A 54,417-nucleotide genomic window follows, 5' to 3' on the forward strand; every position below is an offset into this window, starting at 1 on the left:
TCCCCTACCCTCGAGCTGCCCGACATCCAGGTCGCTGCCATGGAACCTCGCTCGGGCACTGCCCGCTTCGACCTCCTGCTCAATATTGACGATGCCCCCGGCGGCACTGGATTCGCCGGTTTCGTGGAATTCGCGACCGACCTGTTCGATCGGGCGACGGTTGAACAGGTCGCGGCACGGTATGTGCGGGTATTACGGCAGGTGGCGGCTACCCCGCAGGCGGCGGTGGGTGCGGTGGACGTGCTCACCGCCGCCGAACGCGAGCGGCTGCTGCGGGTATATAACGACACCACGGTGGCGGTCGATACCACTACTACCCTGGTCGGGCTGATCGAGGCGCAGGTGCGGCGGTTTCCGCAGGCGGTGGCGGTAGTATGCGCCGGGACGGAGCTGACCTACCAGGAGCTCGACAGCCGCGCCAACCGTCTGGCGCATCTGTTGATCGTGCGGGGGGTGGGACCCGAGAAGGTGGTGGCGGTGGCGCTACCACGGTCGGCGGAGCTGATCGTGGCATTGCTGGCGGTGTGGAAGGCCGGGGGCGCGTATCTGCCGGTGGATCCGACCTACCCGCGCGACCGGTTGGCGTTCATGTTCGCCGACGCGGCTCCGGTGGTCGTGGTGACCGACCGGGCCACGGCCGCATCGCTGCCCGCGACCACAGTGGACACGCTGTGCGTCGACGATTCGGAAACCCTCGCCGATGCCCCCAGCGCGGCCGCTCCGACCGACGACGATCGCCACGGTTGGCTGCGGCCGGGGAATCTGGCGTATCTGATCTACACCTCTGGTTCTACCGGTCGCCCCAAGGGTGTCGCGGTCACCCATCGCGATGTGGTGTCTTTGTTCGGTAGTACGGCGGGGTGGTGTGGTTTCTGCCCTGAGGATGTCTGGGCGTGGTGTCATTCGCCTGCGTTCGATTTCTCGGTGTGGGAGTTGTGGGGTGCGCTCGTGCATGGCGGCCGGGTTGTGGTGGTGGCTCGGGAGACGGTTCGGTCACCGGTCGATTTGTGGGAATTGGTGGTTCGTGAGCGGGTCACGGTTCTCAACCAGACACCGTCGGCGTTTTATGCGTTGTCGGAGGCTTTGGCGCCGAGTGTGGCCGGTACCGGTGCGTTGCGGTTGGTGATCTTCGGTGGCGAGTCGTTGGATCCGGCGCGTTTGGGTGCTTGGTTGTCTGCGCAGCATGATGGTGGACCTGAGTTGGTCAATATGTACGGGATTACCGAAACGACTGTGCATGTAACGAAATCGGTGTTGTCGAGCATTCGTGATGGTTATGTTCGTAGTCCGATCGGCACCCCGGTGGGGAATATGCGGGTGTTTGTGTTGGATTCGTGGTTGCGGCCGGTGCCGGTGGGGGTGGCGGGGGAGTTGTATGTGGCCGGTGCGCAGCTGGGGCGCGGGTATCACGGGCGGGTGGGGTTGACGGCGACGCGGTTCGTGGCTGATCCGTTCGATGTTGCTGGTGGGGGGCGGGTGTATCGGACCGGGGATGTGGTGCGGTGGACTATGGCCGGAGAACTCGAGTTCGTGGGTCGGGTCGATGAGCAGGTGAAGATCCGGGGGTTTCGGGTCGAGCCGGGGGAGGTGGCGGCGGTGTTGGCATCACATCCGGCGGTTTCGCAGGCGGTGGTGGCGGCTCGTGAGGTGGCCGGGGTGGGGGCGGGTACACAGTTGGTGGGGTATGTGGTTTTCGACCGGTCGGGTGTGGTGGGGGAGGGGGAGTTGGTCGAGCAGTGGTGTCGGGTGTACGACGATCTGTCCGCCGGGGCGGGGGATGCGGATCGTGTTGGGGCCGGGGTGGGGTTCGGTGAGGATTTCGGGGGGTGGGACAGTAGTTACTCTGGTGCGTCGATCCCGGTGGAGCAGATGCGGGAGTGGCGGGCGCACACGGTGGCGCGGATCCGTCGCCTGGGGGTGGGGCGGGTCCTCGAGATCGGTGTCGGGTCTGGGTTGTTGTTGTCGCGGTTGGCGCCGGAGTGTCGGGAGTATTGGGCGACGGATCTGTCGGCGGTGACGGTGGAAACGCTCGATCGGCGATTGGCCGCGCTGCGGGCGGAGTGGACCGAGCGGGTTTTCCTGCGCACTGCGGCGGCCGATGATCTCGCGGGGCTGCCCGAGGGCTATTTCGATACCGTGGTGGTGAATTCGGTGGTCCAGTATTTCCCCGGCCGCGCTTATCTGCGGCGGGTGATCGAACAGGTGTTGCGGGTGTTGGCGCCCGGTGGGGGGTTGTTCGTGGGGGATGTGCGGAATCTGTCGCTGCTGGAGGAGTTCACGACTGCGGTGCAGCTCGCGCGTGGTGGGGACACCGATCCGCGGGCGGTGCGGGAGCGGGTCCGGCGGGAGATCGCTACCGAGCAGGAGTTGCTGGTGGCGCCGGAGTATTTCCGGGCGTTGGCCGATGAGATCGATGAGATCGGCGCGGTCGCTGTCGAACTCAAAACAGGCCACTCGGTCAATGAGTTGACTCGTTACCGCTACGACGTGGTCATCCGCAAGCGTCCGACCGAGGTGTTGTCGCTGGCGGAGGTGCCGCGGACCCGGTTCGCCGACCACGACGGCCTGTCGTCGGTGAACAGTATGTTGGCTGCGGCGCGGGGTGGTTGGCTGCGGCTCACCCACATCCCGCATCTCGGACTCGTCGACGATGTCCGCGCGGTCGAGCGGCTGCGTGCGGGGCAGCCGGTCACCCCCAGCCGAATCGGGTTCGAACAGATCGTGGCCCATGGTGTCGATCGAGGCGGTGCCGGACTGCTCCCGGAGGATCTGTATGCCCTCGGGGAGGGGCTGGGGTTCACCACTGCGGTGACGTGGTCGACGCACGTGGGGTGTATGGACGCGGTGTTCGTGGACTCCGCGCTCGCGCGGGGTAAACAGTTCACCGATGTGTTCGCGGCACCGGCGGTGCGGAAGGACCTCGCCCGCGATACCAACAATCCGCAGGCGGGCCTGCTGACTGCGGACGTGCGCCGCTTCGCGGCCGACCGGCTGCCGGAGTTCATGGTCCCGGCCGCGGTGGTATCGGTCGAGGCGATGCCGTTGACCCCGAACGGGAAACTCGACCGTGCGGCGTTGCCGGACCCGGAAATCGTGTCCGGGGTGGGGTATCGGGCGCCGCGCACGGCACGCGAACAGGTGTTGGCGGAGCTGTTCGGGGAGGTCCTCGGGGTGGGCCGGGTGGGTATCGATGACGGGTTCTTCGAGCTGGGTGGGCATTCGCTGTTGGCGACGCGGTTGGTGAGCCGGATCCGGACGGTGTTGGGGGTGGAGGTCCCCATCCGGGTGGTGTTCGACGCCCCCACCGTCGCAGCCCTGGCCACGCGGCTCGACGACGTGGGCATCGAGACGATGTTCGGGCCACTAGTGCCGTTGCGGGAATCCGGAGCGATGCCGCCACTGTGGTGCATCCACCCGGGTGGAGGCATGGGGTGGTTCTACCACGCACTGACACTGGAGATAGCGGACCGACCGGTCTATGCCATCCAATCCCGAGGACTGGACGGTGCACAGACCGCGACCTCGTTCGAAGAGATGGTGTCGGACTACGCCGACCGGATCGTCGACGTCCAAGCACATGGTCCGATCCACCTGCTCGGATGGTCCTACGGTGGGACCGTAGCGCACGCCACAGCATGCGAACTACTGGCCAGAGGACGATCAGTGGCATTCCTCGGACTTATCGACAGCAGCCCCTCGGTCCCGGGCAACTTGTTGTCCGATACGCTCGACAGCGAAGTCACAGAGCAGTTGAGCGCCTGGGCTGCTGACCGATACGGCGACCAGCTGGACATACCGGCCATCAGAGACGGTTTTGACCGGGCAATAGAAATAGCGCTGAACAACATCAAGATAGCCAAGGGTTACTCGTCGCCGGTTTTCTCCGGTAACGCTGTGCTCTTCGAAGCCACTCTCGATTCTTCAGGAAATAGAATTCCGGAGGACGGAACTAGGCTGGCGCACGCTTGGCGTGGATATATCGCAGGCCGCATCGAAGTCGTTCAGGTCGACTGCGCGCATGAGGACTTCGACAGGGTCGACAACATGCGACTTGTCGGACAGACCCTGAATCGCAGGTTGTGAAGTAGAGTGAGCCGTTTTCATCGTGACTGGATGTTTTTGGTAGACAATGGGACTGGGTATGGCGTATCTGCGCCGGGCAGGAGGAAGCCCCTGGCAGTACGGCTGTCGACTAAAACTCGCTGTACCCCAGGGGCTTCCGTTGCTGTTCTACCGTTCCTCGCTGCCGTTGTCACGTCAGACCCTCCACTTCGTCGCTGGGATGAACTGTCGACACCGCCGCGCGATCGGCTCGGCCTGGCGCAAATTCGATCACGACCAGCCTCGGCCTGCCGGACACGCGTCTCAGCTATATCCGCAGCGAGCTGCTCGGCATCCGCTAGCTCAGCGGCCAGCTCGGCCTTGAGTCGGTCGATCCGATCGACAGCGGCGGCGAGCGCCGATACCTGATCGGCGAGCGGGGCTGGAGGTTGCTCGGCCGCGGTACGGCTAGCGGCGTGTCGGCGGTCGGCCCGTAGCCGGGCGACCGCATTGTGCTTGGGGTCGGCGCAATAGATGCGGGGGCGGCCAGGTCCAGGACGTGCGGGCACCGGGGCGCCGCAAATAGCATCCAGTCCGATAGGAAAGGGGCATGTACCAGCGGACATTTTGATTTCGTTTCCTGTACAAGCAGGTAATGAAATGGAATGGAATGGAAGCGACCGACCCGTAGGGCGGTTACCCCCGCCCCACGGGCGGGGGTCAAGCGGCGGCGCGCGCTTCGCCGGCCTCGTGCAGTGCGACGTGCTCGACGGCAGTCTCGTAGTCGTCAAATACGCGCGAATGCACGGTGCCCGCGGCATCCATCCATATGGCCTCGGAACCGTTGCCGGTTTGGTCGATCTCGCCGAGGTGCCCGGCTTGCACGAGGCATCGACGGTGCACCGTCTCGAGGTCCACGACACCGTGACACAGGGCAGGCAGGCGCCCGGCAGCGCGCTCAGCTGCGGCGAGGCTGGCCCGATTGTCGATATGCCCGTATCGCTTGTCTGTGGTCTGCACTGACTCGTGCCCGGCGTCACGTGAGACGACCCATATCGGCACGCCATCTTGCAGGCGCCATGAGATCCCGGTGTGCCGGGTGATGTACAGCGTGACCCACTTCGAGAGCAGCCCGTCGACGACGCCATAGCCGAATCGGGCGAGCAGCTGCGCAGGTGTCTCGCCGGGCCAGCGTGCCATACGGCCGAACAGGTTGCGGCCGGGGGCGTCAAGGTCGGCGAGCGCTTCCAGCCGACGCCACGCGGGCTGCCAAATCTGCCGGTAGAAACCGGTCACGGCGAACGCCGTTCCGGTGCCGGTGTCGAGCCGGGCGATGGTCTCGAGCGGTACATATGTGGTGCGTACGCCGCGCTCGGATTTCGGCGGACCGAGACGCCGCTTGCCGTTAGCGTACTTCCACGCTTTCGTGATGGAGACGGCTCCCGTCCTGCGGTCGATGTCTCCTACGGTGAGCGCGAACACCTCGCCGGGGCGGCATATGCTCATCACCATGAATTCGAGCATCGGCCGGTATTTCGGCCACAGGACGGCCTCGAACAGCTCGTACTCGGCAGGTGTGAAGTAGTCGCGTCGGCGACCGTGGATGCGAGGGAGTCGGGTGTTGGTACAGGGGTTGGACGGCACGAGCGGCTCAGATCGATGCCGGTCAGCCGCTCGGCGTATCGCCGCAGCCATTCGCTGATTGTGATCGTCGCTGGTGCCTTGGCACCGACCTGAGCCAACAGGACCGCTTCGGCGCGCTCTGCGCCGACACGGTCGAGCAGCTTCGCCCAGCGGTTTGCGGCGGTGGCGTCGTCGAACACCTGTGAGGTTTGAAAACGGCGACCAGCGCGGGTGACGCGATAGCGGACCTGGTAGCCGATTGTGCCATCGGTGCGCAGCCGTGGACGGGGAACTGTGGGCATGAAAAAACCACCTCAGTGGGTCGGGCGCCGAAATCCCCTCAGATCACGGTGGACCGCTACCCCGTGTGGACACGAGCGGGCCGAGGTCACGAAATATATCTCGACCAGCTATTTCATTTGTGGAGCCTAGGGGAATCGAACCCCTTGGATGGACTGCCACTACCAGCAACGACACTATGCAATGCGCCCGTATCCTGCGGTTTCTCGGGACTCGTCGGGTTTCGACGGGATTGGACCGAATCAGAATAGCCCTGCTTTGTGGACGCCGTCCACGGGCATTTGTGGACCGCGTCCACACCCCGATTCACGCTCAAGTCGCCCCAACAGGACAGCGGGGCGACTCGGAATCGAGGGGTGTCAAGCGTCAGCCTGAGATCGCGGTTGTGATCAGCGCTCGTGCGGCGTCTGCATAGACAGCGCGGTCGGTGAGCCCGGCGAACGCCCTGTCGTAGTACGCCAGCTCGCCCGGCTGCGTGATGGTCAGCTGCGCGGTAGCAGTTTCGACATGCACCCGACGCCGGTCGTACATAACAAAGTTAGTGACGGTATACAGGAACTCGGCAGTCTTGGGCACCACGCCGAGAACCAGGCGCGTCAGGTCCATCAGCTCAAGCAGATGCTTAAGCTGTTCGATGCGAACCGCATCGTCGCCGACACCCGTGTACAACGCGGGCTCGCCGATCAGGAAATGGAACTGGTGCACACCCTCACGCAACACGCGCTGCCGCTGCATGCGTGCCTCGACCGCCTCAGCGAGGTCGTCGGCGCCGCCGACGAAATCGATACAGCGGCGCAGAATCGCCTCGGCATAGGCGCGGGTCTGCAGCAACCCAGTTGGGATAAGCGGGTCGAACCCGCGCACAAGGCGGGTGACCCCCTCGAGTTCGATGCTCTGCCGCTGTCGCCGCGCATGACCGCCGGCGACTACACGCTTCCATTCGAGGTACGCGGCATTGACATTGCGCACAGTGGCGACGAGGTCGGGGAGGGCAAGCTCGGACTTGGTTAGCTGGCACCAATCGGCGAGATCCTGCTCGGTGGGGATTTGGCGGCCATGCTCGATCTTGGAGACCTTGCTGGGTTGCCACCCAGCGAGGTCGGCCAAGCGGGCGCCGCTGAGGCGCGCTTCCTTGCGCAGTTCGCGCAGCCGCGCGCCGAGCGCCTGCTTGGCCTGTTCGACTCCGGTCACTTCTGATACTGCTCGTGTGGCGTTGCTGCCGCCCACACCCGATCACGTACTTCGCAGGCGTAGGCGACTATGACAGGGTCGGTAGTCGCGGCGACGCCAGACCACCATTCGTTCTCGTCGAATATCGAGTACGCGACGAGGTCGTCGTCGATCAGCCAATAGTCATCGGCCGCGGCGTCAGCCGAGGTTGCCCGGTTGCGCGGCAACCATCGAACTTCCTCACCTGCAGCGATGTTATGCGGAGTGAGAGCCAACAAGTATCGCGTATAGGCACCATGCGGCGTGGTGACTATCCGTGCTCGCTCGACCGCGACGCCTCGCGCGGCAGTCGCCGACACCAGCGCCGCCCATGGGGCGAACCATGGGCCGCCGGGGTCGGTGGTCTCGTCGGCAAGGAACTTCGTCATCGCCGAGTGCTCGGACGAGGACAGGTACTCGTCGCGGGTCTCCAAATGGAATGCGCGATGCTTCGCGCCCGCGAACAGTTTCGCCAGCTCGTCACGCTGGTACAGCCGCATCCGGCATCACCTCTCGTCCGATCGGCACCTCGACGGCGGCCTCGTGTCCGGGAATCTTCATGATCTGCAACGCTTCCGCATCGGTGACCAGTTTGCCTGTTACAAGAAAAGTCCCGTGCCCGGTGTCCCGGAGCCTGGTCAGGCAGGTTCCCTCCTCGGCGAACATCAGCAACCGGTGAGGGATCTCGACTTGGCCGGTGTGACCGGTCTTCCATCCTTGAACAGCGAATGTGCCGCGGTCGGTAGTCCACAGACGTGGTGAGCCGCCGTCGCCAGACCCGCCGCCGAGTAACCGAACGTGCATATCGGAACCTCAATCGTGCGCATGATGGATAGGTACTCTACTGATTGTCGCAGTTCGCAGACCATCATGAGTAGCAAAGAAAGAAATTTCGAGCAATAATCTGGTGGTGCTGGTGCTCGGTTCTTAACGTCGAGACCAGCCCCGACGCCGGGTGACCCTCATCCCCGGCGCCGGGTGCACTCCACATCCACGCAGCTGGAGGCACCCGAATGGAAATCGTTCTCTCCTTAGCCCTTACCGCGCTGATGCTGATCGCGGGCACGGCCGCATCTCCCGGCACCACTCACAGACATAGGCACGGGACAACCGTCGCCGAAATCCAGACCCGGATCGCGGCTGAACGCAGCCGAGAAGAAACTAGGGGAGTTCCCGTGACCATCTCAGAAGCCAAAGTCATGGCGGCCCTCGCGCCAGGCGGACATCTGACTACAGGCCAGATTGCCCGCACCGCAGAAATTTCCGCCGCCAGAGTCCGCAGAGCGATCCGCGCCCTTGCGCACAGTGGGATGATCGTCGGCCGCGTTGGCCTTCGCCGGGACGCATGGACTCTCACGCAGCAGGGTGGGCAGCTCGCCGCCTCTCGTCGCGGACGCGCACTGCTCGACGTGCCGCGTGCCATCGGTGCCGCATCATGATCCCCGCAGCGATCGGCTATATCCGCCGTGATGTGTCCGGTAAGCGTCAGCAGTGGGACGAGATCCGCATGCGGAGTCTCGCGAAACGACTCGGCTACAACCTGCGGAAAACGGTTGCTTTCAGTGCCCGCACCGACGATCCCGTGCAGCGCCTCATCGCCGTGGTCCAGGCCGCCGACGCCGAAGCGGTTTTCGTACCCAGCCTCGACCACTTCGGGGGCGCTGTACCTGACCAGCTCATCGCCGTGGCCGATGTCAACACGGTAGCCCCTGAACAGACGTGGTCACGGCGGCCGTTGTCGCGCGCTGTGACGGAAGGGGAGGTGAAAACCGTTCTCTGATCAGTCAAATCGCCAAACACTCTTATTCTCAAGGAAAAATCATGCGCAAATTTGCATTGCCGATTGCATTGCTGGCCTTCAGCACTCTGATGAGCGGTGGTACTGCGACTGCCGACCCGAGTGGACCGGTGATCTCGGCGAGGTGGGCCATTTGCGACAACGGGTTCAGCCCCTGGGACAAGCCGACAGTTTTGCCGCCCGAGATCAAGGGCTACGGCTGGTCCGAATGCGATCTCCCCGGCAGAGGTGACCCCGGTCTCACGCATCACTACTATATGAGCTTGCAACGGCGGAACGCGGCTGGTGAATGGGACAACATCGGCCAGCACGTACGAACCAGTCTCGTCCCGTGGGCACGCCAGACACACACGGCTAGCGCACCATGCCAGCCTGGATACTGGAGAATCTTCTCCTCGGTGCGGGGTACGATCCAGGGCAGGCCATACGGCCCTGTCGAGACCGTGTCGCAATCGCGGGTCGTCACAGCCGCCGAATGCGGAAAGGGATGACATGACTGTACCGAGTGGACGACGCTACGCCGAGTATGTCGGCCCGTTCAGCCTGCGCGACCAGATGGCCGGCATCCTCCGGGCGCTGCCGCGGCCTCGCCTGAATCGGTTGCACCCGCAGGACGCGGGCGGCGGATATCAGGGCGTGCGCCGTGAGTTTGGGCGGTGGGTTGTGCGACCGATGACCGGGCCGGGATCACGGCGGTGGATCAGCAGGCCGCTCTACGCCACCCGCGCCATTCCTGGTAGTGACCTCAAAGCAGCCGAAGACTGGATGTTGGCGAAACTGGGAATCTGATTATCGACCGTGAAAGCGCCCCCGCTGTGATGAGCGGGGGCGCTTTCTTGTTTCACTGCGACACTGCCTGTCGGCGGGTATCGTGACCGCGACTAGAGGGGAGTCCATGAAAGCAATCGCTGTTCTTGCTATTGCCGGTGTCGCCGTTGTGCTGTCTGGGTGCGGATCCGATACGACTATTTCGGACGCGCCCAAGGCTGCTCCGGTGTCGATCACTGCCGAGGTGTCGGCGACCACGAGCGCAACCGAGGTCACGACGTCCGAGGACGATTTGCGCGGTAAGACATGTCAGGACCTGCTTGAAACGTGGAGGGCTCTCGGAATCTCGGGCGAGGACGCGACCGCGAAGGCTGTTGCCGATGCGTTGGCGTGGTTCCCCACGACTCCGGAATGGTCCGGTCTGTCGCTGGCGCAGCGCGATGCCACGATGCAGGGCGCGCGTGATGCCGGTACTGGTAGCTGCATCTAACCTCGGAAACAACGAAATCCCCCGGTTCGAGGCCGGGGGATTTCGTGTGACTGGGATCGATCTATTGGATGCGAACGCTGCCGCTGGCTACGCTCGGGCTTCCGAATGTCGTTTTGGCCTCAACGCGGGCTAAATCGCCAGCGGTGATCGCGCCGGTCCAGGTGAGGATGACCGAGCCGCTGGTCCCGGATCCGGAATTGGTGGCCACCACCGTGCCGTTCACGGTGAGATTCGCTGTGACAGTGATGCTGAACTGACTCGTAAACTCGATGGTGGACGACAGTGAAGTGCTGGCTCGTGCAGATTGGGCGACCAGGGCCTCGTTGCCCGACACGGAGCTACCGGGAAAGGCTGCGTCAGCGGACCAGCCCTGTACCGGTGCGAAAACTGTTGTCAGGGTGTGGCTTCCAGATTTGGTCATCCCGGACGGTTTGAAGGCGCCGACGACGCCACCGATGATGATGCCCACGTCCATCTCCTTATGCTGTCCCGTAGATGTCGGCGACTAATCCTCTGCCCGGTGTGGTGCCCACTGCGGTGATGGCCACGGTGAGAATGTCGCCAGCGCTGAAATTCCAGCTGCCGGTGACGGTTCCGCCGGCGATCTGCGAGGCGGCGGCGATGGTGGCTGCGCTGGTGGCCAGTGGGCTGCCGTTGCGGCGCAGTTCGACTACCAAATTTCCGGACGCGTCGGCGGTGTTGACGCGGTAGGTCACGCTGGTGAAACTCGCCGCCCGCTGCACTTTGATACCCATCGGGAAATCTCCGGTGCCTGCTGCACGGACGCTGTCCTTGCCGAATGCCGTGACCGACATGTCGTAGGGCGAGGTTCCGGGTGTGGGTGCGCGGGTATTGGAGAGGCGGGCGTCGTCGCCGCGGCATGCCGTGGTGTCCGAGGCACCGAATGCCGCGGAGTTGAATGCCGGTGATGCGGCGGTGCCAGCCAGGATGCCGGCGAGCTGCACGGCGCCCTTGGTTGTCGTGGTGGCGTCGGACGGGGTGCCGGTGTCGCCGCGCGGGATGGTGAGGTCGAGTGTCTGCGCTGGCGGGGTTCCGGTGATCGTCGCTGCGGCTGGCGTGCCGGGGGCGACGGTGGTCACGGTGCCGATCGTGAGGACGTTGGCTGGTCCGGTCGGTCCAGTCGGTCCAGTCGGTCCTTGCGGCCCGCGGATGGTCACGCCCTGCCCATTTGCCATCCAGCCGGTGCCGGTACGCCAGACGTAGAGCAGTTCATCGGCGGCGACGACATATTGGGCGCCGTCGCCCTCGGATGGAGTGGCAGGCAGGTCGGCGTAGGTGGCGACGCGTCGGTTGACCTGGATACCGTTGCCGCGCTCGCCGCGCACGATCGCATTACCGGAGCTGGCTGGTACCGGCGAGGCAAGCGTCAGGTCGACCAGTCCTGCCGAGCCGACATCCGGCTGGTTCGAGTCCGGACCCGGAATGTATTCCGGGACGCTGAAACTGAATGATTCAAGCGGTACGGGCTGGCCTTCGTAGGTGAGTGCGAAGGTAACGCGCCAGGTCCAGTCGGCCGGATTGGTTTCCGGGCCTGGTGCGACCAGGCGGATACCGTGCCCACCGCGCCAGGTGAGGTAACCGAACTCGTCGAGTTGACAGATGTAGTGCTGTGGGAGCTGCACATAGGTCGCTGGCGCTGGCTCGCCACCGGCGACGAGGATTTTCGGTGCCCCAGCAGTGAACGTCACGCTGCCCGCGAGCGGCGGGAACTCGGGGGCAGCGTTGATGTCGGCGCCATCGGCGATATTGGCGAGGAATCGCCCGACGACTTTGCCGTACTTCAACGGGGGCAGATCGGCCATGGTTAGACCTCCTCTTTCAGCAGTTCGGGGACCTCGGGCGCGGCAGGTGGGGTTTCGCCGAGGTGGCGCAGAAAAATCTGCAGCTGATCGCTATACCGCTGCAGAGCTCGAATGAGAACGACCGCGGCACGAAACCGGCCGCGCTCCTCGATCATTTGCTGCTCGAGGACCGCGACACGCTCCTGGAGCCGTTTGACCTCGCGGGCTTGCCGGGCGGTGACCGCGCCGATGACGGTAGCGACGGCGATGCCGATGGCCTGCACAATGTCGGCGGTGAGCCAGTGCACGGCTACTCCTCAAGGCGGTGCCGGCCGGGTGATGCCGGGGTGACGGCGGGGCGGATGAGCACACCGGCCACGATCGGAGCGGCGAGCGCGTAGAGGGTGGTGAGGGTCTCGACCCACTCGGTGGAGACCTCGCGACCAAGGAGGTAGGCGGCGAGACCGGTGATCGCGACGAGTACAGAGCGGATAAGCGCGGGCTCAGGAACCCGCCGCGGCTTCACTGTCCTGCCTTCAGGATGGCGCTGCCGCTGGTGATCGCGGTCGACTTACTGACCATGGCCATCAGCTGGTCGATCTTCAACTCCAACGCCCGCAACCGCTGCTCGTTGCGGTAATCAGCGGCATCGGAGTTCAACACGTACCCGGTGAGGGTGTCGCAATACTCCGAATCGGTCACCCGCGACTGGAACACACCGGTCAACTCCAAATGCACCCGCCGCACCTTGTCCAACAGCTCACGCTGCTCGGAATCCGAAAGCACCATCGAATCAACACCTTTCAAACGGTCCGCGATATCAGCGCGGAACTGATCCATGTCCATGCCACCGGGATCCCATTTGCCCTGCTTGGCTCCGGCCCATTCCTTGTGGCCGATCACCCGTTCGGCGCCGTGTCCGAGGCGCCGCAGGATCGCCGCGCAGCAGGCGACGTAGGCGTCATACTGGGCGCGGTTCCATCCTTCGGTGCCGTTGTTGGCGGCTTCGATACCGATGGTGTGGGCATTGGCGTTGTCTTCCGGCAACCCGGGCCAGCGGCCTACTCCCGCGTGCCAGGCGACACCGGCTGCAACTACGGTGACGGTGCCATCCTGGGCCAGATGCAGTTGCGATAGTGGGCCTTTCAATGTGGGCAGCCCGTAGGCGATTTCGCGGGGTGGGGTGCGGGAGCTGCCGGTGTGGTGGGCGACGATGCCCCAGATTTCGTGGAAGTCGCCGTGGCCGCGGTTGCGCCAGCCGGGGAACTCCATTACCGATAAACCTTCGGCGCGCAGCACGTCGGCCAGCCAGACGGGATCACCGGTCCAGCTCATGAGGTTGCCTCCTGGATTTTGGTTCTGAGCCGGTCGACGAGTCCGGCGTAGGCTTCGGATTTCTTGGGTGCGGTGACCTCGATGCCTCGCGGGTGCATGGCGGTCCAGTCGCCCGAGTCGTTTTGCTGCACAGCGATTTCGGCGATGTCCCAGAAATCTTCGGGGTCGGGGTCGGGCCATTGGCCGTGTTCGTCTCGGGTGATGTGGAGGCCTTGGTCGTAGGCGCGTGGTGGGCCGTTGGGGGTGGGGATCCATCGGATCTGTTCGTGTTCGGGGTGTAAGCGCATGCCGCGCCGGTAGAGGTATTCGGCGATGCGGACGGCGGGCTTGATCTGGGCGACCGAGGCGTCGGCGAGTTTGCGGCCGGCGGGATTGCGCCATTCGGGCAGGTGCACGATCTGTAGCTCTTGGGCCATCGCCATGACTTGCATGTCCAGTTCGGGCATCTCGGATAGGTCGGGGAGTTGACCGTTGAAGGCCTGTTCGACGAACGCGCGCAGTCGCGGCGGAATATCTTCGGCGCTGCCGGATTGCTGGGGGACGGTGGCGTCACGACCGGCTGCGGTGACGACCTGTTCGACGATTTCGGGGGTTGGTTCACTCATGTCACGGTTGGGGGTCGAGGGGTTGGGTCATGATCAGCAGCTGTGCCGAGGCGGTCTGGATGCTGTAGTTGTCGCTGCCTGTCACGCGGCGGGCGAGTACGTAGATAGCGGCGGTGGTGTTGGCGGGCACGGTGCCCACTGTGCTGCCGGGCTTGATCGGGTAGTCCCAGCGTGGATGTAGCTGCACCATTCCGTTGTTGGACACTGAGGTCGACACGCCGTAGCCGATGAGCGTCCCGTCTGTGGATCCGAGCCGGATCTCGATGTTGATGCGGCTTTGGTCGTAGCTGCGGACGTGGTTTTGCACGCCGATGTTTCCGGCGACCACGACGGGGCGATAGGCGTAGGGCTGGGCAGGGATGTTCATTGTGGCGAGGGTGCGCGGTGACTGGTTGAGGTTGGATCCGCCGCCGGTGAATTGGCTGCCGGCGATTGCCCACGGGCCGCCCATGCGCGGCAACGGGATCGGACGCCATTCGGCGGCGTCGGTGTGCCAGGCGAGTACCCAGTCCTGTCGGGCGCCGGATAGGTCGCCCACGTCCTTGGCGTCACGGATCGGTCCGGGGGTGCCGGGGTCGCCGGGGTCGCCGGTGATACCGCGTGGGTAGGTGATCTGGAGGACCTGTTCGGGTGCGGTGCCGGTGAGGGTGGCGGATGCGGTCGCGTCGGTCGCTGCGGCGACTGCTGATCCGGTCAGCACGGTAGGCGCGGCCTGGTGTCCGGGGTGTTGGAATGCTTCTGTGAATCGGATGAATTCAAGTCCGGTCCACAGGTAGAGCGCGTTTTCTTCGGTGGCGCGCCATGCCTTGCGGGCGTCGTTGGTGCCGAGGCCGAGGTTTTGCAGAGTGGTGAAGGTGGCGATGTCGCCCATCCATGTCCAGGGCCACGACGGATCGCCTTGCGGGCCGGGTGCTCCGGCCGGCCCTTGCCGGATTTCGACGAGCACGCAGCGTTCGGTGCCGGCGAGATCGACCGGGTTCACGGTGTGCGGCAGACCTGCGGGATCGTCGACGGTGGACATGGTGACGGTGACGTCGGCGTCGTACACGGTGCTCACAGGGGGGCTCCTGTTACAGGGACGGCCCACACCGCGAGATGGCTGTAGGCGCGGATGTAGGTGATCGGTGGTGCGTTGGTGGTGGCGTCGATGCGGACCAGGATGGTGGCGGCCTGTCCGGCGGGCACGACTCCGACCGTGCTGGCGGGCGTGAGGGCTTGTGTGCGGATCTGCGGTACGAGAGTGAGGTGGCGGTAGACGGCCCAGCCGTGTCCGTCGCCGTAGGCCACGAGTGTGTCGGACCCGGCCAGTACGGCGTGTAGCACGACGCGTTCGGCGGACTTGTCGATGGTGGTGCGTGCCATCGCGCCGCCGGTGACAAACGGGCGCCACGCCACATTTTGTGCGGGAATCGGCAGGGCAGCAATCTGGTACGGCGTCGAGGTGATGTTGGTGTTGTCTGCGACGAATCCCGCACCGCCGTCGTAGCGTTGGTCCCCGACGATGGTCCAGGGGCCACGCCAGTTCGGATGTGGGGTCGGGGTCCATTTGCTCGTCGACGCGTCCCAGAGCAGCACCATCCCGCCATTGCGGGCGATGGTGTCGTCGAAATCGGGGGCCGCACTGATCGGGCCGGGCGGACCGTTCGGGCCCTTGCGGCCTTTGATCCCGCGCGGGACGGTGAGGTCTAGAACTTGATTCGGCGGGGCGCCGCTCACACTCGCCTGGAGGTTGGCACCGGCGGGACCAGTGGTCACGGTGCCGATCGTGAGGGTGTTCGGATCACCGCCTGGACCGTGGGCGCCGAACGCGTCGGTGAAAGTATCGAACGATGTTCCGTTCCAGTAGGCGAGGCTATCTGTCGGCGTGACCCGCCATGCCTTGCCCACGTGGGCGGGGCCGAGCGTGGTCGCGAGCGCGGATAACGCGGCCTGGTCTGCGATGTCGCCCTCCCATCGGAACGGTGCTGCGGCTGATCCGGGTGGTCCGGCTGGTCCGGCCGGTCCGGTGGGGAGCTCGAGTGAGCTGTCGGCCGGTGTGGCGTGCATCGATTGCACGACGCCGGGCTCGCCGATGCCTTCGTCGATGCCGCGGATGTTGACGTTGCGGAAGTAGTCGCCGATGGTGGGCAACGCGGTCACGCTCCTTGAACGGGGTGCGCCCATACGACCGCGCTGGCATTGCTGCGGTCCCAGGCGAGGTCGGTGTCGGTTGAGCCGACTTTTTCGACCAGTACGACCAGTGAGGCTTGCTCGCCGGCCGGGACGGTCGCGTAGGTGCTGGCGGGGCTCAGGGACTTGGGGGCGTCGTCGCCGATGGTGGGTATGCCGGTGACGTGGTGCCACGCCTGACTCGCGCGGATACCGGCGCCGCGGGCGAGCTGGATGCCGTTGGGCGAGTTCAGCCGCGCCACCAGTACCGGAAACGTCGCCGACGCGGTGACCGCGCGGATAAACCCGGCAATCCAGACCATCGGTCGCCACGTGAACGGCAACACCGGGAGCGTGAAGGTACCCACGGTGAGCGCGGTGGTGTTCGTGCTGGTGTTGGCAGCGAAATCCTCTTGATACCAAGACCATTGGCTGAACCCGTTCGGTGGTGGTGTGACCTTGAATTTCCGGGACGCCGGCGAGTAGGCGAACATGCTGCGGTGCGTGGGGCCGCGTGTGTTGTCGAAATCTGTTGCTGAACTGATGTTTCCGGAGCTTCCGGTAGGTCCGGGTGGTCCCTGGAGTCCAGCCGGTGCGGTCGCTTGGATCTCGAGCGCTGCACCATTGGCGGTGACCTTGACTGCGGGCGTAGTCAAGTTTTCGGCGTGGACCGTGCGAGTGGTGACTGTGGCCGGCGGCGCGGGCGGGCCTTGGGCTCCCACGGCACCGGGGGAATGGCTCCAGTCGGTACCGGTCCAGACGTCCATGCCTCCTGTGTCGAGGCGATGCCACCATTTGCCGCGGTCGTCCGGGCCGAGGGTGGTTGGGCGCGCGCTGGCGTCGGGCAGCGTGCCTATTTTCTGAAACGGCGGGCGTGGTCCGCCGCGCGGTCCGGCCGGTCCATGCTCCCCGGTCGGCAGATCGAACGCGGCAGCTTCGGGAGCAGGGGTGACGGTCGCCGACAGGATCGGTAATCCGTCCAGGTCAGTCGACGATGTCACGCTGATATGCGCCGGAAATGATACGTCGGACATGCGTAGTCCACCTCCTTACAAGGGGGGTTGGTCAGAAGATGATCAGGTCGAGGTCTGCGCCGACGTCGGTGGCCAGCGTCTTGACGACCTGCGCGAGCGCGCCGATGCGGTTCCAGGCTTTGACGGTCGAGTCCTCTTCGTCGGCACCGTCGCCGATGACGAGTTCCCACCGCGCCGCAGTGGTGCGGTTGTCGGTGAGGGTCATCTCGGTGACATAGTCGGTGAAAATCTGGCCACCGACCTGGAAGCCGATCTGGTCACCGAGCCCGAAATCGCGGCCGAGCAGATACGGTGAGCCGTCGCCGACACTGACCCGGTTGGCGGTGTAACCGCGCGTCAGATGCAGACCTTGTTTGCCGGCCATGACGCCGTCGAGGGTGAACGCCTTGTCGCTACCGGTGACATAGAGCTCGCGGAAGGCGAACGGTCCGGCGCGGCGCGCGCGGCCTTCGTCGCGATAAACAGCGAACGCGAGGAACACATCGTCGAGCTGACCGGTATAGAGCGCATCCAGGCCTGGTACGGCGATCAACATTCCGAGCCACGCCAACAGGTTCTTGATCGCCACCTCTATCGCGGCGTTCACCCAGCCTGGACTCTTGCCGCCGACGATGACGTCGATGGCGGTGGGCTTGTGCAAGGCGATTTCCGAGGCACCGATCCCGGAGTACTCGCCTTCGTAGTACCAGACCCACGGCATTCCGCGGATGGTGCCGAGTGGTCCGGGAGTGCTGTAGACGGCTTCATATTCGGATTGGGCGTCGAGCACGGGGTAGCGGACCGGGGTGGTGCCGTCGTCGGCGAAGTCTTCGAGCCAGGTCAGGATGCCGTCGAGCAGGGTGCCGGTCGGGCCGACGACGCCGGACTTGTCCACGGTCTCGAGGACGACGGTCGGCCGATCCAGGGTGTACCACTCCGGGGCCGGTTGCTCGTCCTCGCCAGGGATGAAAAATCGGGCGGTGAGCAGACATCCGGCGTCCTCGAGCATGGGCACGACCATGGCGTCGGCCATGTCGAACCGGGCCACGCCCGCAGACCATTTGCTCGTGTCATGCAGGACGTTCAGCGGAACGACAGTGATGGGCCACATGGCGCCGGACACATCCAGGGTCCCGTACTGGGATTGCAGCCGGATGAGATTCGCGGTCAGGTAGGTGATCACGTTGGACCGTGTCGGACCAAGGGTGTAGTGATGGCGCGGCCACTGCGCCCAGATCGGCGCGAACGGGCTGGCCCAGCAGCAGATCGAGGCGACGTGTTGCCAAGCGTGGATGGCCTCGATTTCGACGGTCTCGGTTCCATTGTCGGCGCGCACGATGGACGCACGCGTCATGTACCCATCCCACCGATACGCCCTGGTGTTGACCGTGATCGGGATCGTTGCGTCTTCGCCATCAGGATTGTTGAACACGAAGTCGTAGTAGCCGAAGTCCTTACGCGGGATGGTCATCTTCAGCCCGCCGGCGGCGTTGCGTAATACACTGAACTGCAGGTGACTGTAGGTGTGCTCCTCGCCGATCTCGTCCATGTTCTTGTCCCAGAACCGGACTAGGACGGTTTGATCGGCGCGGTAGGCCTGGTCCTCCCGCTCGAGGGCGTCCAATCGCCGCACCGCAGCGGCCGAATCCCACACCATCAGAACACCCGCGCCGAACGCGGAGCGACGTCGACACGCACCGACGCCGCGGTAGTGGCTCCGTCACTGGCGCGGACGACCAGGTCGACCGCGGACCACGGGGGCAGCTGCGCGAACCAGCGTCGGCCACCCAGCTGCGGCCATGCGTTGCGGCCTTCGGGGTGCAGACCGGACACGATGCGTGCGGTGCGGTGGCGCGGGTGGGTGTCGATGCGCAACTCTTCACCCATGCCGAGGAGCGGAGTGTCGACCACGCGTAGCGCGGTGCCTGTCGGATCCTCGATCGCATACCGGCCGGGGCCGGGCATGGTGTAGCGCGGCCACGCGGGCTGATCAGCTGCGTTGCGGGCGCGAACTGTGCCCTCTCCTACTCCATCGGCATTGACCCACTCGTCGGACTCGCCGAGGTGATGGACGAGCGGATCCATGGCGGTCGCCGACATCTGGTAGCGCACCGCAGCATTACGAGTCGGGTCATAGGAATCGACCGGAGTAGGGGCGGTGTCGATCTGCCAGCCCTGGGTGCGCCAGCCCTGGTGCCGGGTGTAGTATCCGATGGTCACGGGCGCGTCCGGTGACCAGCCACGAAACCATGCATCATGCACGCCGAGGAACTGCCGTTCGGTGGCGCCGGTGAGCAGGACGATGAAATCCCACTCTTTTTTCGACCGCACCGACCGCAGGAACGTGGCGCCGTCCTGGCGGGCACCTTCGGAGACCAGCAGTGAGACGGGCGCGAACATGTGCCCGGTCTGGGCGATGATGCGGGCACCCTCGCGGCCGGCGGCCGGGCCATGCAAATGCCAGACCCGCCCGTTGAGGTCCCACGCCACGATCTTGATTCCGGAGGGAAACGACAGGGTATTCATCGCCCGAACCCTCCTTTTCTCTGCTGCCCCAAGCTCTTTCGACGCCGCACGCGGTCAACTGCAGAGGCTGCGGTCATGGGATCGGGACCGGAGATGTTCCAGATGTTCGTATCACCACCACCCCCGACCGCACCCATGCCCAACAGGGACGCGCCGGTGGAAAGCATTTCCTTCCAGTTGTTCTGAAAGAATGACTGGACATCACTCTGGGTCGATTCCCATAGGTTGCCCGCCTGGGTTTGCAGGTTCGCCACGGCCTTCTCCGGACTGTCGGCCAGATACCAGGGCGCATCCCCATCGAACAAAGTGCCGGTCAGCGGCGCACCCTTGAGCGGGTGCGTGGTCTGCGGGTTGTCCTCGGTACCCGTGCCGCTATTGCCGATACCGGTCTGGTTGTCCGTGCCCGTGGTGTCGTTGCCAGTCGGTGTCGCCGCAGGCGTGTTGGTGTCGGCGAGAGCGGCGGTGCTGGGCCAGTTGGAAACCCAAACCTTATAGATCGTTCCACCCGGATCCGCGACCGTTCCACCACTCGAGGTGGATCCGCCGGTCGCGCCACCACCGGTGGTCCCGCCGCCACTACCCCCGCCAGAGGCTCCGCCGCCGTTGGTGAACGGTGCACCGCCCTCGCCGGTCGTTGGCAGACTCGGCACGCTCGACATCGCCCAGTGCACATGGTCGTTGTGCTGCGCCATCGTGTTCTTGCCGAAGAACGACATACCGTCGCCGACGTCGCGGCCTTCGTCGATATTGTGGCCGAAACCGTTTCCGTGGATCAGCTCAAGCGATCCGGGGTAGTGCTGGGCGATCCATTGGGCGATCGCGGGCATGTCGGGGCCGGTGATGTCGATCGCCTTGCCCTGCATGTGGAAGTCGTAGCCGGATCCGACATCGGCATATCGGGTAGCGCTGGTAAGCGAAGCCTCGGGGAATGCGCCACGGATCGCTTCCCACATGCCGCGCTGGACGTCGGAAACCGAGCTATCGGCCACTCGGACGGAGCCGCCACCGCTATAGCCGGGGATATCACCGACCATCGCGGCGAGGAATTGCGGCGACGGTACCCACCCGCCGCGGATCGCCTCGAGCAGCGGGAGTGTTTTCGAGGTCACGGCGTCGGCCGGTTCGATGAACTCGCCATTCGAGACGCGCGCGATGATGCTGTCGCTCGTACCGGTGCCGACACCGGTGACCTTGCCGCCGGTGCGGAAGGCTTTCAGTTTCTCGCCCAGCGCGTGCGCGGTGCCTGCTCCGGGGATCTCGAACGGTCCGATTTTCTCCGGGATGCCGGCGAGGACGTTCCCGATGGCGTGGGCGACCGGGCGCAGCACGTTCAACACGCCATTCCATACGGTTTTGATCACGTTCGCGGCAGTGCCGAAAGCCTCGCCGACCAGACCGATTCCTGATTTCATCAGATCGAAAACCGGCTTTATCACTGTGTTCCACACGAAATCGATAGCCGTGCCGATCCCGTCGAACGCAGGTTTTATCGCGGTGTCATACAGCCATGTCGCGATATCGCCCACTGTCTGGATGCCAGTCTCGAGCGCGTCGAACACGGGTTTGGCGGCGTGATCCCACAGCCAGGACACGAGCGAGCCGATCCCCTCAATGGCCGGTTTGAACGCGTGATCCCACAGCCACATTGCGGCATCGCCGACCAGACCGATGATGACCTTGATGTTGTTCAGGATCGGTGACAGGAAATCGCCCCAGAGCTGTTGCACGGCATCGGATATTGCCGAAAATGCCGGTTTGATGGCGTTGTCCCACAACCAGCCCGCGATTTCGCCGAGCTTTTCAAAAGCGCCGATCCACCACTCGAAATACGGCTTCATGACGTTGTTCCACAGGAAAAGTACTATGGTTTTGATGCCCTCGAACGCGCCTTGCACGATGGCCCGGAATTTCTCGGACTTCTGGTAGGCGATGACGAATCCGGCTACCAGCGCGGCCACCGCCACGACCACGATGCCGATAGGGTTGGCGGTCAGAGCCGCATTCAACAGCCACTGCACACCGGTCCATGTCGCGGTCGCGGCGCGGGCGATACCGGATGCGATCGCATACGCGCCGAGTGCGACCGAGTTGCTGGCCAGCGCGGCGGTACCGGCACCGGTGACGGCGGCCATCACGCCCTGGACTGCGGCGTATCCGACCGCGGCGATACGGACCACACCGTAAGCGGTGGCGAGGGTGCCGAGCGCGATACCCAGGCCGATCGCTACGCCCTGGTTACGCTCCACCCAGCTCGCGGCTTGGCCGAGCGCGTCGAGTAGTCCCTCATGGATCTGGCGTTTGAGTGTTTCCAGACTGGCTGCGGTGTTGTCGTGCAGTGTGGTGCTCATCTGGTCGGCCGAGCCAGTGAATGCGTCCATGGACCCGGTGCCGCTGGCGAGCGCTTCCAGGAATTGCGGAATCTGGTCGATCGCCAGGTCTTCCACGGGGGTGCCGAAAAGCGCAATCGCGAGGTTGGCGCGTTCGGCCGGGCCTTCCACGTTCAGCAGGCCATTGGTTACTGCCATCAAGGCTTCTCGCGCGCCCTCGCCACCGGTAGCCACCGCGTCCGACATGGCTTGTGCGTCAAGTCCGATCGCCTCGTACGCTGACTGGGACGACTCGGACATGTCCGACCCCAGTAGTGTGAATTCCTTGAGCGCGTCGCCGGTCTTGTCGAGTGCCCACTTACCCTTCTGCGCGGCGTCGACCAGCAGCGCGAACGACTCTTCGCCGGAGAATCCCAGGTTTCGGAAATGGGTGCCGTACTCGTTGATGATTTCGGGGATCTCGTCCCGCATAGCGACGGGAACTCGCTGGAAACCCGCGACCAGCAGGTCGAAAGCTTCGGTGCTGTTCTTGGCCAACCCGTTCGTGACCAGCTGCGATGTGGTCTGGATGGATTCGGCGACGTCGACGCCGAACACGTCGGCGAAGTCCAGGGCGCGGGCGGTGATCTGGTCGAGTGAGGCCTCGCCCTCGAATCCGGCGGTCGCGAATCCGCTCTGCACCACGCCGATGGCCTCGGTGACTTCGTCGAAGGATCCACCGAATCCTTTGACATACAGCTCGCCAGCAGTGCGCCCGTACTCTTCGGCCACGGCCGGACCGGCACCCAGGCTCGCGGCGAGCTTGTCGACGGTGGCCTCACGGCCGATGATGTCGGACGTGAGGCTCATAGCGGTGCCGATACCGGCCGCGGCTGCCGCGAAACCGGCCGCGCTCTTGGTTGCTTCGCCGATGCGGGCATTCAGTCCGCCGAGTCCTTCGCCGAAACGACTGCCGGCGTCGGTGGCGTCGACGGTGGACTGCGCCAGCCGCGTTTGCGCGGCGGATAGGTCTTGCACCGCACGCTGGCGGTCCTGCGCGGCGGTGGTCGCAGTACGTTGAGCCGCGGTGAGTGCGTCCTCGGCGCGCTCGAGCTCCTCAGCTGAGGTCGTGCCACGCGCACGCAACGTCCGTAATTCCTGCTCGGCGCGGGCCAATGCCGCAGCGGCGTTGGTCTCTGCCGCGCGCGCCGAGGCGACCGCGGCCGAGGCGCGTTGCACGTCTGAACGTGCCGAGGCCAGACCATCAGCGATATCGCGGCCCATAGCTCGCCCGACCCCGGTGGCACCGAAGTCTGCGCGGCGCAGCGCGGTGCGGATGCCGGGCGCGAGCTGGGACGTCTCCGGAAGTAGAGAGACGTACCCGGTCGTGATCTCGACGGCCATATCGGTGCCTCCCTACTCCCAGCCCAGGAACGCGTCCATGTCGCTGAGGGGTATGGGCGTATCGCCCAATCGTTCGCCGCGGGGCGTGAGTCCCGGGCGGGGGATCGATTGCGGTCGCCCGCGCCCACGTTGCGCGGCTTCAGTCTTCGCCCACACCAACCAGTGCAGAGAATCGGCGATATCGGCGAGCAGGTGTTCCCCGATGCCCCATGCCCACTCTTCGGGGCGTGCCGCGCGGGTGATGGCGGAGTCCGCGGGCAGCCATGCGATGATCGCGCGCAGGTCACGCCAGCTCAGTACATCGCTGCCGAGTTGACGCAACCGTAAGCCACGGTCGATGAGGTCATATTCGACTGCCTCGCTACGCTTTTCGATCAGCGCATCGAGGCCGAAGATTCCCCCAGAGCGATACCGGAATGGACGCGCCACCCCTCAAGGAATTCCTCGTAGGCGCTGGGCTCCATGTCGTCGAGCACGCCGAGTTGATCCTCGGACAGGACCATCTCGAGCAGTGTGTACATCGCGTCGACGTCGTTCATGCGCCGGATCCGACGAACCAGACCTGGCTTGAGGTACGACAACGACGGGAGGACGATCTCGACACCGCTCACGTCCTTGACGTAGTCCTCGCGGACACGGTCGGGCTTGTCGGTGCGGGGCTTCCTGGCAGGCATACGCAGACCTTTCATCCGGCGCAGGCTTTCACAGCACAAGGCCTCAGTGATAGCGGGCAAGCCTGTGCGAAGGGGAGACCCGCCAACACTGAGGGGGTTATGACGCGGTAGTGACGCCGTCGTTGAGGTAGCGGTATGCCTTCACGCCGGTGGCGTCCTTGAAGGCCTCGACCGTGAGAGCGAAGCTGGCGAGTTCCTTGCTGGTGAATTTGCCTTCTTTGACCTCGGAAATTTGAGCGTTGGGCAGCACGATGCGCAGCTTCTTGGCCTCGTGCGCCATATCGAAGATCCAAGAGCGGCGCGGCAGCGGACTACCGGTCTCGGTTATCTTGTACAGCTTGCCGGTGGTCTGGGTCGCCGCGGTCGGGATGACATTGTCCGCGCCGAAGACTTCTTTGAGGACGTCCTCGTCCCAATACGAGTACAAAGTGAACCCGAATCGGACCGAGTGCTCGGTCTGCAACTGGACGATGATGTCGGCGTTCCAGTCCTTGATGGGCTCGACCGACCGGGTGCCCTGCGATTCGAGTCCGTCCTCGCTGACGTAGCCCAGTCGCAGAAACGCCGGATCGGGGGCGGCGTCCGAGGTGGTCGGAAGGGTGGAGCCTACCGGGGCGACCAGGATGCCGCCGGTCGCGACTGGGGTACCGGCGCCGATGAGGTTGCTGTTTGCCACAGCCATGACAGGGTCCTTTCAGGGGTTTGCGCAGGTCTGATTTGTGTTTGTGGGCGTGCCGGGTCAGAGTGGCGCGCCGGTGACGTGCAGCTCGACCGTCACTAGATAGCGGGGTGTGCCGGTATCGGGATCCGGGGATGCCGCGAGTCCGGCGTCGATGACCAGGTCGCACCACGCGCCCCCGATACGGCCGGGGGCCGCAGCGCCGATGAGTGCACGTACCTGCCGCGCCAACTGCGATGCGGCGGGTGCGCTGATGTCCCAGCATTCGAAGATCACGCGCGGCCGGTCGGTGATCACGTCGCGACGCGTACCTCCGCCGGAGGCCACCCGCACGAACGGCAATGGCCGGGATGGCGGCATCTTGGTGGCGATCTTGGCTGTGATGCCGTGCGCAGGAAACACGGCCTTGCCCCACGCCACGACCGCGGCCTCGATATCGCCGAACACAATCGCGGTCATCGGCCGGCGTCCATGCTCCGGATCAGCGTGTGGTTGCGGGCGTTGTCGCGCACCGCTTCGGCCGAGGTGGTCACGACCGCGGCACGGTCGCGGGTGGCGCCTTCGCCCGACACGGCGAGATACCCGTCGACGCCGGAGATCGCTCGCGCGTGTGCGGCGATCTTCTCGGCCGCCTCGGTGAGATGCGCGACGACTCCAGGATCGCGCCGCAGCTCCTCGAATCGGTCGGTGTGCACCGTGATCCTCGAGATCATCCGTCCACCTTCCGGAGGTTCACCGGCCTGCGGCCCGGGCGGAACCCGAACGGGCCGTGGTCGTAGTCCTCGGCCTCGGCGATCACTTCCCACGTGTCGCCCTCGATGAGCACACGGTCGCGGGCGCCGACCACGGTGGCCGAGTCGACGACCATCACCCGGTCGACGATCACCCGGTCATGGCCGGTGAGCGCGGGCTCGCTCGACGACGGCGTCCACCAGAACGCACCCACCGAAACAGGCTCCGCCCATGTCGGTATCTCGTTGCCGTGCGCATCCTCCCCTGCGCCGAGGTAGGCGCGATGCCCCACGACAAACGGCAGCGGGATGCTACCCATACAGCGGAAGTCCTTGTGTCAGGATCGCGCCACACGAGCAGTGCTTGCCACCGAAATTCAGCGAACAGATGTCGGCGTGCACGATCGCGCCGGCGGTTGGGATGGTGTCCACGCTGTAGGCGTTGCCGCTGCCCGAGGGTGTGCACATGCCCTGCAACTGTTCGATCTCACTCGGCCAGAACAGCGATCGCCGCGGTTTGCTGGTATCAATGGTCTGCGAGAACGGGCCGGCTGTCTGGGCGGTGATCGCACCGGACCCCATGTCGGCCCACCGCAGAATCGCTGCCCGCAGAATGGCTTTCACAGCGCCGGTGTGCGCGAATCCTGTTGTGGTGATGCACGGGGCGACCAGTTTGGCCATTGCTTCGGCGTCGGCGATCATCGCCTCGGCCTTGGCGGTGGTAATAGTCGTGAACGGCGTCAGATCGGTCGTGCTGATGAAATCACCCATCAGTCCTCGCTCTTCGGTGCGGGCTTGCGCCGCGCGCGTGTCGGCGGCGCCTGCGGCGGGTCTACGGGTTCCCATTCCGAGCCGAGCAGGCGCGCCATGTCGTCATCGACGTTCACGACGCTGCCTGTCCGGGTGTTCTTCAGTCGAGGCATTACGCGACAGCGTCCTCGATCACGGCGAACCGGTCGGTGAACACATACCAGCCGTAGACGATCTCGAGCCGCAGAGCGATCTGGTTCTTCCGCTTCAGATCACCCTGCCCGTCCGGGTCGCCGTACTTGATCAGCTCGATCGGGATCTCGCGCTGGACACCCCAGCGGATCCCTGACCGGAAGTCACCCACGATCGCGCGGATCTTGGTGTCCGCGGCCTCCGGCTGACCGGACACGGTGTCACCCACCGAAGCGCGCAGGCCTTCGTAGCTCGACAAGTTCACACCGAATCCGAGGTCGGGGAACTTCTTGCGGCCGTCCGGGTAGCGGACGGTGGCCAGCTTCCACGCGAACGACGGATCGAACGCGATACCGGTGACCGATTTCTGTGCGGTGACCAGCAGACCGACCGCGGTCTCGACGTCGAGGTCGGGTGCACTGGACGCAGTGATCTCCACGCGCTTGGTGGTCTGGTTGAGGTAGTTGGTCCAGCTGGTGATGGCGGTGCCGGTCAGCGGGTTGATGCGGTAGTACAGGCCCAGGTCCAGTGCGCGCGACAGTGCGATCGCCCCGGCTTCGGACAGTTCCTTGAGCACGCCGAGTTGGTGGTCCTCATCAGCCCATTGCACCTCTTCGTTGAACCGCATGGTGACCTGAGCCTTGTGTGGCTTGGCGGTCACGAAGTCGAACCCACCGGTAGTGGAAGCCTTGTCGGCACCCTCGTCGACAAACTCGGCTTTCGGATAGTCATTGAAGGTGATGATGTCGACGGTGCCAAACCGCTGAGCCTCACGGCCGGACAGCTGGGCAATCGTCGAAGTGGTCTTGGCGTCCTTGACCATGCCATCAGCGATGGTGCGCGGCAGGTTCTTGAGGTTGCCAGTGCCGAATACGGCCATGGTGGAGTCCTCCTACGTCGGGGTCATGACCCGGTGCCGAACAGCTCACGCGTGAATGCACGTTCGGGGCTGTCGGATTTGGTCACGGCCTGGCCCTCGCGGGGCACATGGTTCTTCTTGGTCTTGTTGTCCTTCTGCTGCCCGACCAGTCGGGCCGCCTGCTTGAGCAGCAGCTCGGGCGTATCGCTAGTGAGGAACAGCTCGGCGTCCTCGCTAGGGATGCCGTGCAGCTCGACCAGGTGCTCGCGCAGCGATTCGGCGACCTTCGCCGGGATCGCAGCGATATCGGCGTCGGCTTTAGCGAGACGGTCGGCCGCTTTCTGGGCCTCGGATTTCTGCGATTCCTCGATCTCAGCCAGGCGCTTGGCCGCGCCGGCGTTGTCCTTGGCGCGCTTCTCCCAGGTCCGGGCGTGCTCCTTGGATTTGGCGAGCGCGGTTTTCAGGTCGCCGACCGTTTCGGTCTCGTCCTGCTTGGTGGTATTCGTGGTCTCCGTTTCGGTGACCTCGGACATGGTTTCGGACATGGCGATTTCTCCCGTTTCGGGTGTGTCCCAGCCGTTTCGGCCGAGATGGTCGGTAGGTCCCGCTAGCTGCGGGAGGCCTCGGCGTCGGTGAGACCGGATCGCCATCCGGCCAGCCACAGCCGCGCCAACGCGACAGCACGCGGATTGGCTTCGACTGGGTCGAGGCGGTCGGCGACGATGTCCCGGTACGACAGGCCTTCGCGGGTCGCTGCGGTGTACGGGTTCGCGGTGGGTGGCTCTCCGGCGTCGAATGCGGCGCGGCCCGCAGCATGCGCGGCACGGTATTCCTCGCTGCTCACTGGAGGTAATCCCTTCTGCGCGATTGGATCCGGGCCAGTTCGACCGGGTCGAGTAGCTGGGCCTTCAGTTCGGCCTTCGTCACGCGGCCGTTCTCATCCCACCATCCGCGCAGTTCCTCGGATGCGTATTTACGGGCCCGGTCCTCGGGCATACTCCACAGCGCCCGCGGATCCACGCCTGCGCGCTGGCCGGCCTTGCTGAGCGCATATCCGTTGGTGGCGTCTTCGGCGGCGAGCCACGCCCGGTAGACCTCATCCTTATGCCATGCACGGATCTGGTCGTCCAGGCCCTTGCCGGTGTAGCCGAGGCCGGCCAGCCATGACCGCGCATTGATGCGCCGCTGCTCGGGGATCGGCACCCTGTAGGCCTTCGCGACTGCGGTCTCGTGGTCGATTCCCTCGTCGATCAACCGGTCGTATTCATCGCTCTGGGCCTGTTGTTTCGCATCGCGGGCAGCGGCGCGCTTCTCGCGGGCAGCTCGCGCGCGGGTCTCGCGGCGCTGGATCTCGGCCTCGAGCACGTCGAACTCGTCGTCGATTTCGCCGCGCTCAGCCTTGGCTGCGAACCTGTCGAGCAGGTCATCGGTTGTTTGACCGGCATACGGCGAGGCCTTCCGCGGCTTCTTCGCCGGCGCCTCGGCCGCGGGCGCGGGCTCGGCCGGTGTCGGTGCATGCGTCTGTGGGTGCGCGGTCGGTGCGGGTGCGGCGGGACTGCTGTCGGGTCCATCAACCTTGCTGTCGGCGCGCTGTTGTTTCATGCCCGCGCGCATGTGCGCGAGCACGGCTTTCGTGTCGATCGCGCCGTATCTGCCGACACGAGGCGTCTCACGGGTTGCGCGGATATAGGCCTCGTCCCACGCCTGGACATACTCGGGCGGGGTGTATGTCTGCCCGGGGCGGACCTCGACGGCGATGCAGTGACAGTGGTCGTGGTATTTCCCGCCCAACCCGCGGCTACCGCGTGTTTTGGCGCCACCCGCAGCAATTGCCCCGCTGGCACGTCGGGTTCCCCCAGCAGCACGGATGCGTCGGTCCATAAGCGACATCTCTTTACCGCGACCAACCACCTTCTCGGCGGCGGCTTTCGAGGTGTAGACCGCACCGCGTGAGGCCATGAGCGCGCAGAACGCACACGCGCTCGCGCTGGCATGTCGAGCCCAGCGCGATCCGGGCTCCTGGTCGACGTTGTGCAGAACCGTGCTGCGAGCGCTGTCGAATACCACGCGCTGAGTGGTGCCCTTCAGCCGCGCCAAACCGTCGAGGCCATCGGCGCCCAACGCCCACGTCGCCGAGGCGGCCATCTGCTCAGCGACCGGCAACGGTCCCGGCTGAGCGACATACCCAGTCGGTGAAGGACTGTCGTCATACCAGGTGGCGGCGGTGTCAGCCGCTAGCGCGGCGAACGGGTCCACCAGATCCGGGAACGCCGCCACAACGAACTCGGCGAAGTCCACCGAGGACAGCTCAGCCGCGCGCGCCCACAACACCGAGACCTGCTCCTCGGCGAGCTGCCCGATCTGCGACAGAATGTATTGCCGCTCGGTCGGTGACACGGTCATTCGGTCGGTGTCTCCTGCGCAGGCGCGGTGGACGCCGTCGACGACTTGGCAGCGGTCAGCTGCGGGAGGATGTTGGCGATACTCGCGCGCCGGCGGTCGGCACGCGCGCGGCGGATCTGCTGCTCGGTCAGCCCGACCAGTTCCAAACCGACATCGGTCTCGGCCAGCCACGGAATCGCAGTCAGCTGTTTCATGCCGGCGTCGGCTTGCGCGGCGCGCGACAGATAGACCGGTGAGCGCCACTTGGCATCGATCGTCGACCAGGCGGCGGGGATCCCGCGCTCGCCGTGGGCGATGGCCAGCGCACGGATCATGGTGCGCCGTATCGCGGGCGTCCAATCGTCGGTCGTGCCCTCGGCCTCGGCGATCAAGTCCTCACGCGAGGCGACATAGGCGTCAGCGGAGGTCGGGTTGCTCATGTCCGACACGCCCAACGAGGTGAGTGGGATGGATGTCTCGCCGGAAAACAGTTGCGCCTGCTGGCGCAGCATCGCGAGATGGGGCTCAGGCGAGGCAGCCTCGATCACCTGTAGTGCAGCGCGCGGATTGACCGCGTTGTCGTCGTCGGGCAGACCTTTTACGCGGCCCATGCGCACTTCCCACGGCGCCATCGGATTGCCGCTCGCGTCCTTAAACGCGCTGCCATCCGCGCCGAGGATCACCAGCTCGCGGAAGCTGAACACGTCGGCATGCCCCTCGAGGCGGATCGAGGTCCGAATCGCGCTGCGATGCAGCGACATCACAGTCCGCGAGATCCGCGAGGAGCCCATCGGGCGCCCGTGCCGATACCGATAAACCAGCGGCTCGACTGGCATACCCCACGGGTGCGTTGTCCGGTCAGAAGCCCACACACCCCCGTCGTGCACCGCGGTGACGGTGACCCCCGGCAGATACAGCGCCAGCCCGGTCGGGTCGCCAGTCTCCGGGTTGCGGTCGGTGATCGACAGGCAGCTGTCCAGCCGACGCGCGCGCCCGTTCCATTCGCCGGTCGCATCTAGCGCGGTTTTCGCGTGAATAAGCGAGGCAGGTTCGCTGGTCTTTGGATCGCCGGTGGTGTTGATCAGGAATGCGACCGCGTGAATCAGCGACGACACACCCGCGGCCGATAGTTCGGTATCCAGTCGGTTGGCGTCCCAGATCTCGCGCCAGCCCAGAGCATCGAGATCCCCATCGGGCCAGAAGAACCCGTCGAGATTGCAGCGACGTGCGAGGGTGTCGACCGCTTTGGCCGACCAGCCGAGCACCACGCCGAGGCGGTAGTACTCCGGTGGAACCACGCCGCTGACACGGTCGATGGCGTACTTGCCGTCATAGAAGCACTGGCGCAGCAGGTTGCGGTGTGTTTTTTGCTCTACCTGGGCCAGGAGACGATTCAGGGTGACGTTCTCGTCGTCGTCCAGGTCCTCGAGGACGATCCGATCCATGGTGGTCACCGTCCTGTCCTGGATGTTCGTGCGCCGCGGCCGGTGCCGGTGGCGGGTTTGGTGGTCGAGGCGCCCAGCAGCGCCAGAGTCATCGCGACAATCGGCGCGATGCACACTGTTTCGTCGCGACGGTCCCAACCCCACCCGCCGGCGGTGCCGATCGGGCGTTTACGTCCGCCCTCCATAGCGTCATCGACCGCGGACTGTCCGGCATGAGTGAGGCGGTGACCGCGGATCTTGCCGACCAGTTGACCGCAGGCCTTGATCATGTCCAACGGCCCGGTCTGTCGCACGGTGCGCCGACGCGCGCGCAACGCCGGAATCATCGACGCGGCAGGCGAATTACCGTCGATAACGATGGGGATGCGTATGGTGGTGCGCGCGTTGAGCCACGCCACCGCGGCATCCTCGTCGATGCCCGCCCAGACCTCCTCGAGGTGGGCGTACTCGCCGGTGAGCCAGCACGCCGAGATCGAGATCTGCCCGGCGTGGGACATGTCCACACCCAGCGCGTTCGGGCGCGTCCCGTCCTCCGGGCCCGCTGCGGCGAGTGCTTTCCACGCAGCGGCTTTCACCACGGCCCGATACCGCGAGATCTCATCCCAGATCCCCAGGCCCTCGCGTCGGAACGAGTCCTCGCTCAGGTTCTTCAGCATGCGCAGTATCGCCCGCTCGGACGTGCGATGTGGATAGCTGGGGTTCGCCTTGCGCCACTGCGCCCGGTCACGGATATCAGCGCCGCGATCGGCCGACAGCTCGATATAGATGGTGTCCTCGGCGTCACCGTCGAGCGCATCCTCGCGGATCGAGGTGAACACTTCACCCGCGTCGGTGGGCTTAGGCGGGGTGCCGGTCATGAGAATCAGCGGATTGCAGGCGGCGTTGGTGGCCGGGATCATGTCGTCCATGGCGGCCTCGCCGAGGATTTGCGCCTCGTCGAGAACCAGGACATCGACCTCGGTGAAGCCTCGGCCGAACCCGCGTTCTCTGGCGCCGAACAGGATCCGGCTCCCGTTGCGGAAAACGACGGCCTCGTCACCGGCGGCGAGAACAACTTTCTCGACGTGCCCAGCCATCCGGCGGCGAGTGGCCAAGCCCCGCATGCTGTTGAACGTCTCGCGCGCGGTCTTGAACCGGTGCGCCGTCCAAATCACGGTCAGCCCAGGGAAGATCACGCACAGCGCGAACACGATGGCGCCGATCAGGTACGTTTTGCCGACCTGGCGCGGGATCGAAATCGCGACAGTGTCCGCGGCATACAGTCCGTCCGCACGCTTGGCCAGGATCAGCCGTCCGGCGCCGTCCTGCCATGTGTCGAATCCCAGGCCCAGGCCCGCGCAGGTGTCGCGGACCGCCGGCCATCCGGTCGAGACGATGCCCTCCGGGACGACGACATGCCGGGCGACCTCAGATAGCCGACTCGTCCCAGGGCTCATCGGGTGTCTTGGCGGCCTGACCGATGTCATCCTCGGCCGCGGCGGTGCGGATGTCCTCGATCTCGCGGGAGATGTCTTGCAGCCGACGCACCAGCGCGGCCAGGTCCCGCGCCGCGGTGCCCGGGTTGTCGATGGCCTCAGCACACCGATCGCGCATCGCTTCCAGCAGATCGAGCCGGGTGCCGGCCGACGCGGCGGTAACCACGGACTTGCCCCGCCTGCCAGCAGGTTTAGAGCGCCGCGGCGTGGCCGCTGGGGTGGTCGAATCGGTGCCTGTTGAGGCCTTGCTACGGGTACGAGCGGCCATAGCGAGCCTCCTAGCCCTGTGGAAAAAGCCCAGGTAAAGAAGAGCGCCTATGCCGAGAGCCGCAAGTCCGGGGCCGGGTGGGGTACCTCCCCCACCCCCGAACAGCTCACCAGGTGCGGTCGGTGACGAATACCCGAATGTTTGCTGGCATCTCGTCAGGCATCCGATCGGACTTCACCGCGTTGCAGCGCCGGTGCGCGGCCTGCTTGTTATCCAGGGTGTCGGCGCCACCCTGGGCGAGCGGCACGATGTGATCGACCACATACTCGCCCGGGTCGAGATACGGCGCGCTGTAGTCGATCTCATGCCCGCAGATGCCACATGGTGGCTTGGTGCGGGCGATGATGGCCCGATGCCGGTCTCGGGTGGTCGTGTCGCGGTGCTGACCACCCGAGCGCGCGGCAGGCACGGGTCAGATGAAGACGTTGATCAAGGCGACGATCAGCGCGGCGATATCTTCCCGGTCGATCACATTGGACACGGCAGCGGACATGGTGGACAGCATGACTACTCCATTCATCAGGTATCAGATGGGTTGCCCTCGAACGGACTAGAACCGTGCAGACCGCGCCGTTCTAGGCTGCGGAACTTCGAGGGATAAGGATTGCAGCGCACAGCAGCCGATAGCCCTCTGATTCGGGTTTTCAGAGCGATGCGTGATGCACCATTGGATGCGCAGACAGTTCACGCGCTACGCGCTCAGCATAGCAAACCGACTGTCCGTAAGGGTTGCGCCGCAGGTCAGCTTGCTCTTGTGTGCCGGGTTCGGATCGGTAACCGCAGGTGGGCGTCCAGCACGTCACCTACGCAAAACAGCACCGGCCAGTCCGGACGCCACGGCCCCGGTACGGGCTGGATCTCTCCGGCTTCCTTGAGCACAAACACACGACGGCGGGTGAGGTTCCGGTATTCCTCTCCAAGCTCCTTTGTGAGAGTGGCTATTCCGGATGCACTGAGTAGCATCCGCCGTGCTTGGGTGACTCGGTCGGCGTCGATGACGATCGGCTGAGCGGGCGGACATACGATCCACTCGACTCGGTCGGTGAGCGCCTTCAACTCCGGATAGCAGTCATGCGCGCCTTCGGTCATCGCCAAGGCGTAGATGTGACGGTTGAGCCATCTGGCGAGGCTCGGTGTGCCCGCTGGTCCGGCGTAGGTGATCGCACGCTGCTCACACACCAGTCGCACCCATCCAACGAGCGCGGTGTGCAGCTCATCGGCGATATTCGCGGCGTCGACGTTGTACGGCAGTGGCTGCCCGAACGCCTTCTGTGCTTGGTGACCGCGCCTGATATCGCCCATGCGAGCTTGCTTGGTCACGGTGACACCGAGGTCGGTAGCAAGGTTCGGGATGGCGCGCAGTAAACGGATCAAGAGTTTCAGCTCGTAGTCCTGGATGAACGCCGTGTCGCCCATGATCACACTTCCTCAGTCGGACTGGTGACGGTGATCCACACGCCGGGTGTCTCGGTGATCTCCGCGAGCCGTTTCCGGCTGCGCAGGTCGATCACCTGCGAGTCGTCTCGGATCGCAACGCCGGTCAGCGCGTCGAGTACCGCGCGGGCGAGCTTGTCGATATCGGGCCTTTTGGCGGCTGGCGGTGTGTACGTCTTCGGCGCCGATTTCGGTCTGGGCAGAACGAACTCGAGGTGCACTACCACGGCACCGTCGAGCAACGGCCAGCCTGCGGTATGGACGGCCAGCGCGACGCGTTCACGCCACGGGCCGACCGATTTCGAGGACTCGACCATGCGCCCGCCACCGACGTGCCGCTTGCTGCCCTGAGGGGCGGCGGCGCCGGGCACGAACAACGGTGCGAGTGTCGTCTGGGCGGTCACTTCGCCTCACCCATGACCCACTCGGTGTTGTCGCCGGTGAGGTACCGCTCAGCGTCAGTATCGAGACCAGCGATATCTGCTGCCACACTGTGGATCTCAGCGAGGCGGTCGAGCTGTGCGTGCCGGAACCCACACCAGTGCACATCCCCGGCCACCACGACCGGCAGCGACGAGTAGCCGAGCAGGGTGACGAGATCGCGGGCAGCCTGGTCGGCGTCGACATCGCGGTAGGTGTAGGGCACGCGCGCCTGGTCGAGGTGACGAGTGGTCATGCGGCATTGCTGGCAGCCGGGGCGGCCGTAGACGGTGATCTCGACATCAGCCATGGTCGGCCTCCGCTGATGCGTCGCTGTGCCACAGGAGGTGGACCGGTAGTGTAGGTGTGCAGTCGGCTGGATCGAACATGTGTCCGGCTCGCACCCAACCCATCTCGTAATCCATTTCCCAGATCTGTGGGTAGAACTCCAGTGGATCGCTGGGGATCTCGCGGATGACGCAGGCGAATCCGAGCGTGTCGAGCTGTTCGGTGGTGGTGATGACGATCGGTGTGGGCATTGGTGTCCTAGGGGCGGGTGGTGGATGGATGCGTCCCTGATGCGTCCCTGTCGGGTGGTGCGTTAGCGCAGGCCACGGGGGTGTTGAAGAGGCAGGGACGGATGCGTCCCTGGATGCGTCCCTGTGTTTTTTGTGTTTTGACCTGCTGTTTTTGGTCGACAGGGACGCAAGGGACGCATGAGTTGGTATTGACGCTTTGCGCGGGCGCGCGTGTATGCGCGGGCGCGTGTAGGTGTTCACGGTTGTGATAGGCGGAAAATGCGTCCCTTGCGTCCCTGTTTGGGTTGAAAACAGTTTCTACCTGGATGAACACTGACAACGGGAGCGTTGAGATGCGTCCCTGATGCGTCCCTGATGCGTCCCTGTCGAGGTGAATGCGTCCCTGATGGCTAGTCATCGTCTCCCCCATCACGCACCAGTAAGCCGAGACCACGGATCAGACGGCGGCCATTGGATTTGGTGACCTTGTAGCCCTGTTCGGCCATTGCTTGTGAGAACGCTTTGAGCGTCAAGGAATCTGCGCCGTCCTCTCGCGCCCATTCCTGGTATGCGGTATGGAACTCACTAGGGGTGGCGTACATGAGCGGGTTGACGATGCAGCACTCTCCGACGAACCGCGCTACCGCGTCGGAGTCGACGCGGTAGCGGTCGGTGGCACCACGTACCGCGGCGGGTTCGTCGAGCCCGTGGTGCGACCATTCGCGGTAGCCGTGCACAGCCCAGGTGAGGATGGCGTCAGCGGCCAATTGCAGCGCTTCGTCGAGTTTCGGGTCACGTTCCTCGGGCGGGATCACCACATCGAACGGCACGACACGCAACCGCCGCCATACGGCTTTGTCGTCGCCGGACACCGCAGGAAGATGGTTGGTGACCAGTACGGCGGTGTGGCTAGGGACGAATTCGACGAAGTCTTGGCGCATTCGGCGGGCACGGATGACGTCGCCACCGGTGAGCCGTTTCATGGTGGCTTCGGCAAGGTGGCGACCTTTGTCGGATTCGCTGACCACGATCCAGCGGCGGCCGAGCAGGTCCATTTCGCCGGTGGGATGGGCGCCGGGGCGGGCCATGAACAGATCGGGTTCGGCGGTCGAGGCGTAATCGCCGAGCGTATATCCGATGGCTTTGCAGAACACCGATTTCCCGTTCGCTCCGGTGCCTGTGAAGATCGGCAGGACATGTTCGGCGACGCGGCCGAGTAGGCCGACCCCGACCAGGCGTTGCACGAATCCGCGCACCTCAGCGTCGGGCAGGACGCGAGCCAGGAACTCGCTCCACCGCTGCGACTGTTCGTGCGGCCGGTAGGCGCCTGCGCAGATTTTCGTGATCCGGTCGGCGGGGTCGTGGGCACGCAGTTGACCGGTACGCAGGTCGAGGGTGCCGTTGGCGACGTTGAGCAGGTAAGGGTCGGCGTCGAGGTCGGAGACGATGGCTGTCATCGACTCCAGGGCCCCGGCGATGGACAGTACTCCGTTGATGCCACTGGCGGTTTCGCATTTACGGACGTCAGTGCGCAGGTCTTTGTCGTCGACGCTGTCGGCCAGAGCGCGGCGCAACACATCGAGCACGGCTCGGGTGGCTGCGCCGGTCTCGTCACGGATCCAGCGGCTGCCGTCCCACGAGTGCCAGCCGAGCCCGGAGACGTGCAGCAGTCGCCCAGCGTAGGCATGCGCGAGCCGGTACGCGATGCGTGCCTGTCCCCGGTGGATGGTGTCCAAGGCGTCAGCGCCAGGGTGCTCGGCGGTGGTTTCGGTGAGCACGTATGCGGCTTTCACATCCTCGGGCGGACCGAGTTTCACCTCGCGCGGGTACCGGCCACCATCACGCAGCGCCCGCGGTGCGGTCTGCGCGATTTCGTTGTCACCGAGTCCGGCGGCGCGGGCCGCGGCGGTGAGCGCGTCGAGGGCCGTATCTTCGGCGAGGTAGCCGCCGGAGACCAGTTGGCCGATAGAGAACGCGGCATTGTTGAGCGTGTGGTTGCGAGTGCCTTCGGAAGCGGTCGAGACGCGGTCGCATTCGTCACGCAATGCGGCAGTCGCATACCGGGCCGCAGCTGGGTCTCCCGCCGCGGCGGTAGGCATCGTGATGGTCAGTCGAGCCGGTGACGCCGATGCGTCGAGTAGTCCGGCGTCGACGAGTAGCTGTTGGAATGGGTGCAAACTCACGCGGTGACCGAACCGACCGTGGCTTTGACGATGGCCGGTGAGGGCTTCACCCGCCACCTCCACTGTCCCGCACCGGACCTCACCGATGGTGGGGCGACGACATAACCGCCGCCGCCACGGAAGTCGACGCCCGGTTTGACGCCCGCGAGGTTCCCGCCGCCAGTGGGCTCGATATAGGCGTGCACGCCACCACGGGGGGTGGCCACCATGCCGTGCAGGCGCGGGAGCGCTGCGGCGGCGACCATTTCCCGCCACGCCGGCCACCCCGCCGGGTCGACGTCGATCACATCGAACGCGCCCCCGGTCGGCAGTCCGATATTGGCGGTGGGCATCGCTGCCCACCAGGCGCGGATCCGCGCGACATCGGTCGTGGCGTCCTTGAACCCGTGGCGGGTGGCCGGTGCCTTGTCACCGGGGCGCAGCGGGAACACCGGCCACCCCCAGGAGGCGTAGACGAGGGCGGCGTCGGCCAGTCGTGGCGGCGCCTGGCGGGCGCGCTCGAGCAGGGCCTCGATCCGATCGGCCTCGCTCGTCTGGCCTGCCAGCACCGCGGTGAGGAACTTCTCGAGCAGCTGCTCAGTGTGGGGCGGCTGGTAACGGTCTGCGCAGAGCGGGTGCACCGCGGGGGAGAATTCGTCGGTCACCATCAGAATTTCCTGGCACACAACGCATGTGGAGTAGATGTACACCTCGAGCACTCCTGGGTGATGTCGACGGGCGCGGGCTGCTGAACTCGGCCCCGACCACCAGCGCCATTGCTGATGGTCGAGACCCAATCCGGCGCCCTAGAACGGCGCCCCGGTCTGGGAATTGAGGTAGGCGCGGGCGATGTCCTTATCGGCGTCGACCGGGTCGGCCAGCTTCCACGGCGCCTGCTGACCGGGCTTGGCTACGCCCTTGCCGAGACGACCGAGGTTGGGGCGACCGGTGCCGATATTGCCCTTCACCTGCCCCTGTAGAACGCGAGGAAACAGCAGGACATCCTTGTGCTCTTCCGGCGATCCGGGACCGTCGAGAACGATGACGTCGGCGCGGACGGCGTCCTTCTCGCCGAGAGCGGTGTTGATGCCGACCTCCTGCTTGCTGGGGTAGATCAACAGCAGGCGGCCCTCGATGCTTTTGAGGTCCAGGCCGGTTGCCGAGCCGGGGGCGTCGAAAAGATCACTCATGATTCGTGTGCTTTCTCTTCAGTGATGCAACGGTGTTCTGCACGGGTGTCGCGCCAATCGCGTTCGAACCCGAATTTCGTTGTCCAACAACTGAAATAGCTGTTGAACACCCATACCAAGCGCCCCGCTTCACGGAGTGCTCGGAGATCTGTGTCGATCGGCAACGCTGTGCCGTCGAGGCGGTAGGTGAGTCCATCGCTCGTACGGATGTCCAGACACGACTGCCCGCAGTGGCGGCAGGTCACCGACTTAGCGAGTGGATCGATCGCACGCCTGCTCATGACGTAGCCTCCTGTAGCTGCGCTGCGCGCCGCTTGCACGCGGCCAGTACCGCGTCCTCGGCCAAGCCTTGGCGGTCGAGGACGACATACCAGGCGCGCAACCGGTCCAGGTCGTCGAAGTCCTCGACCTGTTCGACCAGTGGCCGCTGCGCGTCGGTGTACCCGGTCAGATCGTCGGCGGGGCTGGCGAGATTCCTGCGGGCACGCCATCCGCGTACCGCGGTCGCCAACTGCACGGCGTCCCACCCGGCAGCGATATCGACCCAGTACAGGGTGCATTCGCCCTCGCCTGCGGGCAGATGGATGATCAGCCCTCGGACTGTATCCATCGGTTTCGCATCAGGGGTCCGCTGCTGGCTGAGGTGGTCGTACGGCATCGAGTGGGCGTAGACGGCCAGCTGCATACAAATCTTGCCGAGCCCGAACTCGATGCCCCCGGTCTTCACATCACCGATCACGTACCGGTCACCGAGGTCGATGACACGGTCGGCGGTACCACCGATACGGAGGTCGTCGTGCACGCGGAATTGTTCGATGGCAACGTATTTCAGCCCGCTCGTGGCTTCCGTGTACGCGTCGAGATCACACTGCGCGGACAGCGGTAGCGTGCCGACCGGCTGGCCACGGTCACGGCGTTCGGTCAACGCGTGCAACGCGGTGCCGGTGGTTGCCGCAGCGCTGGACCGCGCGGCCTCCATCGCCGCACCGGTGATCCGGTTCAACTCGTCCTTGCTGTCACGGTGCGCGGATACCGCCAGCAGCAGATCAGGACGATCCGCCAGGCCGAGCGCGACCTGACGCATCTTCCAGCGGGTTACGTTGTAGGTGTCCTCGAGCGCGCTCACATAGGTGGTACAGCGGGTGTAGGCGGTGAGCTTGCCGCCGCCCGGCGCCATCACCCTCGGCCGGCCCCACCCGTCACGGGGGATCGCAGGGGCGGGGGCATCGAACAGGTCACTCACCGCGGTATCTCCCGACTGATGAAGTTGATCAAACGCTCGACAGCGCCCGCGCCGAACGCCGCACCAGCCACCGGTTCCCCGGCGACATAGACCTCCATCCACAGCGTGTCGGCGCCGCCGCACGGGTCACGCCAAAAGAACACCTCGGTGTCCCCATCAATCAGCCGCGTCACCCACAGGTGCATCGGGCCATCGGGGCGATAGAAACGAGTCCGATAGTCGCTCACGCGACACTCACCCCCACCCGCCGGTCGATCCAGCGGGCGCGAGCGCAATCCCACTCGGCGCCCGGATCATCGTCGAGCAGCTCGTCACCGGAGTCCTCGTCACCGAGGTCCGGGTCGAGGTCGATACCGAGACGGCAGGCACGCCATGCCGCGAGCTCGTGGACGAGCACGGACGCGCCGAGGTACACGACCGCCGGGAGCAGGACGAGATACACGACGACGTTGCAGAGTGCGATGGTCACGCGGCATCGCCGTCCTCGGCGGCCTCGGCATGGCACGCGATGTACGCGCGTCGGCGGCGCTCCTCGCCGGCACCGATCACGTGCTCGGCGTGATGAGCGGACTGCCACCCGAGAGCGCGCATGATCATGTCGGCCTCGTCCTGGTGCACGGGCGTGCCGTCTGCGAATCGGCAGGGGATCATCGCGCACCGCCGATCCGGTCATGCGTGGCCTCGAGATCATCGGCGAGCCGATCGAGCTCGGCCGCGATGTCGGTATCGCCCTGCCAGAGGGCATGTCGGGAGATCTCACGCAGCCTGGTCACTGCGGCGGTGCGCACTTCGGACACGACGGCGTCCGCGAGGGTACTGGTCATCGTTATGATTCCTTCGTTGCTTCGTGCGCGACGAGCTCCACCTCGGCGCGCTGGGTTGAGGTGACGGCTTGGATGGCGCCCGACACGAGTGATCTCGTGCCGGGCGTCGCGGTTTCTGAGGCTGGTCGCGGGCCCGGCGCCAGCCGCACACTGAGAGTCACGGCGATGCAGGCAAGCAGGATGCTCGAGACCACGGTGATGCGCCGCAGCTGCCGGGCCGCGTCAGCGCTGGGCCCGAAGAGCGCGAGCACCAGAGCGGGCAGGACTGCGGCGGCGACGAGTGACCACAGTGCGGCCACGGCGAGCACAGTGGTCATAGGGTCCTCCAATCGGTTTCGGATGGCGTTATGTGGTGCGTGTCCGGTCAGAGCTGGGCGTGAGGGGATTCGCCCGGCGGTCCCTCCGGCCGGTCACGCGGCCCTGCGGTGGCTTCGGCGCATGCCACCGCGGGGGAGTTCAGGCGGCAGCGCGCCGCTTCATTCGGGCGGCGCTGCGTTTGGACAGGCCAGTAGCGGCGTCCGAGGTGATGGGCTTATCGGCGGGAGCATCGGCGCGGGCGGTGATCTGCTGCTCGGCCGCACGGCGCATGTAGGTGACGAGGTGGCACATGTCGCTGCGGGTCATCCGCCACACGCGGCCCGCGAGGACTGCGGTCAGTTCGCCGGAGGAGATGCGGCGGGTCAACCAGTCGGGCGAGGGTGCGCCGGTCAGCTCGCACACGCGCTTGAGGTCGAACGTTTCAAACTCGTTGGCGGTGGCGGTCACTGTCCGGCACCACCTTGGTTAACTTCCGTTGCCCCGGTGGGGATCTCGCTCGATGCCGGTACCGCCATCGCGTCGATTGCGAAGCGAATGTCGGCGGCGGCGAACGTCCAGTCACGACCTGACTTGCGGGCGGGCAGGCGCCGGGAGCGGACGCGCTTCAACAGCCAGTCCTCGGAGACATGCAGACGCTCGGCGGTCTCTCTCAGTGTGTAGAGCCGCAGCTCATCACTCGAGGTCATCGCAGTTTCTCCGCGACCGCCTCGACCACGCCGCTGATGTTGATGCCGAGGATGGCAGAGATCCGGCTCAGCTCGTTCATGGTGAATGCGGTCCGACCGTGGATGCGGCGTTGCCATGTCGACGGTGCGATGTTCGCGCCCTCGGCAACGGACTTCGCGGTCCGATCGGCCTGTGCGATGGCATCGCGCACCGCCGCTGCGGTCGCCGTGTTGATGGGGAGCATATTGACCACATTAGGGACAAGTTTGTCCCTTCGCAAGACAGACATGTCCCTTGCAAGGGTCACTCAGGGACCTCTCGGCAACCATTAGGACGTGAGAATGCCCCGACTGCCACACTTGTGGAAAGGCCAGATCTGGCCCTTAAATGGACACTATGAATACCTCACCCACCGATCCCAACGTCCAGGGCGACGAAATGGATGAGGCCGCGCGCAGGTTAGATCTCGCGCTCGGCAGGGCGATCGTGGTGCTTCGGGCGACACGGGACTCGATGACGCAGGACGAGCTCGCCGAGCGCACCGGCATCAGCAAGAAGACCATTGGCCGGCTCGAGACCGGCAAGTCGTCCATGCGTATGCCGCAGATGCTGCGGATCAGCGCGGCATTGGGAGTCGAACTGGGGGAACTACTGAAAAAGGCGCAGGAACTCGGGAGTTAGGTCGTTCAGTACCTGTACGGGGTCGTATCCTCGTGCTTGAACCTCGAGGATGAACCGCGGGGCCAGCATGTGCTTCGCGTCCGCGATCACGTCGGCCAAGTCATCCAACCACACGACACTGGCTGTAACGTCGCTATTTGCCATTCTCACGTATTCCACCTCGCCCTGAAAACCGTGCGACGGCGGTCGATCCTCCCCTCGGATCACCCGCCGAATGTTTCTTTCACCACCCCTTAGCGGCCGGCTAGCTATCTGCCGAAACTCGCGAGTCGCGCCTACCTCCAGCGCAACCAGTGGTTATACCGCTTATACGAATTTATTCGAATTTCATGGTCAGAGTGTTGGTTTGCTGGCCTCATCTGTCAAGGCCGCGCAATGATATCCGTGGGACACCTTGTCCCATCGAGCTGGATGGAAGCGGAAAGCGTTGACAGAAACATCGAAAAGGGAAGTCGGCCAATGGCTGCGGACGCGTCGGCTGCAAGTAGGTCTCGACAGACCCGAAGACCTCGCAAAGCTGGTCGGCCTCAGTGCAGACATGATCAGGAGGGTGGAGTCCGGGAAAAGATCACTGGGTGTCGAATCGTTCGAAAGGGTTATCAAGGTACTGGGGCTACCCACCTGGTGGGGGCGCACAATTCTCAGCCAAACTCGAACCAATCTCATCCCATCAGCCCTCGGCAGGAAAACCCCACTCCAGCCGCGCGACCTGCGGATTCTGGAATCCTATGCTGGACCAGCGTGCTACTACGAGCCCGGACTTTTCAGAATCCGGGCAGCAAATAGCCGGTACCTCAAGGCATTCCCCGGCCTGATCCCCGGCGGAAATATCATTGTGTGGAACATGACTTATCCAGATGCCCGGTGGATCATGGGTGACTGGCACCTCGAAACCCACTTACTGGTCCAGGGACTGAAGCTGATGTCGCCCGGTCTTGTGCCGCAAAGCGAGGTCGACGCTGTCATCGCTGAGTGCGACCGCATACCCGAGTGGGATTATTTTTGGAACACCGATCTCCCACTGAGTCTGTCGACCACGGACCGCGCCAACGAGCACTCGGTCATCAGAGATCCCAAGACGAGGGAGGAACGCCGCATGTGGGTCTCGATCGACGTCAACGAGTTGCTCACAAGGCCCTGGTGGATCTACCACCTCACCCCTGTCGAAGGCCCTCTCGCCATCAGCGACCAGGGATAGTCACAGCGCGAGGAACCCCAGCAGAAGCGCTGGGGTTCCTCATATTTCGTCGGAAATGCTGCTACCTATTTTGCCAACGCTCGAACTCTGTCGCACAGTGGGAGGAGAATACGGCCACCTCATCGCCGTGATCAGCCGCCAGCTCCCTCAGCCGCTGCTGGTTCTCGACCCGCAGCTCACGCTGGGTATCGACATACCGCTGGAATACCCACGCCCCCAGCGGCATTGACGGCGGATTTTTCATCTGGCCGTGATAGGTGTAGGCATCGCCAGCGTGCAGCAACCAGCCATCCCCGGTATCTACGGCGACACCCACATGTCCACGGGTGTGCCCTACCAGTGGGACCATCAGGATCCCTGCTGGCAAGCCCTGTAATTCGCGTACCGCCTGGAAGCCGAACCAGCCCTCCGTCCGGCTGTCGGACTCGCCGTAGGTCGACCACTTCGGACCGTGCTCGAACTGCACTCGGCGGTAACGGAATTCCTCGCGGCGACCGTACACGCCCTCAGCCGCATCCAGTTCGTCGGCGAAGACGTGCACAGTTGCCTGCGGGAAGTCGACTAGCCCGCCCGCGTGATCGAGGTCGAGATGCGTCACGACGATATCCCGGACATCGTTGCGGGAGAATCCCAGCGCCTCGACCTGCCGGACAATCGGGCGGTCGAGAACTGGATTCGACTGCCGGATGAGTTGTTGCCCCACCCAGACATCCGGCCGGATCAATGCCTGCTCGCCGTACCCGGTATCGACCAGAGCCAGCCCGGTATCGTGCTCGATCAGCAAGCAGTGACACGCTCCGGCAGCCCTACGCAGCACCCCCGGCCGACCGTCGAACAAACGTCCCCCGAAGGGGCGGGTACCCCCGGCATCCAAGTGATGGACACGCACGTGCCCCTCCTATCCTCGCGCTTGCCGAGAGGCTACCCCATCCACCAGGATCGACCCACCTGTAAGCATGTGTGCTACAAGGCTATCCAGCAGCCTGCGATGGGTCATCCAGCCACGAGTGATCTCTGAGTGCTCGAGCGACCTGAGCATCGGCCACCGCGGCGACCCGCGCGACCTCCTGGTCGCAGTCGACGCGCATCCTCGAGACGGCCTCGACTGCCTCGGCGCGGGCCGTGGTCGCGTCCTCGCGGGCGAGGTCACGCAGTGCGAGCGCCGCGTCACGCTCTCGCCGGGCGGCGTGCGCGTCACGCTCGGCGATGACACGACCGGCCTCGGCCTGCCGGACACGCGCCTCGGCGATATCCGCGGCAATCTGCTCGGCGTCCGCCAGCTCTGCGGCGAGCTCAGCCTTGAGCCGGTCGATCCGGTCGACAGCAGCGGCGAGCGCTGAGACCTGATCGGCGAGCGGGGCCGGCGGTTGCTCCGCCGCGGCGCGGCTGGCGGCGCGGCGGCGGTCGGCGCGTAGCCGGGCAACCGCATTGTGTTTGGGGTCGGCACAGTAGGTGCGGGGGCGACCGGGCCCGGGGCGGGGAGGTACCGGGGCGCCACAGATAGCATCCGCGCCGATCGGAAAGGGACATGTACCAGCGGACATTTTGATTTCGTTTCCTGTGCGAGCAGGTAATGAAATGGAATGGAAGCGACCGAACCCGTGGGCCCGGTGATCAACCGCCGGGCCCACGGGTGTGGGTCAAGCAGCGGCGCGTGCTTCGCCAGCCTCGTGCAGGGCGATGTGCTCGACGGCAGCCTCGTAGTCGTCGAATACGCGCGAATACACGGCGCCTGTGGCATCCATCCACACCGCCTCGTACCTATCGCCTGTGCGATCGACTTCGCCGAGCTGCCCGTCGCGCACGAGGCGGCAGCGGCGCGCCAGCTCGAGACCGATGGCATTACGGCGCAGTCCAGGAAGTCGCCCCGCGGCCTGCTGCGCAGCACGTAGCGAGGCGTGATCGTCGATGTGCCCGTACCGCTTGTCAGTGGTCGCGATCGACTCATGTCCGGCGTCGCGAGACACGATCCAGATCGGGACGCCATCCTGCAGTCGCCACGAGATTCCGGTGTGCCGGGCCGTGTAGGGGGTGATACGTTTCGCGCGCAGTCCCTCGATGATGCCGCCATGTGCGGCGAGCAGTTGCCTGGGCTGCTCGCCTGTCCAATGGGTCCGACCGTCGAACGCATCGTCGCGGCGCTCGGCGAGAGCATCGAGGCGACGTAGTGCAGGCATCCACATTTTCTTGTAGATGTGGGTGACCGACAGTGGTGTGCCGTTCTCAGTGGCGAACAGCAACTCGTCACGAGAGCGGTTGAGGTTCAGGCGAGCGATGGTCTCGAGCGGTACATGTGTCGTGCGTACGCCGCGGGCCGATTTCGGTTTGCCCAGCTTTCGCCGACCGTTGGCGTACTTGTACGCCTTCGTGATGCTGACCGCACCGGTCTCGGGGTTGATGTCTCCCGCAGTCAGTGCGAACACCTCACCAGGGCGGCACATCGACATGACCATGAACTCGAACATCGGCCGCCACCGTGGCGCGAGCAGCGCGTCGAACAACTCGAACTCGGCCGGGGTGAAGAAATCCAATTCACGGCCGTAGATGCGTGGCAGCCGAGTGTTGGCGCATGGATTGAACGGGATCAGTGGTGTCGGTCGCTGCCGGGCCGCTGCCCCCAGTGCCGCAGACACAAACCCATGTTTGTTGCTGATCGTTTTCGGGGCGTTGCCAACCTCGTGCTCGAGGTAGACGACCCACGAGGCATCGAGGTCTTGCGTGTATGCCTCGACCGGCAGTGATCCCATGAATTCGTCGATGTCGCGGTCGATGTATCGGTGATACCGCTGGCGGGTGGCCTCCTCGATACCGGTCAATCGATCGGCATACCGGCGTAACCACTCGCTGATCGTGATCGTCGGCGCGACAGTGGCCTCGAGCTGAGCGGTGAGCACCTGCTCGGCCTGCTCGGCGCCGATGCGGTCGAGCAGCTTCGCCCAGCGGTTTGCGGCGGCGGCGTCGTCGAACACTTGGGAGGTTTGGAGGCTGCGGCCGCCGCGAGTGACGCGGTAGCGGACCTGGTAGCCGATCGTGCCGTCCTTGCGGGGGCGGGGGCGGGGGACTGTGGGCATGGCGGAACCACCTCGGTGGGTCGGGCGCCGAAATCCCCTCAGATCACGGTAGACCGCTGCCCCGTGTGGACACGGGGTGTGGACACGAAGCGGTCAAGGTTGTGAAAAACTATCTTGACCAGCTTGTTTAGTTGTGGAGCCTAGGGGAATCGAACCCCTAACCCCTGCCTTGCAAAGGCAGTGCTCTGCCAATTGAGCTAAGGCCCCGTTGCCGCTCGTCGCGGCTACGTATAGGAAAGCCGAGGAAACGGTACCGTCTGGTCACGGGCAGGGTCAAAACGGCAGCATGTGGGGGCCATGTGGGGGCACTGCCATGGGCGGGTACGTGTTCTGGCCGTACCTGAATGGTGGCTGGTGCGTGCCGAGAGCTCATCCGCAATGAGACTTTCTAGATTTCGAGGATCTTCCAGGATTCGATATCGCTCAGGCGTTGGTGATCCGGATTCGGGCGATGTGGCTGTGTTGCTCGGCGGTGGCATCTATCGTGGTGACAGCGGTGGTGAGCCAGTTTTTTGATGTGACGTCGGTTGCTCGACGAGAGGACCCGCATGTCTCGATATCTGTTCGCCCTGGGTCGTTTGGTCATGCATCGACGCCGGCAGGTGCTGGCGGTGTGGCTGGTTCTGCTTGCCTGCTCGATCGGGTTCGCCGTGGTGACCGGTGGCAAGACCACCGACAACTTCACGATTCCCAATACCGAGTCGCAGGATGCCTTATCGCTGCTGAAGCAGCGAATGCCTGCGTATAGCGGCGCTCAGATGCAAGTTGTGTTCGATCCCCCCGGCCCGGCCAAGGTCACCGATCAGCAGCCGAGTGCGCACATCGAGCAGGTTATGACTGGCTTGCGGGGGTTGTCGCAGGTTTCCATGGTGGTCGACCCATTTGCGGCTAAGGCGATCTCACCTGACCAGCAGGTCGCATTGGGGACTGTGATGTTCTCGGTGCCTGCTGGTGAGGTCACTGACGATACTTTGGAACAAGTCGACCGGATCGCCGAGTCTGCGCGGGACGCAGGTCTTACGGTGGAGTTCTCCGGGGCGGTGTATCCAGGATTCAACCCAGATGTATCCGAAATGCCGGAGATATTTGGTGTTATCGCGGCCTTCGTCATCCTGATGATCACTTTCGGGGCAGTTGTCGCGGCAGGCTTGCCCATCGTCACGGCGGTGATCGGCATGGCCATCGGGTTGACCGGTCTTCTCGGGGTAGCCGCTTTCGTCGATGTGCCCGCTGCGGCGACGTCGCTGGCATTGATGCTGGGTCTGTCGTGTGGGATTGACTACGCGCTGTTCATTCTGTCCCGGCATCGGCACAATATCGTCATTGGGCTGCCTGCTGAGGAGTCGATACCATTGGCGGTCGGTACAGCGGGGAGTTCGGTGGTATTCGCTGCGGTGACTGTGATCATCGCGCTGTGTGGCCTATCTGTCGCGGGCATTCCGTTCCTGACGGTCATGGGGCTGACGGCGGCAGGTGCCGTGTTGGTAGCGATGCTGGTCGCCTTGACGCTGCTGCCCGCACTCCTCGGATTCGCCGGCGACACTGTCGCGCGCTTTATCTCGCCGCCATTGCATCCGGGGCGGCCGGAGGAGGTGGCGCGGATCGCGGCCTACGAACCGGAACGCATGGTGGGACATTTTTGGGGACGGTTCGTCACCCGATTCCGGGTGCCGTTGCTCGCGCTCGGAACCGCGGTGCTGGTCGCGCTGGCGATACCGGCTACAGGGATCCATCTGGGGTTGCCCAGTGGGGCGTCGCAACCGGAATCGAGCACGGCACGCAAAGCTTATGACTTGATCAGCAGTTCATTCGGCCCTGGGTTCAACGGGCCACTGCTGGTGGTGACCGATCTGTCCGACGCAACCGATCCTAATGCGGCGCAGACGGTGATGGATCGGTTGCGAGCCGAACCTGACGTCGCGGTGATCCAGCCCGCGGGCAGCGGTAACGGTTTGTTGCTCATCCAGGCCATCCCGAAGTCCGGTCCGGACGAAACTCCGACTTCGGAGCTGGTCACCCGGCTGCGCACCGACCGCGAAACCATAGAAGCGAATACCGGGGCCACATATCTGATCGGTGGAAGTACCGCGGCGAACATCGATACCTCCGACCGGCTGGCCGATGCTCTACCGGTCTTCCTCCTGGCCGTGATCGGTTTGGCGTTGCTGCTTCTGACGGTCGCCTTCCGCACGGTCCTGGTGCCCCTGACCTCGATCGTCGGATTTGTTCTTTCGGTCTTCGCCGCGCTCGGCGCTCAGGTCGCTGTCTTCCAGTGGGGTTGGGGTGTGGACTTTTTCGGGGGGGTCAAGTCGCAGACATTGAGCTTTCTGCCGATCGTGATCCTCGCGATCATCTTCGGACTCTCCAGCGACTACCAGATCTTCGTGGTGTCCCGGATCAAGGAGGAGTACAGCCGTACCGGTGATGCGATCGTGGCGGTTCAAGACGGGGTAGCGCATTCCGCTCGGGTAGTGAGTGCCGCGGCGCTGATCATGTTCTCTGTCTTCGTGGCCTTCAGCTGGGTCGACAATCCGGTTGTCAAGCCTATGGCTTTTACTCTGGCTATCGGCGTACTGCTCGATGCTTTTGTCGTCCGGCTCACTATGGTGCCCGCTGTGATGGCCTTGGTCGGGAGTCGTATGTGGTATCACCCGAGCTGGTTCGGACGTTATGTCCCGGATCTCGACATCGAGGGCGCTGAACTGGAACATCAATTCGTTACGAGTAGCGCACGCAGTACTGTGGGCTGAGCTCGCGGGTAGCTTGTGCGCAGGCGGCGCTGATGCCTTGCGACAGCGGAGTGCGGAAGGACGAATGGAGCTCTGCGGTGGCAGGCCGGAAACCGAGAGTGGCTGAGTCGATTCCCGTTCGGAGCAGTAGGGTGAGTGCTATGAAGATTCTATTCACGGTTGGTGTAGTAGCTCTGGTAATTTTCGGCATCTCCAAGCTGCGTCAGCGTGGTGACGCCGGTACGTGGCATGAGGCCACTACCCGCTGATTCTGTGCGATCCAGCGGGCGTGCGACCCGATAGCAGGTGTGCGGTTCGAGTCATCCAGACGCAGAAGATGCAGTAGCGCATGGCTCGAACTGCCCTGTTGGACGAGTGCGCCCTGGCTATTCATCCGGTCCTACCGTGCTCTGCGAGCCACACGGCTTCGCGACTACAAGGACGATGTAACTATCGAGCTCCCGGTGCAGCCCGGTCCATCTGATCGGAAGTGATTCGAGAGCAACGTGTTTGGTATCTGATCACCGCGGAGCCAGGAGCGATGCCTCGCGGTGAAACCTGACATCGTCCATACCGGAGGTGCTGTGTCCAATTGGACACAGCCTGTTCCTTCGCCATAGTGAAGACAGCGTGTCGCGATCAGCGGAAATTCTGTGGCGTGCCAAACTTGGCCCCGCATAGCAACGCACTCCTCACCTTGGGAGGACCGTCCATGGCGAACTCTGTTGCGTCACTCGATTTACCCGAACCATTGGTTGTTACTTTGGGTAACCTCAAAGGCGGTGTCGGCAAGACGACATCAGCATTCTTCTTGGCCAGCTATTTCGCTTCGGAGCACGGACTGCGAGTGCTGGTAATCGATGCCGACCCGCTCAGTCAGACCGGATATTCCTGGTATCGGCGGCTGGTCAAGGGGGAAATCGAAGTGCCGTTCGAATTGGTTGCCTTCCCGTCTCGACATGTCAATGATTGCATTGCCGACAAATCTGCCGACTTCGATGTCATTATCGTGGATGCTGGAGGAGAGTCGGCTGAAATATTCAAAGCTGCTATTCCTGAGAGTAACGAGCTCGTGTTGTTGACTAGTGTGAGTCCGTCCGAAGTCAAACGCGTGCCGAGTACATTCCAGGCTGCGGAGGAAGCAGTGGCTGGCGCCGGCTGTGAAGTGCGGGTGCGAGTTCTGCTGACCAAGGTTCCGGTGATCGTCAGGAACGGCACGAATGTTTCTACCGAGTATCGGACTCAGCGAGCGAATCTGGAGAGTGCCGGGTATGAGGTATTCGAATCCTATTTAAGTGCCTGGAAGTGGTACAGAGAAGCCGCTGACGGTGAGGTTGGTGAAGGTGCGGAGAATCCGTTCGAAGATTTGGCGGAATATCAGCGGGTGGGGGACGAACTGGTGAGTTCTTACCGGGCACTGGCGGAGGTGCCGGCCTGATGCCTCCGCAACGTAGGAAGAACTCGATTGGTGGCAGCAATCCGCTGGTCGACAGTGCTGAACATACGCCACCGGTTTCGCCTTTACGTAATGCGGAATGGCGCAGACAGCGTATCGGCAAGTTGGCCGTAGGTGGTTCTGCCGCAATCGTGGAGCCGCCCGTGGATCCACATATCTTGACTATGCCGGTGCCGGTGGCAGGGGAGGGACTGCTCAGCGACCGGGAACGGGCGCAGTTGACGGTGTGCGAGTCATCGATCGATACCCTGCGTATCGCGTTCTGGGCGGCCGGGCGGGCACTGCAGATTGTGCGGGACGGGCGGCTGTACCGCGACAAGTACGAGACATTCGACGAGTACGTAGTACAACGATGGGACATGCAGCGGTCTTACGCGCACAAACTCATTCGCGCATGGCCGCTCGCTGCACGATTACATCCGGTGGCGCCTGCTCTCAATGAGGGGCAGGTGCGTGAATTGCTGCCGGTAGCGGCTGAATACGGGGTAGACGCAGCGGTCACTGTATACACCACTGTCGCAGGTGGTGCCGATGTCAAGGTCACCGCAGCCAAGCTCCGGCAAGCAGTCGCGCTCCTGCCGGACCACTTCGACGAGATCGTAGTAGTGGAGCGGCTCCGGGCATGGTTGCGGGGGGAGTTGCTGGATGATTCCAACGATAGGACCTCGAACATTTTCACCGCGATGGAATCGCGACTCGCCGCGTTGACCCGGCGAATCGTCAAGGGATCGAGTGACGACCCGATCGCGGCGCGGGAATTCGCAGCGAAGCTTCGGACGATGGCGGAACAGATTGAGAAACAGATCACTGTCTGAGTTCAACTGTCGGCCGTGCCCTGTTCCGGAACGGACTGCTGCGGGGCTTTTCGGATAGCGATGCGGAGCCGCAGCAAGGAACCTTTGGGTTCCCAATGGATTCGGAAGTTACGATTTCGTTATCGGATTTCGGTGTGTCGGACTTTACGTTGTGTCCCGGATATCGAAAGGTGAATTCTCGGATCGGATCCGCTGGTATGGACGAAGTACCGTGATGGTTTTCTAATCAACTCGAGGTCTTGGTGAGGCTCGGACGTCGTGAGTTGCGGCGTGGCGCAAGCCCATCGTAGGCCGTCGATATAAACATCGGAGGACCGTATCATGGCATCAACAACCGACATCCGACATTTCTGTCTTCTGCGGAATGCTGTTCTATGGGCTTTTGTTGTGGGAGCCGCCGCGTTCGGCGGGTCCTTGCTGAATGCCGGACATGCATCGGCTCAGTCGGTAACCATTCCAGGAATGGAGGAACTAGAGGCTCCTGAAGAAATTTCACTACCCGATCCATCCGAAGAGCTACTCCGGAGCCACGTGACGCTTCCAGTATCGGAATCTCTACTTCTCGTCGAAAATCAGTTGCCCGCTTCCCTCGAGTTTCCGGTCGCAGAGATCTCGAAGCCGCGTTCGATTTCGGTAGTAGATCTTCCGATGGTGATGGGTATCCCAGTGATCGAGCTGCCGATTCCGGTGGAGATTCCGGTGATCGAGCTGCCTATGCCAGTAGATTTTCCGAAAATCGAGCTCCCATACTTCGGTGATCTTTCACGAATAGAATTACCGTTATTCATGGGAAATCCTGAGATCATTCCATGGCCATCGGACCCGCCCACTATGGTGACGCCGGAGAAGACCACTGGTGAGATCGCGATCGAAGCCGCGCGGAGTAAATTAGGCACTGCCTATGGTTACGGTGCGACCGGTCCCGATGCCTTCGATTGCTCGGGATTTGTGCAGTGGTCTTACCAGCAAGCAGGTGTGAATCTGCCACGCACAAGCTACGACCAGTTAGCGGCAGGTACCCCTGTACCACTCGATGACCTGCGGCCGGGCGATATGGTGTCGTTCTATGACGGCAGTCACTCCGCCTTGTATATCGGTGATGGCAAGGTCATTCACGCAATGACCTACGGCACTGGCGTGACCACATCGCCGATGTCCTCCATGCCTGTGGCGGGTGCTTGCCGGTTCTGACCTCGTCCTGTGCGCATTTCGGGCCTGCTGACGAGAGTCCGCGGGTAGGAACCCGGAGTTCAGCTGGTTCTTTCCACATCACCTTGCGTACAGTCACCAAGGAGAGCAGGTCTGCGCGGTATAAGACGCTCATCGTACGAGCGGGCCGTGCCGGTCCAAATGCAGATAAGTGTATCCGGTGACGATCAAGCACACGGCAGTGGCGGTGATCAGCATGGCCCAGCCCGGGACCAGCAAGCTCAGCAGCCCGCCGAACAAAGCACCGAGCGCGAAACTCGCGTAGAGCAGAAAGTAGCCGAGCCAATCGGCGTAATCGCCGCCGCTGATATGGCGTTCGATGCCCTGGCCGAGTTTGACCAGCGTGCCGGTAACGTAACTCAACGGTACCGATACCTCCCCATTCTGGACGAATGATGTGTTGAGGGCCCCGACTCCGAATGCGACGAACAGGATCGGCACGAAAGCGATCCGCTCTGAGGCCGCGTGGTATAGCAGAGTATCGAGGGCCGAGGCCAGCGCTAGGCATACAGTAGTGAGCAGAGTGGGCCCGTGCGGGTGCCCGGACCAATAACGTCTTCGGCACCATGCGGCGACCACGACACCCGAAAGGAATGACGCCAGCAACTCGATGGCTGCCATTGCCACTCTGGGTTCATCGTGGAAGTACCCGAGTACGGCTCGTTCGGTATTACCGGTCATGAACGTGACGAAGTAGCCTGCCGTATGCATGAACGCCGCCGCACCGAGAAGGCCGGCGAGGGCGGCGAGTACCCAGGACAATCTGGCTTCATCGTCGAAGAGTGCTTTTCTGCGACTATCCTCCGGATCCGACACAAAGGGCTCCTTCCGGGACAGGTTGTTGCATCGCAGCGATACAGGCTTGTTCTGCGGGATTCGTCCACACGGAGCTGAAGGATTGCCAGCTGAACGCTGGGAACAACTGAAACACGTTTCGGGTTTTTCTCCATTGATCTCGACAGCGAATACGGCGGCTGGATCAGGAGCCGTATTCGTGTGTGGCAGCCGAATTCGGTGGACTTTATCGTGGCGCGGCAAGCCGCAGTTCGGGCCTACGCAGGCTGCTCGTTGCTCGGTTACTGTGATGAAGTGGATGCACTGCTCGACTTTTTGCTGACCGAGCCCATTGCGACGACGCCGCTCGATGACGTCGCCGCGGCAATGGCGCGACATCGAGTGAGCGTGAACCGATTCGACCGTAACGTCGATGTCGCTATCGCGGGTGGTTTCGGAGCTGATCGGCTCGGTTTTGCCTTTCTCTCCGGCTATCAGGAAGCGGCGCGGACATTGATTCCCGACTTGCTGGACTGTGAGCCGGTTGCAGTGTGTGCGACAGAGCAGGGCGGCGGCCATCCTGCGGCGATCCGGGCCATGTTTACCGAACGAGGAGGCACCTGGTGGGTAAACGGAACGAAATCGTTCGTGACCATGGGTACTTTCGCCCGTAAGCTTTTGGTGATCGCCAGTGTCGGTACCTCGACCGAAGGGCGAAATCGGCTGCGCGCAGGTGTAGTCGACGCGCAGGCATCCGGTGTGCGTCTGACCGGACATCCCGCTACCGCGTTCGCTCCCGAGGTTCCGCACGCCTCGGTGTTACTCACTGATGTTCCAGTTCAGCTGTTGCCTGGTGACGGGTACTCGGATTATCTCAAGCCTTTTC

Annotated in this window: 65 protein-coding genes and 1 tRNA gene (1 of these 66 only partly in view); 12 read left to right on the forward strand and 54 right to left on the reverse strand. The window is 64.2% G+C overall.

Annotation, left to right across the window (positions count from 1 at the left end; all coding sequences use genetic code 11):
- The first annotated feature begins 39 nt into the window (after positions 1 to 39).
- Positions 40 to 4,083 (forward strand): non-ribosomal peptide synthetase, encoded by a 4,044-nt coding sequence (locus ACX4ZE_RS12835; protein WP_480273621.1) that lies wholly within the window; start codon positions 40 to 42, stop codon positions 4,081 to 4,083.
- Positions 4,084 to 4,761: 678 nt separating this feature from the next.
- Here the strand turns inward: ACX4ZE_RS12835 and ACX4ZE_RS12840 are convergent.
- The 4 genes from ACX4ZE_RS12840 to ACX4ZE_RS12855 form a co-directional block, all read right to left on the reverse strand.
- Positions 4,762 to 5,685: a site-specific integrase gene (locus ACX4ZE_RS12840; RefSeq protein WP_480273622.1), complete on the reverse strand. Its 924-nt coding sequence runs from the start codon at positions 5,683 to 5,685 to the stop codon at positions 4,762 to 4,764.
- A gap of 645 nt (positions 5,686 to 6,330) precedes the next feature.
- Positions 6,331 to 7,155 (reverse strand): helix-turn-helix domain-containing protein, encoded by an 825-nt coding sequence (locus ACX4ZE_RS12845; protein WP_480273623.1) that lies wholly within the window; start codon positions 7,153 to 7,155, stop codon positions 6,331 to 6,333.
- Positions 7,152 to 7,673 (reverse strand): DUF6879 family protein, encoded by a 522-nt coding sequence (locus tag ACX4ZE_RS12850; protein WP_480273624.1) that lies wholly within the window; start codon positions 7,671 to 7,673, stop codon positions 7,152 to 7,154. Before ACX4ZE_RS12850 ends, ACX4ZE_RS12845 begins: the two co-directional genes overlap by 4 nt.
- Entirely contained in the window at positions 7,654 to 7,977 is a 324-nt protein-coding gene (locus ACX4ZE_RS12855; protein WP_480273625.1) for a hypothetical protein, read from the reverse strand. Before ACX4ZE_RS12855 ends, ACX4ZE_RS12850 begins: the two co-directional genes overlap by 20 nt.
- 209 nt (positions 7,978 to 8,186) lie before the next feature.
- Here ACX4ZE_RS12855 and ACX4ZE_RS12860 point away from each other — a divergent pair, with 209 nt between their 5' ends.
- The 4 genes from ACX4ZE_RS12860 to ACX4ZE_RS12875 all read left to right on the forward strand — a co-directional run bounded on the left by ACX4ZE_RS12860 (position 8,187) and on the right by ACX4ZE_RS12875 (position 10,229).
- Entirely contained in the window at positions 8,187 to 8,612 is a 426-nt protein-coding gene (locus ACX4ZE_RS12860) for a hypothetical protein (RefSeq protein ID WP_480273626.1), read from the forward strand.
- Positions 8,609 to 8,953, forward strand: coding sequence for a recombinase family protein (locus tag ACX4ZE_RS12865; protein ID WP_480273627.1), 345 nt, complete (start codon positions 8,609 to 8,611; stop codon positions 8,951 to 8,953). The genes ACX4ZE_RS12860 and ACX4ZE_RS12865 overlap by 4 nt, the downstream gene beginning before the upstream one ends.
- A 510-nt stretch (positions 8,954 to 9,463) precedes the next feature.
- On the forward strand, positions 9,464 to 9,760 hold the full coding sequence (locus ACX4ZE_RS12870) for a hypothetical protein (RefSeq protein WP_480273628.1): 297 nt from the start codon (positions 9,464 to 9,466) through the stop codon (positions 9,758 to 9,760).
- A gap of 106 nt (positions 9,761 to 9,866) precedes the next feature.
- Entirely contained in the window at positions 9,867 to 10,229 is a 363-nt protein-coding gene (locus tag ACX4ZE_RS12875) for a hypothetical protein (protein ID WP_480273629.1), read from the forward strand.
- A 61-nt stretch (positions 10,230 to 10,290) separates the two neighbouring features.
- Here the strand turns inward: ACX4ZE_RS12875 and ACX4ZE_RS12880 are convergent, their stop codons facing one another.
- The 45 genes from ACX4ZE_RS12880 to ACX4ZE_RS13100 all read right to left on the reverse strand — a co-directional run bounded on the left by ACX4ZE_RS12880 (position 10,291) and on the right by ACX4ZE_RS13100 (position 41,842).
- The gene (locus ACX4ZE_RS12880) at positions 10,291 to 10,698 is read right to left on the reverse strand and encodes a hypothetical protein (RefSeq protein WP_480273630.1); all 408 of its coding nucleotides are present in this window, start codon (positions 10,696 to 10,698) and stop codon (positions 10,291 to 10,293) included.
- 10 nt (positions 10,699 to 10,708) lie between these two features.
- Positions 10,709 to 12,052 (reverse strand): hypothetical protein, encoded by a 1,344-nt coding sequence (locus tag ACX4ZE_RS12885; protein ID WP_480273631.1) that lies wholly within the window; start codon positions 12,050 to 12,052, stop codon positions 10,709 to 10,711.
- A gap of 2 nt (positions 12,053 to 12,054) precedes the next feature.
- Complete coding sequence (locus ACX4ZE_RS12890; protein WP_480273632.1) at positions 12,055 to 12,339, reverse strand: hypothetical protein; 285 nt, start codon at positions 12,337 to 12,339, stop codon at positions 12,055 to 12,057.
- A 2-nt stretch (positions 12,340 to 12,341) separates the two neighbouring features.
- On the reverse strand, positions 12,342 to 12,557 hold the full coding sequence (locus ACX4ZE_RS12895; RefSeq protein WP_480273633.1) for a hypothetical protein: 216 nt from the start codon (positions 12,555 to 12,557) through the stop codon (positions 12,342 to 12,344).
- Entirely contained in the window at positions 12,554 to 13,366 is an 813-nt protein-coding gene (locus tag ACX4ZE_RS12900; protein ID WP_480273634.1) for an N-acetylmuramoyl-L-alanine amidase, read from the reverse strand. Before ACX4ZE_RS12900 ends, ACX4ZE_RS12895 begins: the two co-directional genes overlap by 4 nt.
- Positions 13,363 to 13,971, reverse strand: a complete 609-nt coding sequence (locus tag ACX4ZE_RS12905) for a hypothetical protein (RefSeq protein WP_480273635.1) — start codon at positions 13,969 to 13,971, stop codon at positions 13,363 to 13,365. Before ACX4ZE_RS12905 ends, ACX4ZE_RS12900 begins: the two co-directional genes overlap by 4 nt.
- Before the next feature lies 1 nt (position 13,972).
- Positions 13,973 to 15,028, reverse strand: coding sequence for a hypothetical protein (locus ACX4ZE_RS12910; protein ID WP_480273636.1), 1,056 nt, complete (start codon positions 15,026 to 15,028; stop codon positions 13,973 to 13,975).
- On the reverse strand, positions 15,025 to 16,110 hold the full coding sequence (locus ACX4ZE_RS12915) for a hypothetical protein (RefSeq protein ID WP_480273637.1): 1,086 nt from the start codon (positions 16,108 to 16,110) through the stop codon (positions 15,025 to 15,027). The genes ACX4ZE_RS12910 and ACX4ZE_RS12915 overlap by 4 nt, the downstream gene beginning before the upstream one ends.
- On the reverse strand, positions 16,107 to 17,153 hold the full coding sequence (locus tag ACX4ZE_RS12920) for a hypothetical protein (RefSeq protein WP_480273638.1): 1,047 nt from the start codon (positions 17,151 to 17,153) through the stop codon (positions 16,107 to 16,109). Before ACX4ZE_RS12920 ends, ACX4ZE_RS12915 begins: the two co-directional genes overlap by 4 nt.
- 31 nt (positions 17,154 to 17,184) lie before the next feature.
- The gene (locus tag ACX4ZE_RS12925) at positions 17,185 to 18,789 is read right to left on the reverse strand and encodes a Gp37-like protein (protein WP_480273639.1); all 1,605 of its coding nucleotides are present in this window, start codon (positions 18,787 to 18,789) and stop codon (positions 17,185 to 17,187) included.
- A complete protein-coding gene (locus ACX4ZE_RS12930) occupies positions 18,789 to 19,658 on the reverse strand; it encodes a phage tail protein (RefSeq protein WP_480273640.1) in 870 nt (289 codons plus the stop codon). The genes ACX4ZE_RS12925 and ACX4ZE_RS12930 overlap by 1 nt, the downstream gene beginning before the upstream one ends.
- The gene (locus tag ACX4ZE_RS12935) at positions 19,655 to 23,368 is read right to left on the reverse strand and encodes a phage tail tape measure protein (protein WP_480273641.1); all 3,714 of its coding nucleotides are present in this window, start codon (positions 23,366 to 23,368) and stop codon (positions 19,655 to 19,657) included. Before ACX4ZE_RS12935 ends, ACX4ZE_RS12930 begins: the two co-directional genes overlap by 4 nt.
- Positions 23,369 to 23,380: 12 nt before the next feature.
- Positions 23,381 to 23,797, reverse strand: coding sequence for a DUF5361 domain-containing protein (locus ACX4ZE_RS12940; RefSeq protein WP_480273642.1), 417 nt, complete (start codon positions 23,795 to 23,797; stop codon positions 23,381 to 23,383).
- Entirely contained in the window at positions 23,743 to 24,042 is a 300-nt protein-coding gene (locus ACX4ZE_RS12945) for a hypothetical protein (protein WP_480273643.1), read from the reverse strand. The genes ACX4ZE_RS12940 and ACX4ZE_RS12945 overlap by 55 nt, the downstream gene beginning before the upstream one ends.
- A 97-nt stretch (positions 24,043 to 24,139) precedes the next feature.
- A complete protein-coding gene (locus tag ACX4ZE_RS12950) occupies positions 24,140 to 24,724 on the reverse strand; it encodes a phage tail tube protein (protein WP_480273644.1) in 585 nt (194 codons plus the stop codon).
- A gap of 57 nt (positions 24,725 to 24,781) precedes the next feature.
- Complete coding sequence (locus tag ACX4ZE_RS12955; protein ID WP_480273645.1) at positions 24,782 to 25,180, reverse strand: hypothetical protein; 399 nt, start codon at positions 25,178 to 25,180, stop codon at positions 24,782 to 24,784.
- Positions 25,177 to 25,434 (reverse strand): hypothetical protein, encoded by a 258-nt coding sequence (locus tag ACX4ZE_RS12960; protein ID WP_480273646.1) that lies wholly within the window; start codon positions 25,432 to 25,434, stop codon positions 25,177 to 25,179. Before ACX4ZE_RS12960 ends, ACX4ZE_RS12955 begins: the two co-directional genes overlap by 4 nt.
- Positions 25,431 to 25,772 carry a hypothetical protein gene (locus tag ACX4ZE_RS12965; protein WP_480273647.1) on the reverse strand — a complete coding sequence of 114 codons (342 nt, stop codon included), beginning with the start codon at positions 25,770 to 25,772 and terminating at the stop codon, positions 25,431 to 25,433. Before ACX4ZE_RS12965 ends, ACX4ZE_RS12960 begins: the two co-directional genes overlap by 4 nt.
- Positions 25,765 to 26,223 (reverse strand): hypothetical protein, encoded by a 459-nt coding sequence (locus ACX4ZE_RS12970; protein ID WP_480273648.1) that lies wholly within the window; start codon positions 26,221 to 26,223, stop codon positions 25,765 to 25,767. The genes ACX4ZE_RS12965 and ACX4ZE_RS12970 overlap by 8 nt, the downstream gene beginning before the upstream one ends.
- Positions 26,223 to 26,375: a DUF7302 family protein gene (locus ACX4ZE_RS12975; RefSeq protein ID WP_480273649.1), complete on the reverse strand. Its 153-nt coding sequence runs from the start codon at positions 26,373 to 26,375 to the stop codon at positions 26,223 to 26,225. The genes ACX4ZE_RS12970 and ACX4ZE_RS12975 overlap by 1 nt, the downstream gene beginning before the upstream one ends.
- A complete protein-coding gene (locus tag ACX4ZE_RS12980) occupies positions 26,375 to 27,274 on the reverse strand; it encodes a phage major capsid protein (RefSeq protein WP_480273650.1) in 900 nt (299 codons plus the stop codon). The genes ACX4ZE_RS12975 and ACX4ZE_RS12980 overlap by 1 nt, the downstream gene beginning before the upstream one ends.
- A 23-nt stretch (positions 27,275 to 27,297) precedes the next feature.
- Positions 27,298 to 27,786, reverse strand: a complete 489-nt coding sequence (locus ACX4ZE_RS12985; RefSeq protein ID WP_480273651.1) for a hypothetical protein — start codon at positions 27,784 to 27,786, stop codon at positions 27,298 to 27,300.
- Between the two features lie 74 nt (positions 27,787 to 27,860).
- Complete coding sequence (locus tag ACX4ZE_RS12990; protein WP_480273652.1) at positions 27,861 to 28,097, reverse strand: hypothetical protein; 237 nt, start codon at positions 28,095 to 28,097, stop codon at positions 27,861 to 27,863.
- On the reverse strand, positions 28,094 to 29,656 hold the full coding sequence (locus ACX4ZE_RS12995; protein ID WP_480273653.1) for a VG15 protein: 1,563 nt from the start codon (positions 29,654 to 29,656) through the stop codon (positions 28,094 to 28,096). Before ACX4ZE_RS12995 ends, ACX4ZE_RS12990 begins: the two co-directional genes overlap by 4 nt.
- Complete coding sequence (locus ACX4ZE_RS13000; RefSeq protein WP_480273721.1) at positions 29,653 to 31,080, reverse strand: phage portal protein; 1,428 nt, start codon at positions 31,078 to 31,080, stop codon at positions 29,653 to 29,655. Before ACX4ZE_RS13000 ends, ACX4ZE_RS12995 begins: the two co-directional genes overlap by 4 nt.
- A gap of 5 nt (positions 31,081 to 31,085) precedes the next feature.
- Positions 31,086 to 32,516, reverse strand: coding sequence for a terminase (locus ACX4ZE_RS13005; protein ID WP_480273654.1), 1,431 nt, complete (start codon positions 32,514 to 32,516; stop codon positions 31,086 to 31,088).
- Positions 32,488 to 32,823: a hypothetical protein gene (locus ACX4ZE_RS13010; protein WP_480273655.1), complete on the reverse strand. Its 336-nt coding sequence runs from the start codon at positions 32,821 to 32,823 to the stop codon at positions 32,488 to 32,490. Before ACX4ZE_RS13010 ends, ACX4ZE_RS13005 begins: the two co-directional genes overlap by 29 nt.
- Positions 32,824 to 32,929: 106 nt before the next feature.
- Complete coding sequence (locus ACX4ZE_RS13015; protein ID WP_480273656.1) at positions 32,930 to 33,232, reverse strand: HNH endonuclease; 303 nt, start codon at positions 33,230 to 33,232, stop codon at positions 32,930 to 32,932.
- A gap of 332 nt (positions 33,233 to 33,564) precedes the next feature.
- On the reverse strand, positions 33,565 to 34,239 hold the full coding sequence (locus ACX4ZE_RS13020) for a hypothetical protein (RefSeq protein WP_480273657.1): 675 nt from the start codon (positions 34,237 to 34,239) through the stop codon (positions 33,565 to 33,567).
- Positions 34,240 to 34,241: 2 nt separating this feature from the next.
- The gene (locus tag ACX4ZE_RS13025; RefSeq protein WP_480273658.1) at positions 34,242 to 34,661 is read right to left on the reverse strand and encodes a RusA family crossover junction endodeoxyribonuclease; all 420 of its coding nucleotides are present in this window, start codon (positions 34,659 to 34,661) and stop codon (positions 34,242 to 34,244) included.
- A complete protein-coding gene (locus ACX4ZE_RS13030; protein WP_480273659.1) occupies positions 34,658 to 34,987 on the reverse strand; it encodes a glutaredoxin family protein in 330 nt (109 codons plus the stop codon). The genes ACX4ZE_RS13025 and ACX4ZE_RS13030 overlap by 4 nt, the downstream gene beginning before the upstream one ends.
- Complete coding sequence (locus ACX4ZE_RS13035; RefSeq protein ID WP_480273660.1) at positions 34,980 to 35,216, reverse strand: hypothetical protein; 237 nt, start codon at positions 35,214 to 35,216, stop codon at positions 34,980 to 34,982. The genes ACX4ZE_RS13030 and ACX4ZE_RS13035 overlap by 8 nt, the downstream gene beginning before the upstream one ends.
- A gap of 389 nt (positions 35,217 to 35,605) precedes the next feature.
- Positions 35,606 to 36,973, reverse strand: coding sequence for a DNA primase family protein (locus ACX4ZE_RS13040; protein WP_480273722.1), 1,368 nt, complete (start codon positions 36,971 to 36,973; stop codon positions 35,606 to 35,608).
- Positions 36,974 to 37,374: 401 nt separating this feature from the next.
- Positions 37,375 to 38,025, reverse strand: a complete 651-nt coding sequence (locus tag ACX4ZE_RS13045; RefSeq protein ID WP_480273661.1) for a bifunctional DNA primase/polymerase — start codon at positions 38,023 to 38,025, stop codon at positions 37,375 to 37,377.
- Positions 38,026 to 38,163: 138 nt separating this feature from the next.
- The gene (locus ACX4ZE_RS13050; RefSeq protein ID WP_480273662.1) at positions 38,164 to 38,547 is read right to left on the reverse strand and encodes a hypothetical protein; all 384 of its coding nucleotides are present in this window, start codon (positions 38,545 to 38,547) and stop codon (positions 38,164 to 38,166) included.
- Entirely contained in the window at positions 38,544 to 38,828 is a 285-nt protein-coding gene (locus ACX4ZE_RS13055; RefSeq protein ID WP_480273663.1) for a hypothetical protein, read from the reverse strand. The genes ACX4ZE_RS13050 and ACX4ZE_RS13055 overlap by 4 nt, the downstream gene beginning before the upstream one ends.
- On the reverse strand, positions 38,825 to 39,790 hold the full coding sequence (locus ACX4ZE_RS13060; RefSeq protein ID WP_480273664.1) for a hypothetical protein: 966 nt from the start codon (positions 39,788 to 39,790) through the stop codon (positions 38,825 to 38,827). The genes ACX4ZE_RS13055 and ACX4ZE_RS13060 overlap by 4 nt, the downstream gene beginning before the upstream one ends.
- Positions 39,787 to 40,017, reverse strand: coding sequence for a hypothetical protein (locus tag ACX4ZE_RS13065; protein WP_480273665.1), 231 nt, complete (start codon positions 40,015 to 40,017; stop codon positions 39,787 to 39,789). Before ACX4ZE_RS13065 ends, ACX4ZE_RS13060 begins: the two co-directional genes overlap by 4 nt.
- Positions 40,014 to 40,259 carry a hypothetical protein gene (locus ACX4ZE_RS13070; RefSeq protein WP_480273666.1) on the reverse strand — a complete coding sequence of 82 codons (246 nt, stop codon included), beginning with the start codon at positions 40,257 to 40,259 and terminating at the stop codon, positions 40,014 to 40,016. The genes ACX4ZE_RS13065 and ACX4ZE_RS13070 overlap by 4 nt, the downstream gene beginning before the upstream one ends.
- Positions 40,256 to 40,441 (reverse strand): hypothetical protein, encoded by a 186-nt coding sequence (locus ACX4ZE_RS13075; protein ID WP_480273667.1) that lies wholly within the window; start codon positions 40,439 to 40,441, stop codon positions 40,256 to 40,258. The genes ACX4ZE_RS13070 and ACX4ZE_RS13075 overlap by 4 nt, the downstream gene beginning before the upstream one ends.
- Positions 40,438 to 40,614, reverse strand: coding sequence for a hypothetical protein (locus ACX4ZE_RS13080; protein ID WP_480273668.1), 177 nt, complete (start codon positions 40,612 to 40,614; stop codon positions 40,438 to 40,440). The genes ACX4ZE_RS13075 and ACX4ZE_RS13080 overlap by 4 nt, the downstream gene beginning before the upstream one ends.
- A gap of 2 nt (positions 40,615 to 40,616) precedes the next feature.
- Complete coding sequence (locus ACX4ZE_RS13085) at positions 40,617 to 40,931, reverse strand: hypothetical protein (protein WP_480273669.1); 315 nt, start codon at positions 40,929 to 40,931, stop codon at positions 40,617 to 40,619.
- A gap of 139 nt (positions 40,932 to 41,070) precedes the next feature.
- Positions 41,071 to 41,379: a hypothetical protein gene (locus ACX4ZE_RS13090; protein ID WP_480273670.1), complete on the reverse strand. Its 309-nt coding sequence runs from the start codon at positions 41,377 to 41,379 to the stop codon at positions 41,071 to 41,073.
- The gene (locus ACX4ZE_RS13095) at positions 41,376 to 41,618 is read right to left on the reverse strand and encodes a helix-turn-helix domain-containing protein (RefSeq protein WP_480273671.1); all 243 of its coding nucleotides are present in this window, start codon (positions 41,616 to 41,618) and stop codon (positions 41,376 to 41,378) included. The genes ACX4ZE_RS13090 and ACX4ZE_RS13095 overlap by 4 nt, the downstream gene beginning before the upstream one ends.
- Positions 41,615 to 41,842, reverse strand: a complete 228-nt coding sequence (locus ACX4ZE_RS13100) for a helix-turn-helix domain-containing protein (protein ID WP_480273672.1) — start codon at positions 41,840 to 41,842, stop codon at positions 41,615 to 41,617. Before ACX4ZE_RS13100 ends, ACX4ZE_RS13095 begins: the two co-directional genes overlap by 4 nt.
- Positions 41,843 to 41,994: 152 nt before the next feature.
- On the opposite strand from ACX4ZE_RS13100, the gene ACX4ZE_RS13105 reads away from it, so the two are divergent.
- Both ACX4ZE_RS13105 and ACX4ZE_RS13110 read left to right on the forward strand, forming a co-directional pair.
- Positions 41,995 to 42,279, forward strand: coding sequence for a helix-turn-helix transcriptional regulator (locus tag ACX4ZE_RS13105; protein ID WP_480273673.1), 285 nt, complete (start codon positions 41,995 to 41,997; stop codon positions 42,277 to 42,279).
- A 427-nt stretch (positions 42,280 to 42,706) separates the two neighbouring features.
- A complete protein-coding gene (locus tag ACX4ZE_RS13110; RefSeq protein ID WP_480273674.1) occupies positions 42,707 to 43,477 on the forward strand; it encodes a helix-turn-helix domain-containing protein in 771 nt (256 codons plus the stop codon).
- A 61-nt stretch (positions 43,478 to 43,538) separates the two neighbouring features.
- Here ACX4ZE_RS13110 and ACX4ZE_RS13115 read toward each other — a convergent pair whose 3' ends face one another.
- From ACX4ZE_RS13115 to ACX4ZE_RS13130, 4 genes are all read right to left on the reverse strand, one after another.
- Positions 43,539 to 44,366 carry an MBL fold metallo-hydrolase gene (locus ACX4ZE_RS13115; RefSeq protein WP_480273675.1) on the reverse strand — a complete coding sequence of 276 codons (828 nt, stop codon included), beginning with the start codon at positions 44,364 to 44,366 and terminating at the stop codon, positions 43,539 to 43,541.
- 82 nt (positions 44,367 to 44,448) lie between these two features.
- On the reverse strand, positions 44,449 to 45,021 hold the full coding sequence (locus ACX4ZE_RS13120) for a hypothetical protein (protein WP_480273676.1): 573 nt from the start codon (positions 45,019 to 45,021) through the stop codon (positions 44,449 to 44,451).
- A gap of 96 nt (positions 45,022 to 45,117) precedes the next feature.
- A complete protein-coding gene (locus tag ACX4ZE_RS13125; protein ID WP_480273677.1) occupies positions 45,118 to 46,548 on the reverse strand; it encodes a tyrosine-type recombinase/integrase in 1,431 nt (476 codons plus the stop codon).
- A 134-nt stretch (positions 46,549 to 46,682) separates the two neighbouring features.
- Positions 46,683 to 46,755 (reverse strand) — tRNA-Ala (locus tag ACX4ZE_RS13130).
- Positions 46,756 to 47,096: 341 nt separating this feature from the next.
- On the opposite strand from ACX4ZE_RS13130, the gene ACX4ZE_RS13135 reads away from it, so the two are divergent.
- From ACX4ZE_RS13135 to ACX4ZE_RS13150, 4 genes are all read left to right on the forward strand, one after another.
- Positions 47,097 to 49,298 carry an MMPL family transporter gene (locus ACX4ZE_RS13135; protein ID WP_480273678.1) on the forward strand — a complete coding sequence of 734 codons (2,202 nt, stop codon included), beginning with the start codon at positions 47,097 to 47,099 and terminating at the stop codon, positions 49,296 to 49,298.
- Between the two features lie 691 nt (positions 49,299 to 49,989).
- On the forward strand, positions 49,990 to 50,715 hold the full coding sequence (locus ACX4ZE_RS13140; RefSeq protein ID WP_480273679.1) for a ParA family protein: 726 nt from the start codon (positions 49,990 to 49,992) through the stop codon (positions 50,713 to 50,715).
- On the forward strand, positions 50,715 to 51,548 hold the full coding sequence (locus tag ACX4ZE_RS13145; RefSeq protein WP_480273680.1) for a hypothetical protein: 834 nt from the start codon (positions 50,715 to 50,717) through the stop codon (positions 51,546 to 51,548). The genes ACX4ZE_RS13140 and ACX4ZE_RS13145 overlap by 1 nt, the downstream gene beginning before the upstream one ends.
- A gap of 321 nt (positions 51,549 to 51,869) precedes the next feature.
- Positions 51,870 to 52,739 (forward strand): C40 family peptidase, encoded by an 870-nt coding sequence (locus ACX4ZE_RS13150; protein WP_480273681.1) that lies wholly within the window; start codon positions 51,870 to 51,872, stop codon positions 52,737 to 52,739.
- Between the two features lie 129 nt (positions 52,740 to 52,868).
- Here ACX4ZE_RS13150 and ACX4ZE_RS13155 read toward each other — a convergent pair whose 3' ends face one another.
- On the reverse strand, positions 52,869 to 53,573 hold the full coding sequence (locus ACX4ZE_RS13155; RefSeq protein WP_480273682.1) for a YoaK family protein: 705 nt from the start codon (positions 53,571 to 53,573) through the stop codon (positions 52,869 to 52,871).
- Between the two features lie 180 nt (positions 53,574 to 53,753).
- Here ACX4ZE_RS13155 and ACX4ZE_RS13160 point away from each other — a divergent pair, with 180 nt between their 5' ends.
- Positions 53,754 to 54,417: the 5' portion of an acyl-CoA dehydrogenase family protein gene (locus ACX4ZE_RS13160; RefSeq protein WP_480273683.1), read on the forward strand. Its footprint extends 374 nt past the window's final position; the window shows 664 of its 1,038 coding nt (coding positions 1-664); its start codon is at positions 53,754 to 53,756; its stop codon lies beyond the right edge, outside the window.

The sequence above is a fragment of the Nocardia sp. TBRC8007 genome (genome assembly GCF_056629435.1).

Excerpts from the sequence above, each read along its gene's own strand:
- ACX4ZE_RS13045 (WP_480273661.1), bottom strand. The coding sequence starts at position 38,025 with ATGGTGACCGACGAATTCTCCCCCGCGGTGCACCCGCTCTGCGCAGAC.
- ACX4ZE_RS12865 (WP_480273627.1), top strand. The coding sequence starts at position 8,609 with ATGATCCCCGCAGCGATCGGCTATATCCGCCGTGATGTGTCCGGTAAG.
- ACX4ZE_RS12920 (WP_480273638.1), bottom strand. The coding sequence starts at position 17,153 with ATGTCCGACGTATCATTTCCGGCGCATATCAGCGTGACATCGTCGACT.
- ACX4ZE_RS12875 (WP_480273629.1), top strand. The coding sequence starts at position 9,867 with ATGAAAGCAATCGCTGTTCTTGCTATTGCCGGTGTCGCCGTTGTGCTG.
- ACX4ZE_RS12975 (WP_480273649.1), bottom strand. The coding sequence starts at position 26,375 with ATGCCTCGACTGAAGAACACCCGGACAGGCAGCGTCGTGAACGTCGAT.
- ACX4ZE_RS13125 (WP_480273677.1), bottom strand. The coding sequence starts at position 46,548 with ATGCCCACAGTCCCCCGCCCCCGCCCCCGCAAGGACGGCACGATCGGC.
- ACX4ZE_RS12870 (WP_480273628.1), top strand. The coding sequence starts at position 9,464 with ATGACTGTACCGAGTGGACGACGCTACGCCGAGTATGTCGGCCCGTTC.
- ACX4ZE_RS12945 (WP_480273643.1), bottom strand. The coding sequence starts at position 24,042 with ATGCCTGCCAGGAAGCCCCGCACCGACAAGCCCGACCGTGTCCGCGAG.
- ACX4ZE_RS13050 (WP_480273662.1), bottom strand. The coding sequence starts at position 38,547 with ATGAGTGATCTTTTCGACGCCCCCGGCTCGGCAACCGGCCTGGACCTC.
- ACX4ZE_RS12955 (WP_480273645.1), bottom strand. The coding sequence starts at position 25,180 with ATGACCGCGATTGTGTTCGGCGATATCGAGGCCGCGGTCGTGGCGTGG.
- ACX4ZE_RS13000 (WP_480273721.1), bottom strand. The coding sequence starts at position 31,080 with ATGGATCGGATCGTCCTCGAGGACCTGGACGACGACGAGAACGTCACC.
- ACX4ZE_RS12985 (WP_480273651.1), bottom strand. The coding sequence starts at position 27,786 with ATGTCCGAGGTCACCGAAACGGAGACCACGAATACCACCAAGCAGGAC.
- ACX4ZE_RS12960 (WP_480273646.1), bottom strand. The coding sequence starts at position 25,434 with ATGATCTCGAGGATCACGGTGCACACCGACCGATTCGAGGAGCTGCGG.
- ACX4ZE_RS13055 (WP_480273663.1), bottom strand. The coding sequence starts at position 38,828 with ATGAGCAGGCGTGCGATCGATCCACTCGCTAAGTCGGTGACCTGCCGC.
- ACX4ZE_RS13150 (WP_480273681.1), top strand. The coding sequence starts at position 51,870 with ATGGCATCAACAACCGACATCCGACATTTCTGTCTTCTGCGGAATGCT.
- ACX4ZE_RS12995 (WP_480273653.1), bottom strand. The coding sequence starts at position 29,656 with ATGACCGTGTCACCGACCGAGCGGCAATACATTCTGTCGCAGATCGGG.
- ACX4ZE_RS12950 (WP_480273644.1), bottom strand. The coding sequence starts at position 24,724 with ATGGCTGTGGCAAACAGCAACCTCATCGGCGCCGGTACCCCAGTCGCG.
- ACX4ZE_RS13095 (WP_480273671.1), bottom strand. The coding sequence starts at position 41,618 with ATGACCTCGAGTGATGAGCTGCGGCTCTACACACTGAGAGAGACCGCC.
- ACX4ZE_RS13075 (WP_480273667.1), bottom strand. The coding sequence starts at position 40,441 with ATGATCCCCTGCCGATTCGCAGACGGCACGCCCGTGCACCAGGACGAG.
- ACX4ZE_RS12930 (WP_480273640.1), bottom strand. The coding sequence starts at position 19,658 with ATGAATACCCTGTCGTTTCCCTCCGGAATCAAGATCGTGGCGTGGGAC.
- ACX4ZE_RS13135 (WP_480273678.1), top strand. The coding sequence starts at position 47,097 with ATGTCTCGATATCTGTTCGCCCTGGGTCGTTTGGTCATGCATCGACGC.
- ACX4ZE_RS12970 (WP_480273648.1), bottom strand. The coding sequence starts at position 26,223 with ATGGGTGATTTCATCAGCACGACCGATCTGACGCCGTTCACGACTATT.
- ACX4ZE_RS12925 (WP_480273639.1), bottom strand. The coding sequence starts at position 18,789 with ATGGTGTGGGATTCGGCCGCTGCGGTGCGGCGATTGGACGCCCTCGAG.
- ACX4ZE_RS13030 (WP_480273659.1), bottom strand. The coding sequence starts at position 34,987 with ATGGCTGATGTCGAGATCACCGTCTACGGCCGCCCCGGCTGCCAGCAA.
- ACX4ZE_RS13080 (WP_480273668.1), bottom strand. The coding sequence starts at position 40,614 with ATGACCAGTACCCTCGCGGACGCCGTCGTGTCCGAAGTGCGCACCGCC.
- ACX4ZE_RS12860 (WP_480273626.1), top strand. The coding sequence starts at position 8,187 with ATGGAAATCGTTCTCTCCTTAGCCCTTACCGCGCTGATGCTGATCGCG.
- ACX4ZE_RS13010 (WP_480273655.1), bottom strand. The coding sequence starts at position 32,823 with ATGGCCGCTCGTACCCGTAGCAAGGCCTCAACAGGCACCGATTCGACC.
- ACX4ZE_RS12980 (WP_480273650.1), bottom strand. The coding sequence starts at position 27,274 with ATGGCCGTATTCGGCACTGGCAACCTCAAGAACCTGCCGCGCACCATC.
- ACX4ZE_RS13035 (WP_480273660.1), bottom strand. The coding sequence starts at position 35,216 with ATGCCCACACCGATCGTCATCACCACCACCGAACAGCTCGACACGCTC.
- ACX4ZE_RS13105 (WP_480273673.1), top strand. The coding sequence starts at position 41,995 with ATGAATACCTCACCCACCGATCCCAACGTCCAGGGCGACGAAATGGAT.
- ACX4ZE_RS13020 (WP_480273657.1), bottom strand. The coding sequence starts at position 34,239 with ATGGGCGACACGGCGTTCATCCAGGACTACGAGCTGAAACTCTTGATC.
- ACX4ZE_RS12905 (WP_480273635.1), bottom strand. The coding sequence starts at position 13,971 with ATGAGTGAACCAACCCCCGAAATCGTCGAACAGGTCGTCACCGCAGCC.
- ACX4ZE_RS12855 (WP_480273625.1), bottom strand. The coding sequence starts at position 7,977 with ATGCACGTTCGGTTACTCGGCGGCGGGTCTGGCGACGGCGGCTCACCA.
- ACX4ZE_RS13085 (WP_480273669.1), bottom strand. The coding sequence starts at position 40,931 with ATGACCACTGTGCTCGCCGTGGCCGCACTGTGGTCACTCGTCGCCGCC.
- ACX4ZE_RS12835 (WP_480273621.1), top strand. The coding sequence starts at position 40 with ATGGAACCTCGCTCGGGCACTGCCCGCTTCGACCTCCTGCTCAATATT.
- ACX4ZE_RS13140 (WP_480273679.1), top strand. The coding sequence starts at position 49,990 with ATGGCGAACTCTGTTGCGTCACTCGATTTACCCGAACCATTGGTTGTT.
- ACX4ZE_RS12965 (WP_480273647.1), bottom strand. The coding sequence starts at position 25,772 with ATGGGTAGCATCCCGCTGCCGTTTGTCGTGGGGCATCGCGCCTACCTC.
- ACX4ZE_RS12900 (WP_480273634.1), bottom strand. The coding sequence starts at position 13,366 with ATGAGCTGGACCGGTGATCCCGTCTGGCTGGCCGACGTGCTGCGCGCC.
- ACX4ZE_RS12935 (WP_480273641.1), bottom strand. The coding sequence starts at position 23,368 with ATGGCCGTCGAGATCACGACCGGGTACGTCTCTCTACTTCCGGAGACG.
- ACX4ZE_RS12885 (WP_480273631.1), bottom strand. The coding sequence starts at position 12,052 with ATGGCCGATCTGCCCCCGTTGAAGTACGGCAAAGTCGTCGGGCGATTC.
- ACX4ZE_RS13120 (WP_480273676.1), bottom strand. The coding sequence starts at position 45,021 with ATGTCCGCTGGTACATGTCCCTTTCCGATCGGCGCGGATGCTATCTGT.
- ACX4ZE_RS13145 (WP_480273680.1), top strand. The coding sequence starts at position 50,715 with ATGCCTCCGCAACGTAGGAAGAACTCGATTGGTGGCAGCAATCCGCTG.
- ACX4ZE_RS12850 (WP_480273624.1), bottom strand. The coding sequence starts at position 7,673 with ATGCGGCTGTACCAGCGTGACGAGCTGGCGAAACTGTTCGCGGGCGCG.
- ACX4ZE_RS13005 (WP_480273654.1), bottom strand. The coding sequence starts at position 32,516 with ATGAGCCCTGGGACGAGTCGGCTATCTGAGGTCGCCCGGCATGTCGTC.
- ACX4ZE_RS13100 (WP_480273672.1), bottom strand. The coding sequence starts at position 41,842 with ATGCTCCCCATCAACACGGCGACCGCAGCGGCGGTGCGCGATGCCATC.